This window comes from Desulfocicer vacuolatum DSM 3385, from assembly GCF_900176365.1.
Lineage (GTDB): Bacteria > Desulfobacterota > Desulfobacteria > Desulfobacterales > Desulfobacteraceae > Desulfocicer > Desulfocicer vacuolatum.
The window spans coordinates 57,672-108,249 of sequence record NZ_FWXY01000019.1 but is presented as its reverse complement, the minus strand read 5'-3'; the positions used below and the strand labels follow the sequence as shown (position 1 = coordinate 108,249).

General features: G+C 45.5%; 40 protein-coding genes (1 of these 40 running past the window's edge). 15 read left to right on the top strand and 25 right to left on the bottom strand.

Translation table 11 applies throughout. The features are described 5' to 3' along the window. Nucleotides 1–92: 92 nt before the first annotated feature. The 23 genes from B9A32_RS16065 to B9A32_RS15955 form a co-directional block, all read right to left on the bottom strand. The gene (locus tag B9A32_RS16065; RefSeq protein ID WP_139795856.1) at nt 93–362 is read right to left on the bottom strand and encodes a hypothetical protein; all 270 of its coding nucleotides are present in this window, start codon (nt 360–362) and stop codon (nt 93–95) included. 193 nt (nt 363–555) lie between these two features. Further along, entirely contained in the window at nt 556–1,080 is a 525-nt protein-coding gene (locus B9A32_RS16060; protein ID WP_084070762.1) for a hypothetical protein, read from the bottom strand. Beyond that, nucleotides 1,077–1,937 (bottom strand): hypothetical protein, encoded by an 861-nt coding sequence (locus tag B9A32_RS16055; RefSeq protein WP_084070759.1) that lies wholly within the window; start codon nt 1,935–1,937, stop codon nt 1,077–1,079. The genes B9A32_RS16060 and B9A32_RS16055 overlap by 4 nt, the downstream gene beginning before the upstream one ends. Nucleotides 1,938–2,201: 264 nt before the next feature. Then, nucleotides 2,202–2,606: a toll/interleukin-1 receptor domain-containing protein gene (locus B9A32_RS16050; RefSeq protein ID WP_170923871.1), complete on the bottom strand. Its 405-nt coding sequence runs from the start codon at nt 2,604–2,606 to the stop codon at nt 2,202–2,204. A gap of 22 nt (nt 2,607–2,628) precedes the next feature. Further along, nucleotides 2,629–5,400, bottom strand: a complete 2,772-nt coding sequence (locus B9A32_RS16045; RefSeq protein WP_084070754.1) for a TIR domain-containing protein — start codon at nt 5,398–5,400, stop codon at nt 2,629–2,631. 270 nt (nt 5,401–5,670) lie between these two features. Continuing rightward, nucleotides 5,671–6,189, bottom strand: coding sequence for a hypothetical protein (locus B9A32_RS16040; protein WP_084070751.1), 519 nt, complete (start codon nt 6,187–6,189; stop codon nt 5,671–5,673). A 332-nt stretch (nt 6,190–6,521) separates the two neighbouring features. After that, nucleotides 6,522–6,644, bottom strand: coding sequence for a hypothetical protein (locus B9A32_RS22405; protein WP_269749036.1), 123 nt, complete (start codon nt 6,642–6,644; stop codon nt 6,522–6,524). Nucleotides 6,645–6,715: 71 nt separating this feature from the next. Continuing rightward, nucleotides 6,716–8,137 carry a sigma-54-dependent transcriptional regulator gene (locus B9A32_RS16035; protein ID WP_084070748.1) on the bottom strand — a complete coding sequence of 474 codons (1,422 nt, stop codon included), beginning with the start codon at nt 8,135–8,137 and terminating at the stop codon, nt 6,716–6,718. A gap of 1 nt (nt 8,138) precedes the next feature. After that, nucleotides 8,139–9,623, bottom strand: coding sequence for a sensor histidine kinase (locus B9A32_RS16030; protein WP_232367198.1), 1,485 nt, complete (start codon nt 9,621–9,623; stop codon nt 8,139–8,141). 280 nt (nt 9,624–9,903) lie between these two features. Beyond that, complete coding sequence (locus tag B9A32_RS16025; protein WP_084070745.1) at nt 9,904–10,344, bottom strand: response regulator; 441 nt, start codon at nt 10,342–10,344, stop codon at nt 9,904–9,906. Nucleotides 10,345–10,446: 102 nt separating this feature from the next. After that, nucleotides 10,447–11,601 (bottom strand): hybrid sensor histidine kinase/response regulator, encoded by a 1,155-nt coding sequence (locus B9A32_RS16020; RefSeq protein ID WP_232367197.1) that lies wholly within the window; start codon nt 11,599–11,601, stop codon nt 10,447–10,449. Between the two features lie 60 nt (nt 11,602–11,661). Next, nucleotides 11,662–13,239, bottom strand: a complete 1,578-nt coding sequence (locus tag B9A32_RS16015; protein WP_408607043.1) for an SLC13 family permease — start codon at nt 13,237–13,239, stop codon at nt 11,662–11,664. A gap of 165 nt (nt 13,240–13,404) precedes the next feature. Continuing rightward, nucleotides 13,405–13,803 (bottom strand): response regulator, encoded by a 399-nt coding sequence (locus B9A32_RS16010; RefSeq protein WP_084070740.1) that lies wholly within the window; start codon nt 13,801–13,803, stop codon nt 13,405–13,407. Nucleotides 13,804–13,811: 8 nt separating this feature from the next. Beyond that, the gene (locus tag B9A32_RS16005) at nt 13,812–14,243 is read right to left on the bottom strand and encodes a response regulator (protein WP_170923870.1); all 432 of its coding nucleotides are present in this window, start codon (nt 14,241–14,243) and stop codon (nt 13,812–13,814) included. 12 nt (nt 14,244–14,255) lie between these two features. Further along, nucleotides 14,256–15,962 (bottom strand): sensor histidine kinase, encoded by a 1,707-nt coding sequence (locus B9A32_RS16000; protein ID WP_084070737.1) that lies wholly within the window; start codon nt 15,960–15,962, stop codon nt 14,256–14,258. 210 nt (nt 15,963–16,172) lie between these two features. Next, on the bottom strand, nt 16,173–19,031 hold the full coding sequence (locus tag B9A32_RS15995; RefSeq protein ID WP_332308526.1) for a bifunctional acetate--CoA ligase family protein/GNAT family N-acetyltransferase: 2,859 nt from the start codon (nt 19,029–19,031) through the stop codon (nt 16,173–16,175). Further along, the gene (locus B9A32_RS15990) at nt 19,016–19,951 is read right to left on the bottom strand and encodes a universal stress protein (RefSeq protein WP_170923869.1); all 936 of its coding nucleotides are present in this window, start codon (nt 19,949–19,951) and stop codon (nt 19,016–19,018) included. The genes B9A32_RS15995 and B9A32_RS15990 overlap by 16 nt, the downstream gene beginning before the upstream one ends. A gap of 478 nt (nt 19,952–20,429) precedes the next feature. Continuing rightward, nucleotides 20,430–22,526 carry a TonB-dependent receptor, PCPU motif-type gene (locus tag B9A32_RS22185; RefSeq protein WP_419836667.1) on the bottom strand — a complete coding sequence of 699 codons (2,097 nt, stop codon included), beginning with the start codon at nt 22,524–22,526 and terminating at the stop codon, nt 20,430–20,432. A 268-nt stretch (nt 22,527–22,794) separates the two neighbouring features. Continuing rightward, nucleotides 22,795–23,424 carry a class I SAM-dependent methyltransferase gene (locus B9A32_RS15975; protein WP_084070732.1) on the bottom strand — a complete coding sequence of 210 codons (630 nt, stop codon included), beginning with the start codon at nt 23,422–23,424 and terminating at the stop codon, nt 22,795–22,797. A gap of 3 nt (nt 23,425–23,427) precedes the next feature. Beyond that, a complete protein-coding gene (locus B9A32_RS15970; protein ID WP_139795854.1) occupies nt 23,428–24,621 on the bottom strand; it encodes an ABC transporter substrate-binding protein in 1,194 nt (397 codons plus the stop codon). Continuing rightward, nucleotides 24,614–25,468: a class I SAM-dependent methyltransferase gene (locus tag B9A32_RS15965; RefSeq protein ID WP_170923868.1), complete on the bottom strand. Its 855-nt coding sequence runs from the start codon at nt 25,466–25,468 to the stop codon at nt 24,614–24,616. The genes B9A32_RS15970 and B9A32_RS15965 overlap by 8 nt, the downstream gene beginning before the upstream one ends. 331 nt (nt 25,469–25,799) lie before the next feature. Next, nucleotides 25,800–26,612 (bottom strand): ABC transporter ATP-binding protein, encoded by an 813-nt coding sequence (locus tag B9A32_RS15960; protein WP_084070730.1) that lies wholly within the window; start codon nt 26,610–26,612, stop codon nt 25,800–25,802. Nucleotide 26,613: 1 nt separating this feature from the next. Beyond that, the gene (locus tag B9A32_RS15955; RefSeq protein ID WP_269749037.1) at nt 26,614–27,654 is read right to left on the bottom strand and encodes a FecCD family ABC transporter permease; all 1,041 of its coding nucleotides are present in this window, start codon (nt 27,652–27,654) and stop codon (nt 26,614–26,616) included. A 432-nt stretch (nt 27,655–28,086) separates the two neighbouring features. On the opposite strand from B9A32_RS15955, the gene B9A32_RS15950 reads away from it, so the two are divergent. The 4 genes from B9A32_RS15950 (at nt 28,087) to B9A32_RS15935 (ending at nt 31,961) form a co-directional block, all read left to right on the top strand. Beyond that, complete coding sequence (locus tag B9A32_RS15950) at nt 28,087–28,770, top strand: queuosine precursor transporter (RefSeq protein ID WP_084070729.1); 684 nt, start codon at nt 28,087–28,089, stop codon at nt 28,768–28,770. Nucleotides 28,771–29,328: 558 nt separating this feature from the next. Next, nucleotides 29,329–30,027, top strand: a complete 699-nt coding sequence (locus tag B9A32_RS15945) for a CBS and ACT domain-containing protein (protein WP_084070728.1) — start codon at nt 29,329–29,331, stop codon at nt 30,025–30,027. Beyond that, nucleotides 30,014–30,496 carry a universal stress protein gene (locus B9A32_RS15940; RefSeq protein ID WP_084070727.1) on the top strand — a complete coding sequence of 161 codons (483 nt, stop codon included), beginning with the start codon at nt 30,014–30,016 and terminating at the stop codon, nt 30,494–30,496. The genes B9A32_RS15945 and B9A32_RS15940 overlap by 14 nt, the downstream gene beginning before the upstream one ends. Before the next feature lie 322 nt (nt 30,497–30,818). Beyond that, nucleotides 30,819–31,961, top strand: coding sequence for a phosphonoacetaldehyde reductase (locus tag B9A32_RS15935; RefSeq protein ID WP_170923867.1), 1,143 nt, complete (start codon nt 30,819–30,821; stop codon nt 31,959–31,961). On the opposite strand, the gene B9A32_RS15930 is transcribed toward B9A32_RS15935, so the two are convergent. Next, nucleotides 31,943–34,966 (bottom strand): hybrid sensor histidine kinase/response regulator, encoded by a 3,024-nt coding sequence (locus B9A32_RS15930; protein WP_084070725.1) that lies wholly within the window; start codon nt 34,964–34,966, stop codon nt 31,943–31,945. The genes B9A32_RS15935 and B9A32_RS15930 overlap by 19 nt on opposite strands. Before the next feature lie 136 nt (nt 34,967–35,102). Continuing rightward, nucleotides 35,103–36,680, bottom strand: coding sequence for an SDR family NAD(P)-dependent oxidoreductase (locus tag B9A32_RS15925; RefSeq protein ID WP_084070784.1), 1,578 nt, complete (start codon nt 36,678–36,680; stop codon nt 35,103–35,105). A 268-nt stretch (nt 36,681–36,948) separates the two neighbouring features. Between B9A32_RS15925 and B9A32_RS15920 the strand changes: the two genes are divergently transcribed. The 11 genes from B9A32_RS15920 to B9A32_RS15870 all read left to right on the top strand — a co-directional run. Beyond that, a complete protein-coding gene (locus B9A32_RS15920) occupies nt 36,949–38,313 on the top strand; it encodes a sigma-54 interaction domain-containing protein (protein WP_170923866.1) in 1,365 nt (454 codons plus the stop codon). Nucleotides 38,314–38,682: 369 nt separating this feature from the next. Beyond that, a complete protein-coding gene (locus B9A32_RS15915; protein WP_084070723.1) occupies nt 38,683–40,251 on the top strand; it encodes a sulfatase family protein in 1,569 nt (522 codons plus the stop codon). Nucleotides 40,252–40,693: 442 nt separating this feature from the next. After that, nucleotides 40,694–41,005 carry a thioredoxin family protein gene (locus B9A32_RS15910; protein ID WP_084070722.1) on the top strand — a complete coding sequence of 104 codons (312 nt, stop codon included), beginning with the start codon at nt 40,694–40,696 and terminating at the stop codon, nt 41,003–41,005. Between the two features lie 13 nt (nt 41,006–41,018). Beyond that, nucleotides 41,019–41,942 carry an NAD(P)/FAD-dependent oxidoreductase gene (locus tag B9A32_RS15905; RefSeq protein WP_084070721.1) on the top strand — a complete coding sequence of 308 codons (924 nt, stop codon included), beginning with the start codon at nt 41,019–41,021 and terminating at the stop codon, nt 41,940–41,942. Nucleotides 41,943–41,956: 14 nt separating this feature from the next. Next, on the top strand, nt 41,957–43,525 hold the full coding sequence (locus tag B9A32_RS15900; protein ID WP_084070720.1) for a BCCT family transporter: 1,569 nt from the start codon (nt 41,957–41,959) through the stop codon (nt 43,523–43,525). A gap of 91 nt (nt 43,526–43,616) precedes the next feature. Beyond that, the gene (locus B9A32_RS15895) at nt 43,617–45,038 is read left to right on the top strand and encodes a trimethylamine methyltransferase family protein (protein ID WP_084070781.1); all 1,422 of its coding nucleotides are present in this window, start codon (nt 43,617–43,619) and stop codon (nt 45,036–45,038) included. Nucleotides 45,039–45,040: 2 nt separating this feature from the next. Further along, nucleotides 45,041–45,289: a thioredoxin domain-containing protein gene (locus B9A32_RS15890; RefSeq protein ID WP_084070719.1), complete on the top strand. Its 249-nt coding sequence runs from the start codon at nt 45,041–45,043 to the stop codon at nt 45,287–45,289. Between the two features lie 293 nt (nt 45,290–45,582). Continuing rightward, nucleotides 45,583–46,374 carry a type I 3-dehydroquinate dehydratase gene (aroD, locus tag B9A32_RS15885; RefSeq protein ID WP_084070718.1) on the top strand — a complete coding sequence of 264 codons (792 nt, stop codon included), beginning with the start codon at nt 45,583–45,585 and terminating at the stop codon, nt 46,372–46,374. 56 nt (nt 46,375–46,430) lie between these two features. After that, nucleotides 46,431–47,789 carry a sigma-54-dependent transcriptional regulator gene (locus B9A32_RS15880; RefSeq protein ID WP_084070717.1) on the top strand — a complete coding sequence of 453 codons (1,359 nt, stop codon included), beginning with the start codon at nt 46,431–46,433 and terminating at the stop codon, nt 47,787–47,789. Nucleotides 47,790–48,208: 419 nt separating this feature from the next. After that, nucleotides 48,209–50,029, top strand: a complete 1,821-nt coding sequence (locus tag B9A32_RS15875; RefSeq protein WP_084070716.1) for an SLC13 family permease — start codon at nt 48,209–48,211, stop codon at nt 50,027–50,029. Between the two features lie 50 nt (nt 50,030–50,079). Beyond that, nucleotides 50,080–50,578, top strand: partial view of a cytidylate kinase family protein gene (locus B9A32_RS15870; RefSeq protein ID WP_084070715.1) — the 5' portion only. Its footprint extends 284 nt past the window's final position; only the first 499 of its 783 coding nucleotides appear in the window; the start codon lies at nt 50,080–50,082; its stop codon lies beyond the right edge, outside the window.

The window sequence follows — 50,578 nt, the reverse complement described above, 5'->3', positions numbered from 1 at the left end:
CACAATCATATTAAGTTGTTGATTTCAAATAAAATACAAACAAAACGATGAGGTTAAAGTGTTTTGAAAAGCGTTATAGTATTTGCATCTTATCAAACAATTTTGGGTTGAGCAGCCCGATTTTGCTTAATCCTCTGCTCTTTCAGCTCTTTCAGCTCTTTCAGCTCAAGATCCAACTGTTTTTTGGTAAGTTCAACCATCTCTTTTTGTTGTGCCACAGAGAGGTTAAGTTCTTTAGCTTGTAGTTCGAGAGCTTGTGTACTTTGTTGAAGCTCTTCTCCCTGTTGTAAAAAACCTAAGATAAGCCACGCCATAGCTAAAGGACCAAATATACCAGCAAGAAAATCACCGATTTCATTCAAATCCATATTCCAGAATTCGTGTAATCGAGAGTTGGTAAGGCAAATTATAAGGACTATATAAATAAAAGTTAACAAAAGTCCAAGATTTGTAAGGAATTTATTTTTTCTCATGAAATAAGCCTTATGGAATTAACATTGAACTCACCGTCTATCTTTAACGAGAATGTGTGTAGCATTTTGCTAACATAATTTTCTATTTTTGATTAAAAAATATGAAATATAATGTAGTAATATTTCTTATTGAAAGCAAAAGCACATGCAAAGTACCGAAACACAAAACAGCTATTATTAATAAAGAATATTTGTCAAAGTAGAGGGCGACTGTAAAAAACAAAGTCAATAACAACATAAACAGACTTGATATTGCCGAATATATAAGATTCAAAAACACGAACCTGTAATTACTTATTGGTTTGCCGTGAATTTTTCTCTCACTTTCTTTTCCAAGAATTTCAATCTTAGAAATATCTGCTGTTGTGAAAATTGCAATTGCCGCCATAGTAAAACCTACTAGGATAGCAAACATGTTGATTAGAATCGATATTATCGATTTTATAAAGTCGCAATTAATAGAAATGCCAGGAATATCATTAATCTTAAAATAAACGAGAATTGACAATGCAAGAGGGACAACCCATTCATAAACTATCTCCCTCTTCTTGATTGTGAAAATGTAATCAATTATAGTAAAACTAAAATCAGTGTAAAGAAACTTCATAGAATTTCCTCTACTAATTGTTTAATGGCTGGTAATATACTTTGAGTCATCACTTGCCCATTATCATCTAATTCGACCTTGATTGTGTCGTGGTCTTTAAGTCTGTTAGTGTCTAACAGTATTGTTGATTGGCTAGAGGTTTTACCATAGACTCTAACTCTTGAAACCTCATCCCTCTTAGTATTTGAAAAAATATTATAAACACTCTTTGCTGTTTTCTTTAACGATTTAGCTCTTTGAGCTTTAAAGGTGACAACTGCTTCTTCTTGTATGTCCCCTTGGTCTATAGGTATTTTACTACCGAAAGAGTCACTCACTTGTATATACGGTGTATATATCTCAACAGATGATACACGCTCCAATTCTTTTAGTTTTTCATTAAAATCTCCGGTGACTGAAAGACCTATATTAAAGGTATAATTTTGATTGATTCTCTTTAAATATGGTGCCAAATATGTTTGAAAAGTATTTACTTGAACGCCATCTCTTTTGATTTCGAGCAGAAGTAGTATTTCATTATTTTTTACCCCCATTGCAAAGTGTGTTTTTTCACCTTCACCTTCAGTCATTCTTTTAGGATTGCTCCTCTCTGATAGATTTTCCTTGTCTATCAGATCGGGTCTATGATTATATTTTGCTGATTTGAAGTAACCCCATGCATATTCATTTTTTTCTGTATACGAAAACAACAAATGAAAACGATTTAATAGCGGATTGTCATAAACTCTTTTTTGATTTTTGAGCTTCATTATAGCACGAAAGCATTCTTGCAATTTCGTAGCATCAACCACATCACCGGTTTTATTGTTTTCTATTTTGATGCTATAATGAATGATTTTTCTTGTTGATATGCTCACTGAGCACTCCTGATTATTATAGATAAGTTAACGCCCGCAGTTAAGGTGCCAGAGTCAGTTTGAACTGCGTTGTTGGGTTGCGCTGCGCGCCACATGATCCTGGCTTTTACTGCGGGCGTTGGGTTGGCGCGGAGCGCCAACCCAACGTTGAGGTGAGCAGCCGCGCCGATGACTTACGGACAAGCGGCAAACGTTCTCGCGGTCTGCTCTACCGTTATGTTGGGCAATTTGTTAATAATCTATCTTAGTATCGTTTGTTACGTGTTATATTAGATCTCGTATAAGAAGATCCCATTGTTGTGAATCATTATTCCTTAAATCTCTATAATGAATAATTTGTAAACGTAAAGGTATATCGCATGAACCTCTCAATACTGGAATGCGTTTGCGATTTATTGCTGCTGGATCTGTTGTTTGCCCCATAACATTTTCAAATGTTCCCCAATCGCTTTTTATATAGTCATCAGTGAGAACTAACAATACTCGTTTGCTTGAGTTTACTCCTCGTTCCATTTCTGTAACGCTAAATCTTCCGCTTTGAAAATCACGAAAATCGATAAAAATTTTAAACCGGTGCTGTTCTAATTTGGGAAGAAGTTCTTTTGTTACCCAAAGACGGTCTTTGTGAGAATAGCTAATAAAGACATCATATTTATACGCGGTTGACATAAGGGCTCTCCAGAGGAATTTATTATATCTGATCTGTTTGAATACTTGAAATATGTTTTTGGTATAAATAAGTTTCATTTCGAATTTCAACAAGAGGTTGAGGTAATTCTTGGCTGCTAGAATATTTTTCTATCAATTCTTGCATGTAATTAATTTTAATCAATGCCTTATCATATTCTCCTCTTTCAATTATTGTTGAAACTTCATTCAAAGCTACTTTGCATTGCTCGTATATGGTGTAAGGATTACGCGAGGAATTATAATGTTCCACTCTTTTCTCCGCGTCTTTCCAATTTCCCATTGCTCTAAAAATTTTTGAAGCGATTGAATCCGCAACTTCTTGGTCATGACCATACTCAGGAATGAAATTATTAACGACTTCTATTCCTTTATTAAATTTTTGATTTGCTCCCTCGCTGTCTCCATATTCAGCCATTATGACCCCTTGTGTATGAAATATATTGGCAAGAGTTAAAGCAGCTTTATACGAACCTTTTTGAAGAGCTTTATTGGCATAAGTGGCAGCTTCCTCGTATGCGCCTCTTTTTCGTAATATTTCAGCCAAACGGTAATTCAATCTTTTATCATCTGGCCTATCTTCTAAAGCCTCTTCTAATAATGGTAATACAGTTTCAACATCATCTGTTTGAAATAAAGCTTCAATGTAAGTACCTATGTGATATCTATCGAAAAAAGCGCTGTATTCCCTTGCTTTTTCTAGAAGTTTTCTTGCTTCGCAGGCTAATTCTATTCTTTGGGGAGACCAAGATGGTAGCTCATCAGCTTCTTTTAATAATATTTGTGCTAAGCCAGTACGATTCTCCGGGTATGGGGATAAAGTGTAAACTTCAATACCTTGACGGAAATATTTTTTGGCTTCTTCAATGTTATCACTAAACTGAGCTAACAGAGCTTTTTCTCGGAAGACTCTAGCTGCAAATCTTTTTCCATAATCCCGTCTTTCAAGTTCTGCAAGTAATTTGGCTGCCTTTTTAAATGAAATTTCATTACGAAGATTTCTATAGCTACGAGCTTGGTATAATATAATATCCAAATCATTAGGATTTATTTTTAACCATTTTTCAGCAAAGAGTATTGCTTGACCGTAATCACGCTTTTTTTGGTAAAAATAATACACTAATTCACGCAATGTACCCTTGATTTGAATTGGAAGCTTATTCGCTAAATCTTCTTTTCCAGTAGCTCGCAATAATATTCCAGCCGGAACAGCGTAACGTAGAAGTTCATTGGAACAATGCAACACTTTGGATTCACTGCTATCTGTAACACCATGACCTCTATCAATAAGTTTATTATTCAATTCTATAGATTTATTGAATGCATACTCTCCAAAATCTAAGGCAATTGACTCAAATAGGTCTTTTTTTGCATCTAATGAGTCATTAAAGTATGTACGTAAAAAATTATGCAAACTCATAAGCTCATAATTTTGTTCGATGAAAAACCAATCTGTTAATTCGATACGGGCTTGACGAACGTCTTCTAATGGAAACTTTGATATTTCTTTTATTGCCAGCAAATCTTCAAAAAGGATCGGTTCATGTATTATTGCAAGGGCATATAAAATATGTAGATGTACCTTTGTTAAAATATCTTTGTCTGCTTCCTTTAATATGTATTCGGCGAATTTTAGCTGAAAGCGTTTTTTTGCTGTTGGAGCGATAAGTTCAGTTAAAGGACGTACTCTTAGTTTGGAAGCTATCATTTTAGCAGCAAGAGGATGCCCTGAAATAAGTTCCAGAACATCCTCCATTTCAGGCATTTTCATTATTCGCTTGTGGTTTTTTGTCCCTTCCAACCACAAGTCGATGCATTCTCGGATATATTCATTATCTAATTGATTAAGGCGCATTAAATCGGCTTTTTTTGCTATATCTGGAGAATATTCAGGAAAACGACTTGTCGATAGGATAATGTGACTGTCAATTCCAGCCCTGACAAAATTCAAAAGAAGTTTTTCCAAGTAAGGAACGACTTGATTTGACACATCAAGCCCCTCTTCAGCATTATCTATAAAAAGAAAGAAGTACTTAGAACGTTTTTCAAAAGATGAGATTGCCATATTTAACAATTCTTCATCTGGTACTGATTTATCTGTTGGTGGGGCAGGAAAATGTGTTTCACGGATTATTTGACGAGCGACTAAATCCATTGAATGGCCACGAGTCAACGAAATTTTTACTACACGTTTTTTGAGCCTTTCTGATACACGATTCAAAACAAATGCTGTTTTTCCAATCCCGGCCCAACCTAAAATAAAAATAATTCTATTTTGTCGTGTCAATAATGAAAAACTGTCTGCATCACCTCCTCGGTCTACATAAATTAAGGTATTTTTTTGAGTGGTTTCAGTTCGGTCAATATAGTCTGCAAGGTCAAGTAATTCAGCTTCATCGTCTTGGCAACTGGAAAAATCTATGAGTGTCAATTTCGAAAATGGAATTTTTAAGTGAGGTGGGATTGGGGCTTCATCTAATTTGAGTACAATGATTTCAAAATTTTGATCGTTTAATGCTCTAAATGTCGCAAGATCTGCCTCCATTTTCAGCCATTTAGACTGTACTGAATTAAACGATAAAAGAATGATAAACCACTTGGCTTCAGCAATTGCTTCACCTATGCAGTCTATCACTAAATCCCCGGCATTTAGATCGAAATCGCGTAGCCAAATTTCTTTGCCAAATAAGTCATTTAAAATTTTTCGAAATTTTGAGGCAAAAATATCATCCTGTTTTGAATAAGAGAGAAAAATTTCTTTGTCGTGTACACCCACTAAAAAGCTCCATTTAAATCAGTAGTTTAGATTACATGTTCTTTGTTTTTGCCCAACGCTTGGGTAACGGGCAGCAAGGGTTTCCAAAAAAGTTAATTGAAAGCATACCATTTAAAAGTTTTTTCAATCTTTAAAAAGAAGGAGACCCTTGCTGTCCGGTTCACCCACCTGTTGTAAAATATTTTTAAGGAGAAACTATATGGAAAGAAAACATACCTCATGATATCAGAAATTTGTCCATTGTGTGTTTTGCTTCGGGCAAATATCAATTTACCCCAAACATTGAAGGGCCTTTGTAACTGCCTTTTCGTGTTGTTTTAACTTTTTTTCAAAAAAATTCAAATCAACAATGGCTTTCTTTTTATCAAAATTCATTCTTTGTTCGCTAATTTTTTTATTGATTACTTGTTCCATGGCTATAGAGAGGTCTGTTAATGCCAGTTGAATGTCTGCTGCCAAAGAGTTATCGAGATGTTTGTAGATCAATCCAGAGGTAAATGATTCAATTAAAGATGTTTTTAAAACTTTTGACACATCTATGTATTCAGCCCATGTTTCTAAAGCGTCGCCATTGATTGCATTGCGATACAAACTGAACGAGGAAAGCCAAGATTTTATTTGTTGTTGCATGAAAGTAAGTTCTATCGCTATATTTTTTATCTTTTGCTTTTCTACACGTTTATTCATTAGCCATTGTGAACAGATAGTTACAGCAGTACCCGCAATAACACCAAAAAATATACCAAAACCCTGAATGAAAGAGTTTATGATTTCAACTTTTTGCAACATGGAACCTCATGATTTTGAAAATGCAATTTGAAGATAAGTTTTACAACAAGTTGTTGTGTAGTTCTGTATAATTCAATTTGCAGAAGGCTTAAACCTTCTATAAATAGATTTTAAACCATTTTTCTAACCACATACACAGCAAATTTGAATGTTATCCAGAAACTTCATAATTACAATATGTGTGCTTTTCATCAATTCCCAAAAAGATCAAATAAGTCATAAATACAAAAAAACTTTGTCTAAAAGCATTCTTTGGCGTTTTTTAAATGAGTTATAAATCAAAATTTATAACAATTGTTTCTTATACTCCTGGGCCGCAAGTGTCAATAAGTTTATAAAACACAACTTGAGTCATAAGCCGCTTTCATTATAACTGCCACGGGCAGACCACATGTTGATCCGCTTTTACCCACAACAAAAATAGAAATACTCCACAGATCTGAGGAGTATTTCATATATAAAGTTTTTGACTTGTATCTTAATTTTGAAGAAATATGTGAATGGAAAAGTGAGGAAGCCAGCCAAGCTATGAAACATCAATCTTAAATTTAATATCATACTTATCCATCTTGGCATGAAGGGTAGGGCGGGAAATCTCCAGCAGCCGGGCCGCCTGGGACCGATTCCCATTGGTAAATGTTAATGCCTGGGAAACCACAATATTGGCCAGGGTATCCATGAAATCTTCAAACCGATGGGGTTCAGACGGGCTTGACAATTGCTGCCACACCCATTTTTTCAATATATCAGAGTCAATGTGCTCCTGGTTCCCCTCTTCATTTTTTTTATGGAGAATCTGTTCCACATCCACCAGAGATACCGGGGCCCCCCGGTTGAAAATCAACACCTTCTGGATCATGTTGGACAGTTCCCGCACATTGCCGGGCCAGTCATAGCGGTTTAAAAGACCCAGGGCCTGCTTATGAATCCCGGGGTTGTCCACCTTTAACTCATGGGAGAATTTTTCCATGTAATGGGTGATCAAGGTGGTGATATCCTCCCGGCGTTCCCGCAAGGGTGGCAGTTCAATGGTCACCACCTTGAGTCGAAAATAAAGATCCTCCCGGAACTCCCCGTCTGCAATGGCCTTTTCCAGGTGTTTGTTGGTGGCGGCAATGATTCTTACATCCACGGAAATGGTCTCTTCTCCGCCCAGACGCTCAATGCGTCGCTCCTGGAGCAGCCTTAATATCTTGGCTTGGATGTTCAGGGGCATGTCCCCGATTTCATCCAGAAACACCGTGCCCCCATGGGCCTGTTCAATTTTTCCGATGTGGCGCTGGGTGGCTCCGGTGAAAGCGCCTTTTTCATACCCGAACAGCTCACTTTCCAGAAGATGCTCAGGAATGGCCACACAGTTGATGATCAAAAACGGTTTGTCCGACCGGTTGCTGTGCTGGTACACGGCCCGGGCCACCAGCTCCTTGCCGGTGCCGGAATCCCCCTGGATGAGCACGGTGGCATCGGTTTGGGACACCCGTCCTATTTTTTTATAAACCCCCTGCATGAGTCGGCTCTGGCCCACAATGGCATCCCCGGCATGGTCACAGGATGCCGCATCCACCTGCACTGGAGAGCGCATGCAATAGCCTGCATCAATGGCCTGCTTTATCAACGTGAGCATGTCTGGAATATCAAAGGGTTTGAGAATATAATCATAGGCCCCGAGCTTGGTGGCTTCTATGGCAATGTCCGTTGTGCTGTAAGCGGTGATGATGATCACAGGCAGCTTGGCATCAATGGTTTTAATCTTTTTAAAGGTTTCCATGCCGTTCATGCCGGGCAGGCGCATGTCCAGAAGGATCAGATCCAGGTGGTTATGGGCCACAACCTCAATGCCCCCCTCCCCCGAGGCCGCTGTCAAGACCTTGTATTTTTCTTCCACCAGAAGCTTGGCAAAACTTTTTCTCAATTGATCATCATCGTCAATAACCAGAATGGTATCCATTTTATATATCCTTCACCGGAAGGGTGATGATAAAGGATGCACCTTCCCCCTCCCGGCTCTTTACATCCAGCCATCCGCCATGCTGACTGATGATATTAAATGCAATGTTCAGCCCCAGGCCGGTGCCGTCATCCTTGGTGGTGAAAAAGGGATTAAACACCTCCCCTTTAATCTCCTGGGGGATACCCGGTCCATTGTCGGTGATGGTGATGACATCCACTTTTTTAAGGGGCTCAATATATTGTTCTGCCTCATGGACGGCAATGATGCCACCGCCCTCCATGGCTTCACAGGCATTTATGATAATGTTCACCACCACCTCTTTGAGCTGCTCCGGATCAATTAAGGTTTTTTGAAGCGGCCTTTTGCGCACAATGCTTGCTGCCACCTGGTAGGATTTTAATCGCTGTTTTAAGAGGTTCAATGCACTGTCCACCACCACTGAGGGACTTTTCATGATGGTTTTTAGCCTGGGGGGCCTGGCAAACTCCAGGAAGTTTTCCAGAATTTTGTTAATCTGCTTGATCTCCCCTGAAATCACATTAAAATCTTCCTGTTGCGCCTCGGTGAAGCTGCAGGAACGATTCAATGAAAAAAGTCTCATCTTAACAGATGTCAATGGGTTCCTGATGCTGTGGGCCGTGCCCGCAGCAAGTTTTCCCACCAGAGCCATTTTTTCTGATTGCATAAGGGTCTCCTGGCTTCGTTTTAGTTCCTGATGGGTTTGTTCCGCATTTTCCATGAGTCCATAAACGCTTTCTTTTAAGGCTGTTACCTCATTTGCAACAGGGGCGTTACACCCCTGTCCATGGGCCTCGGCTGCCAGTTTTCGAATGGGGTCCAGGATGTGGCGGTTGAAAATATAATTGATTAAAAGACTTAAAACAATGACGGTGATAACAGCCATCAAGGCAATGTATCTTAAGTGATTGGACTCTGTGCGGCTGGTGTTGATGGCCTGGGAGATTTTATCTTTATGAAAGGAGTTGAACTGATCACACAATTCAAAAATACGGGCAAAATGGGCCTTGGCATCCTTGTGAAGCCTTGCCCCCTTTTGAGTCTTGCCGGCATCGTAGAGTTCTATGACCTTGTTTTTGGTCATGACGCAATAGTCATACTCTGCCTGGATCTGGGCCACGGCATCCTTTTCCCATTTTTCCTGCACAAGGGATTTCACCGTTGCCAGGTGTTCCTCAAAAAGGGACATGTATTGTTTTAACTCACCAATCCAGGCAGGATCACCGTCTAACAGATAATAGGAAATAAATCCCTTCTGGTTGACAAGGGAGGTGGAAAGGGCTTCGGCAGATTGAAAAATCACAACGTTTCGATCAACAATTTCCCTGAATATTTTTTCGGTTTTATAGGTATACCAGATCATGAGCATGGCCCCGATGAGGGTGATGCACAATAAAATGGCATTGAGCAGGTATACCCGGTTTTTAAGGCTCAGTTGAAATTTTCGTTTTGTGATCATTATCATGCTCTGCCCTTTCGCAGAAGTTACAATATCATCCATAGCTTGAATTTCGGCCATCCTTTATACCACCTGAATGTCCTGGCATCTTTCATACAACTTCAAAAGTAGTTTACACTTTTAGATCAAGTTGCTCCCGGAAAATGGGTATCTCTTTCTAAAACGTGTAAACTGGAAAATGAAGCATGCCAATGTCCTCTATCTTGTTTGTGAAATAGTTCCCGGGAAATGGAAAGGCCCCAAATCCCAGCACCCAGAACCCAGTACCCAGCACCCAATACCAATATCACACATCACCGCTACGTCGCAAAAGAAGCCGGACTTCGGCCTTGCGGATGCGTTCTTCCTGCTCATCTTTTCGTTTTCTGGCATTTTCCAGTTTTATGCGGATATCATCAAAATCCGCAGGCTTCATGAGATAATCAAAGGCCCCGAGCTTCATGCCGTCCACAGCGGTTTCTGTGGAGCCGTGGCCGGTGAGCAGGATCACCTCCACCAGGGGATATAATCGCTTAATTTCCTTTAAGGTGTCAATGCCGTCCATGCCCGGCATGCGGATATCCAGAATCACCACATCAATGGGTTTTTTCCCAAGCACCTCAAGGGCTTCTTTGCCGCCGGCAGCGGTGGATACGATCTCACCCTGTCCCTTTAAGCGCAGTGAAAACATATCAACAAAATCTTTTTCATCATCCACAATCAAGACCTTGGCAGGTATTTTTATCATTTTTCCTTCTCCTTTGTTGTTATCGTTTATTGGGGCAGCCCCATTACATCGCAGTCTCGAATTCCCATCGGGGGGGCGGCGGCATATTACCATTTTCACTATTTATTGTGCCATGCCCCCGGAATTTAAGGGCAGTTTGATCATAAACACCGTACCTTGACCCGGGTGACTTTCCACCTCAATTTCACCGTTGAGCCCGGTGATAATTTTATTCACCACAAAAAGTCCAAGCCCTGTTCCCTGATCAAAGGATTTAGTGGTGAAAAAAGGATCAAATATTTTCCCCAGATTATCCGATGAAATCCCCACACCGTCGTCTTCAATGCCCAGAATCATATACGCCGGTGTTTCATGGATGGAAAGGCTGATGGTACCGTTGGTATCCAGGGCATGAATGGCGTTGGTTATCAGATTTACCAGAACCTGGCGGATCTGATAGGGATCAGTGATAAGCATATGCTCTTTTTCCTCGGTTTTCCAGAGGATATTTATCTGTTTTTTCTTTATTCCACCCTTTAAAAGGGCCAGTGTTTCCAGAATCAGTAATCTCATATCGGTGGTGGCCAGCCGGGGCCCCTGTTTTTTCACATGCCCCAGAAGCTGTTGGGTAATCTTACCGGCTCTTTTAATACTGGTTTCGATTTTATCAAGGGCCATTAATAGATCCCCCTGCCGGGGGAGTTGTGCCATGTCCGGTGCCTCCAGAATCTGCTTAATGACCCCTGCAGCTTCGTTGATAATGGCCAGGGGATTGTTGATTTCATGGGCAATGCCCGTGGACAGGGTGCCCAATGCAGCCAGACGGTCTGTATCAACCATTTTTTTTTCAAGCTTTTCCCGGTATGCCAGTTGCTGACGTTTTTCTTCCTCCAGCTGGATCATGCCAAAGGCCTGCTTGATTTTATTAAACAAATGATCAATTTCCACCGGTTTGGTCAAATAATCAAAGGCCCCGGATTTAATACCCTCAATGCCGTCGGATACGGCGGCATTCCCTGTGAGGAGAATCACCTGAATATCCTTATGATTTGTTTTAATGGCTTTTAAGGTGTCAATACCGTTCATGCCGGGCATTCTCACATCCAGCACCACCACATCCATGGGTGATGTGTCAAGAAGGGTAAGGCACTCCTCCCCGGAGGAGGCCTGGGCAGGGGCCATGCCCCTTTTGGCAAGTCTTCTGGCAATGGCGGCACGAAAGCCTTCTTCGTCATCCACCAGCAAAAGGCGGATTTTATCACCGGCGTGGGTTGTCATTTTGTTTCTCCTGTCAATTGGGGGCCGTAAGGCATGAGCCGGGCCGGGACCCCCATTTTTTTAAACCAGACCCAGTATTTTCCACCACACACCGGCCACCACCACAAGTATGGTTAAAAGGGCCGGAGTGGCCACAAGGCCCAATTTGGTGAGATCCGATGATTTAAAATATTTATAACTGTAGGCAATGGCATTGGGGGGGCATCCAATGACCAATAACATGGCAAAGGATGTGGCCATTCCAAGGCACAGTGCCAGCACCGTGGGGTCCACGCCTTCCAGTTGGGCCATGGGAATTACAATGGGCAGAATCAGGGCAGCTGCTGCCACATTGGCCATGGCATTGGTCACCAGGGCGCCAAATACGCCCACACCGATGAAGAGCACAAGCCATCCCTTTCCCTGGATCAACGGGAAGAACAGATGGGCAAAATAGTCGGCGGCCCCGGAATAGCCCATGGCAAGTCCCAAGGAGATGCCCCCGCCAAAGATAAAAAGGGCCGTTCCCCACTCAAGGTTATCATTGATGTCCCGCCAGCGCAGCACCTTGCAAAGAACAAGGGCTGTGACACCCAACATACCGGTGACAGAATAATCAATGCCATGGAGACCCTTGGTTAGCCACATGGCAAAGGAAAGGGCAATGACGGTGACGGTTTTTTTCTCCAGGGCCGTCATGGGCCCCAGATCTTCATCAAAATCAGGCAATTTAAATTTAGGATCAGGTCGGTAAACCATATATACGATGAACACCGCCGCAGGCACCGTTATAATGGCTGCGGGCATGGCATACATGATCCATTGAAAAAAGGTGATTTCAATGCCGGTGAATTCCTGTAAAAATGCCGCTGATACCATGCATCTTCCTCCCCCGACCAGGGTGCCCATGCCGCCGCAGGAGCAGGCAAAGGGCAAAGAGAGCATCATGAACTTGGCTGTCCGGGTCTGGGGCTCTATGCCTGCGGCCCGCATCAGTGGCAGCATGGTGACAATACCGATGGCACAGGCGGCAGCATCGTGCATAAAAGATGATGCAAGGCCAAGCCCAATGGCAATGATAAAGGTAAACCGGGTGATACTGTTGCCTGCCTTTTTAATGATATAATATCCAAGGCGTTTTGTTAACCCGGCTTTATCCAGGGAAATGGCAAAAATCAGGCAGCACATGATAAAGATCACCACCGGATGCATATAGGGTGCCCAGGCACTTTTCACGTCTGTGATGCCCATGATCACCAGAAACACACCAATGCACACTGCTGTGATTTCCAGAGGAATGGGTTCAATGACAAACAACATCACCAGAACCGCCAGAATGGACAAAAAGCGTTTGGCCTTGGGGGATAATCCATCCACATAATTCACCTCAACGTTGTCAAGGTTTAGATCTGCAACTTTCTGGCGTAAAAATTTTGCGCTGGCCTCCAGTGATCCCGGTGTATTGACTTTTAAAATATAACCTTCTGTCTTTTTCCCCCCCGGGGGAACCGCAGTGAAATGGCCGGAAACCCCTTGCAAAAGGGCCTGGGTTGTATCTCCTGTGATTTTAAATTGTGTGCCTTCGGGTCTGGGCAGGAGAAAGACGATAATACCCAGAAGTAATGCCACACAGAGCTTGAATCCATTTGTTTTATACATTATTTTTTTCTCCTTGCAGAAACAATTGTCGTTCCATTGTGCGTACCCTTTGGGAGGGGTTATTATGAGGGCAACCCCTGGGACGATGCTTTAAATACCGATGCTGTTTAACCCGGCTGCCCCGGGTTTGGGTCGGAAAATTTCATCATCCAGTGGAAATAAGTTTTAAAGGGGCTCCCGGTTTTTGTGAGCGTCACGGATCTTATCCATGAGTTCCTGGAGTTCACAGGGTTTACTCAAATAATCAAAGGCACCCTGGGCCATGCCCTCCCGGGCCGCTGTCTGGGAGCCATGACCGGTGAGAATGATCACCGGCAGATCCGGCACCATTTTTTTCATGATTTTCAACACTTCAATGCCGTCCATGTCCTCCATTTTAAGATCCAGTACCACCACATCAAAATCGTGCTTTCGAAGGATCTGTATGCCCTGGGTGCCGCTGAACGCCTTGGTGGCATGGATGGATCGTTTTGACAGCCGGTTGGACAGAACATTTAAATATCCCTTTTCATCATCCACCAGCAGGACACTGATCGTGCGATTTTTATCTTTGTTCTGATCCATGGTTTGCCTCACGCCATTCGCTGGGTGATCTCTTTGATGCGTGCCTCGGTGATCTTGTCTTCATGGGCTTTTTTCTTTGCCACCGCTTCTTCTACCTTGGAGATAAGCACATTGATGTCACAGGGTTTCATCAGGTAATCAAAGGCCCCCATTTTCATGCCGTCAATGGCGGTTTCCACTGTGGCGTGCCCTGTCAGCATGATCACCTCCACCAGGGGGCATTGTTTTTTGATTTCAATCAGGGTTTCCATGCCGTCCATTCCAGGCATTTTCACATCCAGAATCACCACTTCAACGTTTTTGTTTTTGTCAAGAAATGCCAGGGCCTCTTTGCCGCTGTATACGCCGGATACATTCACATCTCTTTTTTTCAGCCGTTTGATAATGGTATCCAAAAAACCTTTTTCATCATCCACCATCAATAAATTAATCTGTTTCATATTTTCTCTCCTTTATGTTGTTTGTTCCTCTATTTCCTGGAACGGTATCCATATGCGAAATTTTGTACCCGCCCCCACCTCACTTTGGACATCAATTTTGCCGTTCATTTTTTCAATGATGCCGTAGCAGATGGAAAGGCCAAGGCCCGTGCCTTTGCCCACGGGTTTTGTGGTGAAAAAAGGGTCAAATATCCGGGCAAGGTTATCCCGGGGAATGCCGGGGCCGTTATCCTGGATCACAATGACCAGATGTTTGTTTTCAATGTGGCTGATTTTGGTTTCAATGCTGATGGTTCCCCCGGTTTTTTCCATGGCATCAATGGCATTGTTGATCAGGTTCAAGATCACCTGCTGCAGTTCCGAAGGGGATATCCTGATATATGGAATGCCTTCATTGAGACGGGTTTCAATGATGACGTTGTTGTACCGGGCCATCTGACCTGTCAAGGATACGATCTCCCTGATGGAATCGTTGACCTGAACATCATTGATGGTGGAATCGGTTTTCCTGGCAAAGCTTAATAATTTATGGGTGATCTCTTTGCAGCGTCTTCCCTGGGTGTTGATCTGGCGAAGCGCCCGGGTGAACTCGTCGAGATTTTCGCATTGTTTAAGATCCTCTTCTTCCAGAAGATCTTCTATCCAGCCCGCCTCCTCCACCATGATGGCCACAGGGTTGTTGATTTCATGGGCAATCCCGGCGGCAAGCTCGCCAATGGTGGCAAGTTTACCGCTCTCCACCACCTGGCGGTTCATGACTTCGCTTTTTTTATCGGCACTGGACAACAGGTGTACGATATTCCGGGGAAGGGCAAAGGCCACAAACACGATGGCAATACATCCCAGAGTAAAAATACTGAGGGTGAGCCATTTGGTGCTTTGTAAATCCCGGAAAGCATCGTCAAGATCCTGGTGAAACACCATCATCCAGTCAATGTTTTTGAACATGGCTGCCACGCATACATATTCCCGGCCGGTGTTGTCCTCTTTTTTTATAAACACAGTGGCTTTATCATTAAAATCCTTTGGTTTGGGAACCGATTGAATTACCTCCGGCAAAAGGTCCACATGGGTCTGGGTCTGGAGGCTTCCCCGGGCATTGACAATAAAAGCCATGCCGGTTTTGCCCAGATGAATGTTTTCCACCAGGGAGTTAAAGGCACCAAAATTAATGGTGGATCGTAAAATATAATGGGAGTCCTGCCCTTGCAGATGTACGGCAATGATAAAATGGGGATGCCCCCTGAGACCTGCAAATACATCGCTGATGTAAACCGATTGGTCCTGGGCCATGAGAAACCATTGTGCCGATGAATAATCGGCATTTTTCAGGTTAAAAGGTCCTTCATAGGCAAACTGAATGCCCTTGTCATCCACCAGTCCCACATCGGTGAATACATCACCGTACTCTTTTTTCAAAAGAGCCAGATTTTGCTTTAAAAATGCTTCTGCAGACTGCTGCCGGGGATTAAAGTTCTGGGCCATAAAACGGATGTTCCCGGTTTTTTCCGCCAGAAAGGTATCAATGTTCTGGGTATGTTTCTGGACAAGTTCGGAAATGTGGGCACGTACCTTGTCTGCATAGGCCCCATTGAAACGGGAAAAGAGAATGCCCGTGGTAAGCAGCATGGGGAAAAACGAGACAATGACAATGAGCATGGTGATTTTTCTGGTCAATACCTGGTAAAAAATATGTCGGTCTTCTGGAACATGTTCCATGGTCTCTTTATCCTTTCAGTCAATGGCCTTGTCAAAAGCAGGTGCTGGGTGTTAACAGCAACTACTTTTTCATTATTCGTTGTGCCTGGAGGTTACTTCCGGACAACCTCAGCAGAGCCCCCCCGAGGGGTAATAGGAACCGGCCAATCGAGCTGTCTACAGTTCCGGGCCGGGACCATTACTCCTCGGGGGGGCGGCATGATACCATTTTCAAGTTTTGCCGGGCTGCCCCATGGCATTGTGGGCAGTCAGATCAATCTCCAGCTCATATTCCGATGATCCGGGTACCATGCGAATATCAAATCCAAGCTTTTTCCCCAGTTTCACCATCTGCCTGTTTTCGGCAATCACAAGTCCCCACACCCTTGTAAGCCCCTTGTTCTTTGTGTAGCTCAGGCAGCGTTTCAATAAAGATGCACCAATGCCCTTGCCCTGCCATTGATCGGCCACGGCCACGGCAAATTCGCCGCTTTTACCGTCGGGCTCAAATATAACCCGGGCAATGCCCGCCATTTTTTGCTTTTTTTCTTCATGAACCAGGGCCACCAGGGCAATTTCCCGGTCGTAATCAATCTGGGTCAGCCGGACGAGCATGCTGTGGGAGAGCTGTTTCACGGGGGTGAAAAATCGCATGTACACACTGCGGGGGGACAGGGCATTGAAATGTTCAATCACAAGGGAAGCATCACCGGGGCGGATGGGACGGATAAAAATAGAAATGCCGTCAATGGTTTCATCCACGGTTTCGTACTGCCAGGGATAGGGACTGATCACAAGATGGCTGCTGCCCGTTGCTGTGGTGGGTGTTAACAGCACCCTTGCGTCCACGGCAAAATATTTGCCTTGTTTGACCATCATGGGGTTAATGTCCATCTCCTGGATTTCAGGGAAATCCGATACCAGTCGGCCCAGACGTATCAGGGTTTCTTCCATGGCTTCCAGGTCGATTTTTTTAATATTGCGATACCCGTGGAGCACCTGGGATATCTTGGTTTCCATGATCAAACGCCGGGCCAGGGGACGGTTCAGGGGGGGCAATGCCGTTGCCATGTCTTTAAAAATTTCCGTGAGAATTCCGCCCATGCCAAAGAGCAGTATGGGGCCAAAATCCTTATCCTGCCTGGCACCGAGGATCAGCTCATAGTCCGCTGCCAGGGACATGGGTTGCAGGGTAACCCCGGCAATATCTGCATCCGGGGCGTATGCCAGGGCATTGTCCATGAGTTTCTGAAAACCGATTTTAACGTCATCCCGATCTTCCAGGTTCAACAGTACCCCACCGGCATCGGATTTGTGCAAAATATCCCTGGAACAGATTTTCATGACCACGGGAAACCCCATATTCTCGGCAACTGCCACGGCATGGGTGTGGGACACTGCAAGCTCTGTGGGATTCACAGGGATGCCATAGGCTTCCAGCAGTTTTTTGGCCTCAAGTTCGGTGAGAATGCCATTGCCCTGTTCAAGCCCTTCTTTAATGATGCGATTTGCACCGGCTCTGTCTATGAGCAGTCTTTTGTCGGTGCGGATGGGGATCTCCTGGAGGGCCCGGATATTGCCGGCGTATTGATATAGATCCACAAAGGCCCGCACAGCCCGCTCCGGGGCATCATAGGTGATAATGCCGGACTGATTGAGAATTTGCCTGGCTTTATCCACGTCTATGCCACCGATCCATGCGGTGAACACCGGGCACGGGGTTTTTTTGAGCAATTCTGCCAGGGGACGGGCCAGCTCCGGCAGGTTCAGGGTGCCTGCCGGGGAACACAGCAGCAGCAAACCGTCCACCTCCGGGGCGTCCAGACAGATACGAACAGCCTGGAGATAGTGTTTTGGGGGGGAATCCCCCAGAATATCCACTGGATTTGCCCGACTCCAGTTGGCAGGGAGAAATTGATCCAGCTGTTTAATGGTCTCCGGGCTCAGCTCAGCCGGTTCCACACCATACTCTGCCAGGGCATCTGCGGCCATGACACCGGGACCGCCGGAGTTGGTGATGATGGCAAGACGTTTTCCCCTGGGCTGTTTTTGTTTGGCCAGAAACTCGGCGCAGTCAAAGAGCTCTTCAAACTCATTCACCCTTAAAATACCGGCCCGCTTAAATGCGGCATCGTACACAGAATCTTCCCCGGCCAGGGCCCCGGTGTGGGAGGCGGCGGCCCTGGCCCCTGCCTTGGATCTGCCGGATTTCAAGGCAATGATGGGTTTAATGCGCGATACAGAACGGGCCGCACTCATGAAACTTCTGATGTTGGTGAGGTTTTCCACATACATCACAATGCTTTCAACGGATTTCAGGGAACCAAGATAGTCAATCATGTCTGCGAAATCCACATCCATCATGGTGCCCAGGCTCACAAAATGGCTGAACCCCACATTTTCCCGCATGGCCATGTCCAGAACAGAGGTGCACACGGCGCCACTCTGGGAGAGAAAAGCCATTTTGCCGGGTAGGGGGGATTGATGGGCAAAACTGGCGTTGAACTTTTTGGCCGTGTTCACAATACCAAGACAATTGGGGCCAATGATGCGCAGGTTGGTTTTTTTCACCCTTTCCATTATTTTCTTTTCTATCCTGCGTCCGGAGGCCCCCATTTCCTTGCCGCCGGAGGAGATGATCACAGCCCCGGCAAGGGCGGCTGTGGCGCATTCTTCCACAATGTCCGGTACCCCTGTGATGGGGGTGGCAATGATGGCCGTGTCCACAGGTTTTCCAATGGCAGACACCCGGGAAAAGCACGGCAGGCCCATGACCGTATCGTATTTGGGATTTACCGGGTACACCTCTCCGGGGAATTCACAGTTTAAAAGATTGTTCATTATGGCGGCCCCGATGCGACCCGGACGTTCACCGGCCCCGATGACTGCCACTGATTTGGGATTGAACATCCTGTGCATGTTTATGGTACCCATGGATCTCCTCCTTGAGTATTGTTTTATGCCGGGTAGCAAGGTGGTACCCGGTGTATTATCCCGGATTTTGGTTTTGGCATGGGCCAGATGTCGCGAAAATTTGACTTTGACCATGGCCTGTAAAATGGATTCCTCCAGTATTAGGAAACAATCCACACCGTCATTTTACGAGCTGCATGGATAACCTTCCAGGGCACCCGCCCAATACCGAAATCCTGCACATTGGATTTACCCCTTCTGCCAAGGACAATGGTGTCACATCCTTCGTCCTCTGCAGCCTTTGCAATACTGCCTGCCCTTGTTTTGGTGCCTGTGATGATTTTCCGTTGAATTTGCTCACTTTTGATACCGGCGGCTTTGAGTTTTTCTGCTGCCTCATCAACGGCGGATTGCATGGAATTGAAAAAGGATTGAACATACTCTGCTGATCCGGCGGGGGCGTTTTCGCTTGATATGTCCATGTGTTCAAAATCCCTTAATACGCTGCACAGCACAATGCGGCATTGGGAATCTTTAACCAAATTGGCGGTGAAATCCACGGCCCGGTTGGAGCCTTCGGAACCATCCACTGTGAGAAAAATGGCATTGTTGATTCTATTAAGACCTGCCAGGAGCACCGGCACAGAAGAGAGATTTTCCACAAGTTTTGTGGTGGTGCTGCCCATGACCACATGGAGAAGTGCGCCATATCCCCGTCTCCTGGCAAGCACGGCAAAATACCCCTTGGAGGCCTCGGCAATGATGTCCCGGGCCACGCCTTTTTTGCGATTTTTGATGCAGATGGAGATGCCGGTGCGGGAATATCCGGCAGACTCAAGCAATGATTTGGCCCGTTCCATGTAATCTTCCATCTCTTTTCTTCGCTGGAGTTCCCAGCCCTTTGCCTGGGCCATGGCGTTGCGGCTGAACGCTTCACTGCTCATGTCCCAATAGCTCTCCGGCACCGAGTTGAACACATTAAAAAGCACAATTTCTTTTTGAATAAAGGGTTTAAAATCACAGAGATACTCTATGGTTTTAAAAGATCTTTCCGAGCCGTCCAGCACAACTAATAGTTTATCTTTGTATTCACTCATTGATACGCCCTCCAATGTCAGGTGCAATTGATTGCCATGGAACTTTTTCTGTGATGTGGGAATCCACTTCCCCGGGTCAATATTAACAACGTACATATAGAGCCGTTGCTGTTAACTGGCTTATGAGCAAGTTATATGCCTCTGGGGTTGAAAAAAAGATTAACCAATTGTTTTGACACGGTAACTTTGTGCGTATGGGGATAAGAACCGGGATGGGTGAATAACCGGTAAATTGAATTTGTTTTACAGGTTGTAAAGTATTCTGACAGGTGGGAGAGGAGGATCTGTTCGATTTTTTTATATGAAACACAGGTACTGGGTGCTGGGTATTCACAGCAATTACTTTTTTTCATTTTTCGTTATGGGCAAGCTAAGGCAGAGCCGCCCCCCCGATGGGCAATAGGAACCGGACAATTGAACTGTCTACAGTTCCGGTCCGGGACCATTGCCCATCGGAGGGGGCGGCATAATGGGAAATTTAAAATTGAATACCCATCATGAGGCCCCATACCTGTTTTGGCATGGAATATCCGCTGATCTCCTGGTAGTTGGTTCCGGTGAAATTATTGACAAAAACATTGGCTGAATATGCCAGGCCGCCAAATTTAAATTTTTTCTCAAAACCTGCATCACAGACAATATAATCATCAAGTTCACCACCCTTCTGGGTATCCCTTGCCCCCACATACTTAGCACTGAGCTGGAGCCATCCTTTAGGGATGATTTCATATTTTCCCATGATTTTTATTTTGTGTTTGGGAAGGGTGGCAGGCAGATAATAGGTCCAGTCCTGTTCATTGCCGGTGTGAGCAACCTTATATTTCTGGAACACATAGCTTGCATTGGCCCTTAATTTTGCAGATAATTTCATGGCTGTTTCCAGCTCAAAACCATAGAGTTCCAGATTATCAATATTGTACAGACAATCGGAACCGGCCCCGGAACCGGGAGAGGTAATGCCGTTGTCATTGATAAAATCTTTGATATTATAATACCAGGTTGAAGCCCTGAGGCTTATCCTGTCAAGGTTGTGAATGATACCCAGTTCATATTCCATGGCTGTTTCAGGGTTAAGAGAGCTGTTTGTTTCGGAGGCGCACCGCGCCCACCAATAATAATCTCAGGGGCATGGCAACCTGTAAGAACGACTGACAGCTGCATAAAGGGTGGTATCCGGGGTTGCCTTGTAATCCAGTTTCAGGCTGGGAAAAAAATCTGAATCTGTTTCGGTTTTCCCGCTATTGGCAACACTGAAGGGCCATCCGGGCGGCATGGCTGAATAACCCATATCCATCCAGGAATAATAGGTTGCTTTGTCCACCCGGTAATACCTGATTCCCGGGGTAAGGGTCCATTTGTCTCCAAGAGATATGACATCCTGGACATACCCTGATTTAACCCGGTAAATGGTCCTGGTGCCGGAAGGTTGCCCCAGTTCCTGGTATTCCAGGCCAAAGGTAAAGTCATGAATATCCCAAAGGTTGACATCCCCATATTCAAAAATCAGCCCCTGGGTGCGGTCATCCATGAATTCGTCTTCGGAAAATTCTCCTTTTTTATTATAAAGGCTGGTCCATCGCCGTCCATCGGTCATAAATCCGTGAACTTTTATGGTTCCGGGACCTGCCGGAATTTTGAAGATGGCATCGAGATAGGTGGTATGTTTTTCCCATTGTGGGGTATCTGCCCCCGGCAGCTGGGGCCAGTTGAGATGGCGGAGCTGGTCTTTGTTTCTGGTGAAAACGGGATAGTCTGAGTCATAAGCAGCTGCAACCCCTGGATTAATATCATTGGGGTCATTTATCACCGGCATGCCATACTCAACATCGGAATACTTTACATTGAGATCAAGGGAGGCCTGGCTGGGAAGATGAATGTCAATGTGTCCGTTAATGGATTTTGTTTTTTGAAAATTATTCCTTAAATAACCGTCTGTTTCCTGTTGTGCTCCGGAAAAATGGACGTTCACATATTTGTTTGCGCTGGCGTCAATGGATGCGGCAAAATTAGAGGAGTTGTACCGGCCATATCCTGCCTTTACATTGCCTTTGGCCATTTTTGTTCCTGAATTGCCTTTTTTGGTGATGATGTTGATCACACCGCCGATGGCAAAGGGGTGAAGCACGGAATGACCGCCCCGGATAATTTCGATTCGTTCCACATCATCCAGAGTCAGGGTGGACCAGTCCACAATATATCTGCCCATATGACCGGTTTGATTTATCCGTCTGCCGTCAATTTCAATGACCATGCGTCCTTCATTGAGTCCCCGGATGGAAACTTCATCCCCGGGGCTTGCCATCAGAGCGTTTGAGCGCTGCACATCCACCCCTCCGATCTGGGTCAATACATCAGTCACCGTGGTCACGGCTCCGGGTTTAATAAATTTATCCATGGTGATTACGGTTTTCCCGGAAGAGATTTCCACCCCCGGCTGGGCTGCCATGACCGTTATTTCGCCAAGATTCACGGTCTGGTCTTTGTTCATTTTTTCAGATTCCAAAGCATTTGCAGGCATGCCCCGGCAAATCAGAAGAACCATGCAAAACCACAACATGGGATTAAAAACTTTCATGTCATTTTTCCTTTCCTTAAATTTATGGAAGATATCCAATACCTGCCACGGGCACACCGTATTTTCATCCGGATCTGCCCACGGCAAAGCTTGAAATACGCCCCTGATTTGCGGCGTATTTCATATGAAATTTTTAAAAGCCCTGATTGACAGGAAAGGAAGGTTGTTGATATGTTTAAAAATCCTCCCCTGGAGGGCCCGGGAAAACAGGTGTATTATATCTTTGCCGGATTAACACCTGTTTTCCCCCTTTGTTTTTTATGGTGCATTACCTCTTTTTTGCCGATAAAATATATTCTCCCGGTTCATCCTTAAATATCTTAATCTCAAGTCCGCAATCCTCACAAAAACGGGTTATTTTTTGTTTAACCGGAAGCGTGTCCCGGGACACCGCAGTTTTTCCGTTGTGGTGCTCTTTAATTTCTTTTGAGGAAAGAAGGTGAGCAATGGTGAGGACGCCTTTTGTTTTTAAAAGTTCTGTCAGTTTTGACAATGCTTTGCCCTGCTCCTGGAAATGGGGAAAACAGGCAAAACAGATGATGGAATCAAAAAAGAACGGTTCAAAGGGCATGTCCATGACATCTGAACAGACAAATGTGATCCTTTTATCATGATGTTCCTTTTTGTTTGCCGTGATCATGTTTTCAGCATAATCCACCTCAAACAGGCGACCCTTTGGGGAAAGACGATTCAATATATACGGCACCATAACACCGCTGCCACACCCCACATCCAGCACCCTGTCATTCGGTTCAATATTAAGGGTTGCAACAATTTTGTTTAATTTTTCTGCATGTAAATCATGGGTCCCGGTTTCAGGGTTTTGATAAAATTTATCCAACCAGGTATCTGCCCTTTCATTGAAAAACGCTCTTCTGAGCATGTCCTTTTCATCCATTTATCACTCCTCACAGGTCCAGTCCATCCATTGGCAGGATCGAAGTTCTCCGGCTGTTTTGACATCAACCTTGTAAACATTTTGATAAAATTTCAAAAGCCATTGCCCCATGTGGATATCTTTGAATCGTTCAGGATAGGCTGCCTTGGCCATGACCATGACGTCAATGGGATATTCAAGCCTTTTTTCGCAATTGCATGGGGTCCAGGGCAGGGCTGCCACAGATCTGTCAGCCACCGCCCTCATATCTTTCAGGTTTTGGTAATAGGGCGCTTCATACAATTCAGAAGGCGGATGATATCCCCAGGCCGTTACCAGGATAATCACATCAGGATCAAGGGTAATCAATTGCTCGGTATTGAGGATATTCCAGGCTCCCCTGCCGGGGTAGGCGTTTTTGGCATGGATAAAATTTTTGAGAAAATAGCTTTGAACGGTCTCCACGCCTTTGACATGGGCCGCACCGCCCTGGCTCCTGGCCTTGGGAGAAAGCCCCATCAAGAGCAGGCGTTTTTGATCTGAGGGGTTTATATCTGCCGTCCGTTCCCTTACCAGCTCCACACAGGATTCAAGGTAAGAGGAAAGTTGTTCCGCTTCTTTGGTTTCCTGGAAAATTTGGCCCAATAATTTTATTTCACGGCCAATGGACAAAATGTTTGGTTGTTCAAAGGTGTTTGGTCCTTTAAGAACCACCAGGGGAATGCCCAATGATTCCAGAAGGAAAATGTTTTTTTCCAGGATGTCATCCCCGGCTGAAAGAGAACAGGAGCCCGTGCGGATGATGATCAGGTCAGGATTCAGCGCTGCAATTTTCTCATAATTAATACCTGCTCCAAATTTTGATACCAGGGGGATATCCATCAGCCAGGGGTTGAGATGGGTGACTGGATTCATGCCCCGGGCATATTCATGGGTTTTACTGCCCAGGGTGGGAAAGGAATAGGACCAGATCTTGGGGATACAGGCGGACCCCATGCCCACAATTTTTTTTGCCTGGCCAAGCCTTGTCATTATCGCTTCTATCATGCCGTCACTGATGGTAACGACCCGGTTGACCTGAGTCGGGATTTCAATGGACTTGTCCCTGAAATCCTTGACCGTAAAAACATCCTTTTGCCGGGCATCACAGATGCCTGCCAATGCAAAAACAATAAATATCACTGTTGTTATATTGACGATTTTTGCAATTTTATGCATCGTTGTCCCTTCCCCCATGTTGCCATGAAATTTTCATGGCAATATGGTCAAATCCATGGACAAGACCTTGGTCGGTTTTTAAACATTTTTCTTTAAGATAGGATTCAAGAAAGGGTCTGTGCCGGGGTTCAATTTTTTCAAAGCGTTTGATATAAAATGACATTGCTGTTTCCATGGAAGAAAATACTTCATGGAAATGATTGGGAAAAACCTTGACTTCCGGGTAAATCCCCATCTGGTAAAGTACCTGGAACAAGATATCGCTCTTGGGTCCTCCATGGTATTGTTTGCCAAACAATTTGGGCCACAACTGATTGGGCATATCTTCCCAGCCCGGGGTTCCGGCATGCCAGAACAGCACAACAGATCCTTTGCACACCTGATTCATTTTCTCGATGGCAGCCCTGATATCCCGCATACCAAGGGACATGGATGCCATTACAATATCATAGGGCGGGCAAAGGTCTTTTTGGGGATCCACCTCTTCCCAGGTTTTCTTAACAGATTTAATGTTAATGATATTCTCATCTTTTATTCTCTCCTGCATGATATCATTCATCCCGAAAGAGGGTTCCACCGTGGTGACTGATTTAACAATTTCAGCCATGGGGATGGCCAGATTGCCGGGACCTGCGCCAATATCAAGGACCCTGGATTCCGGTGTCAGGGGAAGCTCCTTAAGGGTTTTTTCAACCCGTGCCTGGTGATGTTCCATATGGCGTTTTGAATAGACCGCAGCAGATTTTTTGTCATCCCAATATTCTTTACAGCTTTTTCCCGAAGCCTCATGCCAGAGGTCTATTTCATTTTTCCAGGCATCATTCCAGTCAATTCTATTGTACTCCATAGGGTGTCTCTCCTTTTTGATTTTTTTATATGAAATACTCCGCAAATAGGGGTGTATTTCAAGCTTTGTTGTGGGCAGAGCCGGATCTGAATACGGTCTGCCCGTGGCAGTTTTATATGAAACAGCAGCCTCCAAGGCAGCCTCAGCAGAGCCGCCGCCCCGATGGGCAATAGGAACCGGACAATTGAGCTGTCTACAGTTCCGGTCCGGGCCCATTGCCCATCGGGGGGGCGGCGGCATAATACCATTTGGCTCCGCGTCTACGACCCTATATTCGTTGTGGCTGGAGATTACAGCCATGTGGGTTTTATATGAAACTCCACCCAAAGTGTCAGGACGTACCGGTTATTGGAAAGTCAATAATTTGGGCACGGTGTCGATTCAAGCCTTTGGGAACAATCATTTTCATATCTTCAAGATCCCTGACCAGACATGTATTTTCATAAATTTTGTCCATGAGATCCTGGCAGAGCACCCGGTCGGGATCTCCATTTGCAATCAGGCCTGAATTTCCTAAGACCACGGTGGTATCGCAGAACCAGGCCACATGATTAGGATCATGGCTACAGGCCAGGATACTGATGCCTTGATCTGCAATTCTTCTGAGGGCTTTCCATATAATCACCTGGTTTTTAAAATCCAGGGCAGATGTGGGCTCATCAAGCAATATCAGGTCGGTATTCTGGGCCAGGGCCCTGGCTATGAGCACCATTTGCTGCTGGCCACCGGAAAGGATATCATAGGGTTCATCGGCAAGGTGGGATATGTTGATCATCTCCATGGCCTGTTCCATGAGCTTTTTATCCCGGTTTCCCGGCAGGTAAAACCGATTCAAATGGGGTGTCCTTCCCATGAGCACCATCTCTTTTACGGTAAAAGGAAAAGGGGGCTGATGGGTCTGGGGAACATAGGCCACCTGTTTTGCCATCTCCCTGGTTTTAAATTTTTTTATATCCCTGCCGTTGAACCGAACAGATCCCCGGTCCGGGCGGATAAATTTAAGACAGCATTTAAAAAGGGTGGTCTTGCCGGACCCGTTGGGACCAAAAAGTCCGCAAAGCTCTCCTTTACCCAGGTGAAAACTGATCTCGTCAAGGACTTTGGTATTATTGTACGCAAAACAGATATTGTTAACCGACAGCATATTATCCTCCAAACATTCTTTGCCCCTTGCTTCTGACCAGATAAAAAAGATAAGGGGCACCCACAAGGGATGTGATAATGCCGATGGGGATTTCGGCATTGGTCAGGGTCCTTGCAATGGTATCGCAGACAATGAGATATATTGCCCCCAACAGGGCGGAAACAGGTATCACCATGCGATGGTCCGGTTCTGTAATCATTCTTGCTGAATGGGGAATCATAAGACCCACCCAGGCGATGATGCCCACACAGGATACAGCAGCAGCTGTCATCATTGTTGCAAGGGATATCAACATGAATTTGTTTTTTTCAGGGCTCACGCCCAGGCTTCTGGCTTCTTGATCCCCCATGGACAAAATGTTGATCTTCCATCCGGAAATCCATATGATGATAAATCCGATCATGGCAATGGGAAAAAGCATGGTAACATCCCTCCAGCCAGCGTAATAAAATCCACCCATGAGCCAGAATACAATTTCCCGCAGGGCCGTGTCCTGGGCCGTGTATTTAATAATTCCAACAAGGGAACCAAAAATGGAACCGGTTATGATACCGGCCAGGACCAGTGTCACTGTAGGAGTTTTCCCCCTCACCCTGGCCATGGAATAGGTAATACCCACGGCCATGAATCCAAAGATGAACGCCAGGAGCTGGACTGACATGAAAAAAGAGGGAAAAACTATGCCCAGGGCCGCACCAAAGGCAGCGCCGGAAGAGATTCCCAGGATATAGGGCTCCACCAGGGGATTTTTAAAGCATCCCTGAAAAACAGCACCGGACGTGGAAAGGCAAACTCCCACCAGGATTGCCAGCACTGTTCTGGGGAGTCTGATATTCCAGACAATGGTATGCATAATCCGGGGAATTGATGATATCTCAGGGAAGAAACCGACATGGGAAGATATTGTTTTTACCACCATGGAAAATTCTATTTTGCAACTTCCACATTGGATACAGAAAAAGAATGTTCCTAAAAGAGATAAAAACAAGAATCCAAGCACTGCCGGTCGGTTGGTCCTTAAAAAAATTTTTTTTACCTGCATCATTTTTACCCAAATAAAAAAGGCCATAAAGGAAGGGCAGAAATTCTTCTGCCAGCCTTCATGGCCTATCATGTTATTTTAAATTTTTTTAAATCCAATTTTTACTACAGCACCCTACAGGATGCTTATTGACTGACTTTCTTAATATACCGATAATATCATGTCAACCCTAAATATGTAACCTAAAAGTTGAAAGCCTTATTTGGCCGAATATGTAAGGCACCGGGCATGCCGCTGTATCTGTCTACCGCAAACGCCTGGTAACGCAGCAAATTCGGTCAAATAAAGTTCCCGAAGGGGTCATGGCTTTTTATTTTGAATTCTTAATAATTATGGTGAGTAGCAAAAAGTTGATTTTTTATGACTTCGTATATATATTACCCCGGCCCGGCGGTCGAAGCTCCCGCCTTAAAACAAAACAGGAGGTATGGTATGAATGAAGCGCTATGGCTGGTAATGTTGCTGGTCAATTTTGGAATGATTCTTCTTTTTTTTCGTCTGTTCGGTAAAATCGGACTTTTTCTCTGGGTTCCCATTGCCTGCATTGTGGCCAATATCCAGGTGATCAAACTGGTGGATCTGTTTGGTTTTTCTGCCACACTGGGAAATATTGTGTATGCCTCTTCATTTCTGGTGACTGATATTTTATCGGAAATTTATGGTAAGAAAGAGGCGGGAAAAGCTGTAAAAGCTGGCTTTTTATCTCTTTTATCCATGACCCTTCTCATGACACTGGCATTGAAATTTGTGCCGGCCACCGACGATTTTGCCCAGTCCAGTCTTGCCACCATATTTGCCATCATGCCGCGCATTGCCGGGGCAAGTCTTATGGCTTATTTGATTTCCATGTTCCACGATGTGTGGGCCTATGATTTCTGGAGAAAACAATTTCCCCAGGATCGCATGATGTGGTTGAGGAACAATGCCAGTACCATGGTCAGCCAGCTCATGGATTCAACTGTGTTTACCCTTGTGGCCTTTGCCGGGGTGTATCCGTCAGGGGTATTGTGGCAAATTTTCTGGACCACCTATTTGCTCAAATGGGCTGTGGCTGCGGCAGATACCCCTTTTCTTTACCTGGCCAGACATTGGTACAGAAAGGGCATCATTGAATAATAGTTTTGCCACATTCAAACTTGAGTTCAATGTGTTGGGTAAAAGGCGATGGCGGTGGGCAAGCATGAAACCAAGCCGAACTTTTTGTCAACCGTCTTTTTTGAATCATAAACTCAACTTTCGGTGTTCGCATTTCGTGGTGGGGTCAGGCTTTCGTTATTGACATTATCGAGGCTTTTTTCGTTGGTAAAGGCCTTGGTCGATAACATCAATAACAAAAGCCTGACCCCGTCGGCACACTGAGCCCATCGGTACATTTAAAAATGCCGGCTTTGAAATGAAGCCCGAAAGTTGAGTCATAAATTTATAAGACAGATTCGCTGTTTTTTCCAAACTGTAAAATGATCTGACACTCTTTTTTCTATATTCACCACGGGTAGATCGTATTTTGATCCGGTTTTGCCCACAACAAAGCTTAAGATACGCCCCTGATTTGTGGCGTATTTCATATCAAAAAAAATAAAACAAAAGACACAAATTGTTGCGACATTCATCGGCATGATAGTTGCTTAAACACAGTCATGAAGGCATTTCACCATTCAAAAAAGGAGGAAGCCCATGCTGGTAAAAAAATGGATGAGTTCACCCGTCAACACCGTGGAGGCAAATGCCTCTCTTATGGATGCTGCGGATCTGTTTGAAAAAAAAGTGATTTCCATGCTTCCGGTGATGGAAAAGGGACGAATTGTGGGAATCGTCACCGACGGCGATATTAAAAAGGCGACGCCCTCCCAGGCCACCACCCTTGCCGTTTATGAACTTGGCGATTTGTTAAGAAAGGTGAAAATCACAAAGATGATGTCCTCCCCTGTGTTGTCCACCACCGAAGACTGCACTGTGGAAGAGGCGGCCCGAAAAATGCTCATGGAAAATATTTCCGGCATGCCGGTGAAGAACAATCAGGGCCATTTGACCGGAATTATAACCAAAAGCGATATTTTCAGAAGCCTTGTGTCCTTTACCGGTGCTGCCCAAAAAGGGCAGATTTTTGCCCTGAAAATAAATGACAGTCCGGGTAGTGTGAAAAATCTCATTGACATTATTCGCATGGGGGGCGGTCGCCTTTTGAGCATTTTAACCTCCTATGACGATGTTGAACAAGGCTTTAGAAAGGTGTTTGTACATGCCTTTAACTTGCCGGAAGAAAATTTTGACGGTGTGGTGTCCCAGCTTTATGATGCAGGAGAACTTTTATTTCTGGCAGATCAGACCCGAAACATTAGAAAAATATTTGGAGGATTTTATGAAAAAAATTAACAAAATAATGGTTTGTGTGGATTTGTCTGATTATTCCATTCCCGTACTGGAGTATGCTGTTGCCGTTGCCGGAAATACCAAGGCTGAAATTCATATTCTTAATATTTTGAACCAGCGGGATATCAATGCTGTTAAAATGGTCACAAGTTATTACCCTGACAAGGTGGATCTCCAAGAATATGTCAAAGAAAACACAGATGAAAGACGAAAGGCCATTAAAAAAATTCTTAAAGAGAATTTCTTTGAACAGAAATCCGACATGGTGATTCACATTGGCATGGGGGTTCCCTTTGAAGAGATCCTCAGGACCGCCAAGGAACAGAATATGGATCTCATTGTCATGGGCAACAAGGGAAAGGGCAATATTGCCAGAACACTTTTTGGCTCCCAGGCGGAAAAAGTGTTTCGCCATGCGCCCATACCTGTGCTCAGTGTCCGTAAGGGACCCCACAAGAGGGCCGAGGTTTAGATCGTTTTGCTACCTTGCGACTTTTCCGTTCCGGAAAGGTCGCGGTGCGGCATAATACCATGGTCAATATTGTTTGTTTTCATCTGCTTCCATGGCTTTGGAGTGCATCCAATGAGGCTGCAATTTAAGTGGCGTTAAATCATAAATTAACGCTCCTTGTGGGTCCAATTAAATTCCCGGTGGTGTTTTATTTGTGTTAAAATTCCATTTTTTATATGGTGACCCAGCCTGTGCCTGGTCCCAGTACTTTGATAAAAACATCAAAATGGGGGGATTCACTTCCCCCGGTTTGGTGAATTATACTCAAATTTGTGGAACATCAATGGATAAAGCAATGCAAATCACCCACAGTGGCCCTGGAAGCATCAAGCAACTCAAACAGATCATTGAAAAACATCATGCCAAAAGAATTTTTGTCGTTACCGGCAAAATTTCATTTACAAAAAGTGGTGCCTCCCGGGCGTTAAATCAATATCTTGAAGGCCGGGAAATAATCCGTTTCTCTGACTTTGAAATAAACCCCCGATTGGAAGATGCCCTTGCCGGTATCAAACTGCTGGAACAGACCAAACCTGACATGATCATTGCCATTGGTGGGGGGAGCGCCATGGATATGGGAAAACTCATTGCAACATTGTCGGCCCAGCCCCATGACGATTTTAATCACATAATTAAAACCTGTGATGTTACCTGTAAGGGTCTTCCCCTTGTGGCAATTCCCACCACTGCCGGAACCGGAAGTGAGGCCACCCATTTTGCGGTTGTATATGTCAAAGGAAAAAAGTATTCTCTGGCAGATCCAACGATGCTACCCGATTATGCCATTGTTGATGCGGATTTGACCGCCAACACTTCCTCCTACCAGGCCGCTGCAAGTGGCATGGACGCTCTGTGCCAGGCAGTGGAATCCTATTGGTCTGTTAACGCAACAGAAAAAAGTAAATTATATGCAGCTGAGGCCATTAAAATAATTTTACCTGCCATCAGGGATGCCGTGTGGAAAAAGGATAAAAAAGCCCAACAGGCAATGGCACTGGGTGCCAACATTGCCGGTAAAGCAATTAACATCAGTAAAACCACAGCTCCCCATGCACTGTCATACTCCATCACCACCCATTACGGTCTTCCACACGGTCATGCCGTGGCATTGCTTCTGGGAAATTTTTTCATCATTAATGATGCCGGGATCAAGACCCCCCGGCATGGACGCGGAAGTGCTTACATTAAAGAAACGCTTGACACACTCCATGGCCTGATGGGGTGTCATAACGCCTACTCTTGCACAAAAAAATGGTATCAACTCATGGAAGATATAGGCCTTTCTGCGGATATGTCAAAATCAGGGCTGGTATGTAAAGAAGATTTTGAATTGATTTTAAATAATGTAAACATGGAGCGACTGGGGAATCATCCGGTTTATTTCAAAAACAGTGATTTGCTTCGTATTTATTCTGGCTTCGATTGACCCAGAGCATTTCGAATTGCTTTGGCCAGTTTCACCCTGACTATGGGTTTGTAAACAATGGCTTTTACACCAATTGCAGCAGCTTTTTCGGGGGAAATATTTTTGTTATAGCCTGTGCACAAAATTATCGGTGTATCTGGTCTTGCTTTTAAAATCTTTATTGCAAGCTGATCACCGGTTAATTTTGGCATGGTCATGTCAGAGATTACCAGATCATAGTTGTCGGGTTTTAATAAAAAATGATCCAATGCTTTTAGGCTATCGGTAAATGTGGTTACAGAATACCCTAAGCGTTCCATGGTTTGTGCTCCCATTTTTGCAATTGGAGGTTCATCGTCAATGAGTAGAATCCTCTCTTTGCCTTTCAGGATTTCGTCCGGTTCAGGCAAATGTTTTTCTTTTTTATTTTTGACTATGGGAAGGTAGATCGTAAATATTGTTTTTTGGCGTGGTGTACTTGTAACGTCAATATGGCCGTTACAGGCGTTAATAATGCCATGAACCAGGGCCAGACCCATTCCTGTACCTTCTCCGGGGTCTTTGGTGGTGAAGTATGGTTCAAAAATTAAATTGATGATATCAGGGTTAATTCCTTTGCCTGTGTCAGATACTATTATTTCTATATAGTCACCCGGCATCAGTTTTTTATGTTGCATCCCGGGCCTTTCATCAATGGTTGCATTTTTGAGGCTTACATCAAGAACACCGCCATTATCCTCCATGCCGTGTGCGGCATTTGTGCAAAGATTCATAAAAACTTGATAGATCTGGGACGGGTTTCCCATAATCAGTGATTCACTGTGAATGTCTGATGTGATTTCAATGGTGGTTGGTATCGAAGACCGTATAAACTTAAGTACTTCCTTCGCAATAATGTCAATGCGGATGGGGTGTATTGCCTCTTCTGATTTTCGGGCAAATGTAAGTATTTGTTTCACTAAATCCTTGGCTCTGTTTCCAGCGGAAAGGATTTCTTTTAAATTGTCTTCAAGGAGGGTGCCCTTTTTTGTTTCTTCAATGGATAACTCTGTAAAACCTATGATGGCTGAAAGAATATTATTGAAATCATGGGCAATTCCACCGGCAAGATTGCCGATTGACTCCATTTTATACGCTTGCTGTAATTTTTCTTTTAAACGTTTTTGTTCAGTGATATCAATACCGATACTAATTTGAGTGTCATCTTGCAAATGAACATTTGACCACATGCATTCAATGGAATGGCCAAACTTTGTTTTTACTTTAAATTCCTGCCATTCATCTGTTGCTTTCTCCATATACTCTAAGGCTGTCCTGCGATAATCCGGATCTGGGTAGCATGCTTCCATCATATCTATTTTCTGAAAATCTTTATTTGTCCATCCAATTGTCGTTTTAAAGGATTTGTTTATCAGGATTAAATTGCCTTGGGGGTCACAAAGAGTTATCAATGCGGGAATGTTGTCAATAATTGCTTTGAAAATTCTTTTTTGATGGATCGTTTCTTTTTCAGCTTTCTTTAATGCGGTAATATCACGTATTGTCACCACAGAACCCACAAATAAATCGTTTTTATCCCGAATGGGCGCAAAATTATAACTGCCCATCCAGCTTTCGCCTGTATCTTTGCGTTGAATGCTGCGTTCAGCATTCATGATTGATTCACCCCGTAAAGCCCGTTGTAGCGCCCACATATCAATGGGCAGCAAGGTGCCGTTTGTCAGATGAATATCAAAAAGGTCTGGATATTCAGGTAATTTTTTAAGACACTCTTTTTTATTTTTAAACCTGTAAAATGCTGCAAAAGCCTCGTTAAATACGATGGGGCCTCCATTGATATCACTGATAAATACCGCATCGCTCATGCTTTCCAACGCTGCTTTCAGGTGTGTCTGGGTTTCTATTAAGTTTGTTTCAGCCCGTTTACGTTTTTTAATATTCATGATCAGGAAAAAAATAAATATGGCTTCAACAAGTGCAAATAGAAAAAAGGTGACAATGTAAAATTTATATTTTTCCCAAACTGTCTGGGTTTTAAATAAAATGATATTTTCATCGGGAATATTTTTTGTATCTATTCCAAATCGTTTCAGTTGTTTCCAGTCATACATATGAATGCTGGGACCCAATGATATTGGATGGACTTCATGTATATTTTTGCCGTTTAAAATTCGAATGACCATTTTGTTGACATTTTTTCCAAGCAAATCAGAGCTGCACAGGTGGCCGCCAATAATTCCATATCCCACATAGGTACTCCATATTCCATACACAGGCACACTGGAAGATTGCGAAATGGCACTTAACACATCTCTGGGGACAAATGATTTGCCTGAGGCATCTTTAAGGAGCAATAGATAGAGTACGATTGCCTGGGGGGGTAAATTACCGACTTTGGTTAAAACTTCATCCATTGGTAGGTCTGACAAGTAATGAAAATTGATTTCATCGGATAATTTCTGAAAATTTTCCTTTGCTTTGATTTCCCATGAACGTCCCACGCCTGATCTACCCGCCACCACATAAACATCCCGGGTTTCCGGTTGAATTGCCAGGGCTGCTTTTAACGTTTTTATCAGATCAATCTGGAGATTGACGCCGGTTGTTTTAAATTTCAGTTTTTTGAAATCGACCTTTTCATCAATCAAAGCGTAAACAATGGGAGTATTGTTAAAGGTTTTTTTACAATAATTCTGAATAAAATTCAACGCAGGAGACATGACTGCAATGACAATATCGGGTTTGTTGATTTTGTATCTATGATTTATTAAATCAGCCTGTTTCTTGATACTGGTTTCATCTTTGAACCTGGATTGTTCCAGATATTCTGTGAAGTATTCCACCTGGGTGTCTTCAGGCAATTGAAGATTGCGAAAATTTTGATCCAATATTTCATAGGCAGGCATGCGTGGCTGTAATGAATATAGAATTAGTATTTTCTTTTTAGTCACTGCTGTACAAGGCAAGACCGTTAAGAAAAATAGTATTAAAAATATACTCAGTAGAATTACCTTATTCTTAATCATTTTATAATACTTGCCCCCAATGTTTCAAAATATGGCGGGAAAAGTTTTTAATTTTCGGCATCCTTCATATTCTCATAAAAGTAATTTATACTTTTGAGGAAGCACTTCTGGAAAACGAAGCCCGGCTTTAGATTGCCTACCAATCAATGGGAAAGTAGTCCTTTAAAAATTTACCGCACCAGTGTTTTCCCGTGAGGATGCCATGGAAAAAGGGATCACAGATACGGGCCGCACCATCCACAATATCCAGGGGAGGCTGGAAATCGTGGCGCTCTTCCTTGAGTCTTGCCAGGGTGGCAGGATCTTCATCCGTGACCCAGCCCGTGTCCACGGCGTTTATGAAAATGCCATATTTGGCAAGGTCACTGGCGGCGGTGTGGGTGAGCATGTTAAGGGCCGCCTTGGCCATGTTGGTGTGGGGGTGACGGCTTCCTTTTTTAAATCTTAAAAATTTGCCCTCCATGGCAGATACATTGACAATGTGTTTCTGCCCTGTGTTATCAAGCTTCATGATCTCTGCCAGGCGGTTGCAAAGCACAAAGGGGGCCACGGCATTGACCAGCTGGATCTCAAGCATTTCCGATGTGGGAATCTCCCCCAGACGCAATCGCCAGGAGTTGGTTTTACGTAAATCCACCTGCTGGAGATCCGCATCCAGTTTTCCCGCCGGAAACACCTCTGGCACATCCACACAATGATCATAGGAGTAAGGGATCTGGGATAATTGGGCAGACATGCGCAATCCCACCCCCGGGGCACTGCCGTTCCAGGTAACAGGAAGTGCCTTTTCTTTACCCACATTATCGGTGTACCCGTATTCCAGTTGGGAGATGCAGGTTTCATGCTCTTTCAGGAGGGTTTGGGCCCGGGGGGGCAATTTTGAAATATCTTTGGCCTCGTTGTCCATGAGGTGGGCATAAAATCCCGGGGGTCTGCGCACGGTCTGGGCCGCATTATTAATGAGAATATCCAGACGGTGGTAGGTATCTTTGATGTAGTCGGTGAACAATTCCACACTGGGTGTGTGGCGAAGATCCAGGCCATAAATCTGCAGGCGGTGTCCCCAGTCTGAAAAATCAGGTTCCCCGGAAAATCTCAGGGCCGAATCCTTGGGAAATCGGGTGGTGGCAATGACCCTGGCTCCGGCCCTTAGCATCATCAAGGTGGCCTGGTACCCGATTTTAAGGCGAGAGCCGGTGATAAAGGCCACTTGTCCCTTTAAAGAGGCCGTCTGGAACCGTTTTTCATAATTGAACTGGGCACAGGCCGGGCACATGGTGTCATAAAAATGGTGGAGTTTTGTGAATTCTGCCTTGCATACATAGCAGTTGCGGGGAGTTTCCAGGGTTTGTTCGGACAGATGATCCTCTTTTTCTGCGTTATATGAAATTTGCATGGGGGCGGTGAATACATCGGTTTCCCTGGCTTTTCTGATGCCTGTGGCAGCCCTCAGATTTCGTTCTTTTTTTACAATGGCCAATCGTTGTTGCCGCTTTTTTTCTTTGTTTCGTTTCTTGATCTCTTTGCGGTCAGGCCGGGAGATTTTTCCGGCCGCTGTCACCAGGGCAATGCGCTCTGTTTCAGATAAATGGGACAATAGTTCTGATCGTTCCACAATCTGTTCCAAAATGGGGATGCAGCTTCGAATGGCGTTAAGGGTATCCCGGGTGTCGGTAATATCTGTGTTGACAGTTTCTGTATTGATGATGCTCACCTTTGGGGCTTTACATTGCCCATGTTTTGGGGTGGATTTCTTTTTTGGCAACGGCACTGCCCAAACTTTTACATTAGCAAGCCGAATTTTTACTCCCTATGCCACAAATTTCTCTTATTTAAAGGGGGCTTGATTATGGCTCGTTGTTTATCATAAATTGGCTTTTTTGTCCATCACGGCACAAGGTGCTCAGGGGCTTGAATTTGCGGGAATTGACAAAAACAGATTCCTTTTATAAGCTCAAATTTTTAATTTTATGGGAGCAAAAATGCACCTGGAATCAAATACAGACCTTGGTGATCTTTTGGGGAATCTGCCGGGAATGGCGTTTCGATGCCTCAACGACAAAGAGCTTACCATCATCTATGCCTCCCGGGGGTCTAAATCCCTTATCGGCTACATGCCCAAAGACCTCATTGAAAAACAGGCTTTCCGGAAAATTGTTCACCAAGATGACCAGGACCGGAATAAACAGGCCTTAAGCCGGATAACCGCCCAATCCCCCCGATATTGCCTGGTATACCGCATCCGCACCTCGGAGGGTCAGGATAAGTGGGTCAAAGAAGAAGGCATCGGTATTTTTTCCAGCACAGGAAGGGTTAAATTCATTGACGGCCTGCTCACAGATATCACAGATCAGAAAACCGTTGAGATCGCATTGCAGGAAGAAAATATAAGGCTTAAATCTTCCATGGGGCAGCGATTTCGCCTGGAGCAGCTCATTGGCAAAAGTGATGCCATGCAGGACGTTTATGATCTTATTCTCAAGCTGGCTGAAAAAGATTCTTCCGTTATCATCACCGGAGAATCCGGTACCGGTAAGGAGCTTGCGGCCCATGCCGTTCATACCCTGAGTGCCAGGAGTCAAAAACGCTTTGTGCCGGTGAACTGCGGAGCCATTCCTGAAAATCTGTTGGAAAGGGAGTTTTTCGGTCACAAACAAGGCACCTTTTCCGGGGCCACATCGGACAAACCCGGCTATCTTGAACTGGCAAAGGGGGGCACCTTGTTTCTGGATGAGGTGGGGGAAATTTCATTGAATTTTCAGACCAAACTTCTCCGGGGACTGGACGGCATCGGTTATACTCCCATTGGCGGGAAAGAACTGCGACAATCTGACTTCAGACTTATCAGCGCCACCAATCGGGATCTTTCAGACCTGGTCCGCCGGGGAAAAATGAGAGAGGACTTTTTTTATCGGATCAATGTGGTTCCCTTGACCATGCCGGCTTTAAGGGAGAGGCAGGAAGACATCCCTCTGCTCATAGATCATTTTTTAAAGGCCGATGTCAGCAGCCGGGAACCCAAGGAAATGCCAGCCTTTCTTCGGTTGCAGATGCAATCCTATTCCTGGCCCGGCAATGTGCGGGAATTGAAAAATGTTATTGACCGTTATCTCACCCTGGGAAAACTTCACCTGCCCACCGTGGTTGCCCAGGATCTGGAGATCCATTCCCTGGAAAAAAGCATTGATGGTATCCAAAGCCTGCCCCAGGCCCTGGACACCTATGAGCACCGATTAATAACAACTGCCCTTGAAAAATGTCGATGGAAAAAAGGGGAAACTGCCTCTTTGCTTGGTCTTTCCATGCGGACCCTTCAAAGAAAATTGAAAAAGCACGCAATTAAATAGGCTTCATCATTTTTTTTGTTAGAAAATAAAATTTCCAACCAAATTACGTAATATGACGCATATTACGACATCTTTGTCGCTATTCCCCCATTCTCCTTTTAATTCAGGATATTTTGGTTTTTGATCTGCACGCACACGACATTGTTGTCGTGTTTTTTCTTTTGCTCTATTAAGAATAAATATTTCTTTAAAATTATATTATTTTTTAAATTCAGTGGGTTAGAGCATAATATTTTCATTGAAAATAAATGGCATATTTTTTGGAATGAATACAGTGACAAAGCCAAAAAAACACAGCTGATAAAACACGCCCATTGATGAATGGGACGGCAGCATATCAATTAAAGTTTATTTTCAGGAGAAAAAACAATGCAGAAAAGAAATAAAAATGTGGTCATGATCATGTGTGACAGTCTTCAATGGCATTATATGGGATGTTACGGCGGCAATATAAAAACTCCCAATTTTGACAGGCTGGCCCGGGAAGGCGTGGTCCTGGACAATGTTTATTCCGAAGGACTGCCCACCATTCCGGTACGCCGGGCCCTGTTCACCGGGCGATACACCCTGCCCTACCGGGGCTGGTCCCCCCTGGAGCTGGATGATACCACCATTGCTGACATCCTCTGGCGTTATTCCACCTATTCCGCCCTGATCACGGACACCGCCGTGATGCATCTGCCCAAATATGGTTATCAGAGGGGGTTCGACTATGTTTACAACCTCAGGGGGCATGATGATGATAATCACTATTATGCTGAAGATCCCCTTTATCACCTGAAAATGGAAGACTATCACAAGCCCTCCTATCGCACCGATGAAAACGGTGAAAAAGTGGAGGAGATGTGGTCTGAATTTTCCAAAGATGAGATGAAAGGATATCTTGCCCAGCGCCAGTACTGGAAAACCGATGCTGACCAGAACGTGGCCCAGATCGCCAAACAGTCCATCCGATTTTTGGAAGAAGCAGATCGTAACAAACCCTTTTTTCTCTGGATTGATTCCTTTGATCCCCATGAGCCCTGGGATGCCCCTTCAATCTATGATGATGACCTCAAATGTCCCTATGATCCGGATTACGACGGCCAGGAGATCTGGAATCCCGTATCCACCTATGCAGACAATGTGTACACAGAACGGGAAATGGAACACATCCGGGCCTTGTATGCTGAAAAAGTGACCAATGTGGATAAATGGCTGGGCAAGGTTCTGGACAAAATCAGAACCCTGGGGCTGGAAAAGGATACCATGGTGGTTCTCATGGCTGACCATGGTGAACCCCTGGGCAATGACGAGCACGGCCATGGCATTGTTCGAAAATGTCGCCCTTGGCCCTATGAGGAGCTGGTACACGTTCCCATGATCATCAAGGCCGACGGTCTTGAGGCCGGTACCCGAAAAGATGCCCTGGTCCAGAACATTGATATCACTCCCACCATGATGGAGTGGATGAACATTCCCAAAGAAGCCTGGGCAGACATGCAGGGTAAAAGCTTATGGCCCCTGCTTAAGGGAGAGGTGGATGATATCCGGGATATGCTGATTACAGGTTTTTTTGGCCAGTCTTGGTCCATCATCACCAAGGAGTGGTCCTATATTCACTGGCTGAACACGGTGGCCCTGGAAAATTCCGAAGCCGGGGGTAAAACCATGTTTGAGGTATTTGACATTCAGGAAGGTGAGGTGTCCGAAGGGGTGGGGGACACCAGTACCATGTTTGATCGGATAAAGGCCCAGCAGGAAAACCAGTGGACTTGTGTGCCGGGCTCTCTTACCGAAGTGCCGGACAAAGATTCTCTGTTTGACCGCTCAAAAGATCCCTTTCAGCTTGAGAATATCGCAGAAAAGCATCCTGAAAAGGCAAGGGAAATGTATGACAAGCTTCGGGAGTTCATGCTGGAACTAAAAGCAGAATCCATTTATCCAGATATGGATTAAATAACTTCCGGTTATTACTTCGTCAGTCATAAGTTCTTCATCTGCCTGGTCTTGATTTTGGATATTATTTTGAAATCATTGGATTTAATTGTTTGGGAATGTTTGAGCATGCCCAATGAATTCAATGGCACATGAGAACTTATGACTTTGGGGTTATTAAAAATCATTGGGCAGAGTTTCATATAAAACGGGCATGTCCTGTCGGACACAAGAAATATAGGGTCGTAGACGCGGAGCCAAATGGCATTATACCGCCCCTCCGAGGGTAATGGTCCCGGCCCAGAACTGTAGACAGCTCAATTGGCCGGTTCCTATTACCCCTCGGAGGGGCTCTGCTGAGGCTGCCCGGAAGTTTTATTGTTAATAAAAAAATCGTTACAGATAGATCCCATCCTGTACTGAATAATAATTTCAGGATAAAATTGATTTCAAAGGAAAAAAAATGATTAAAGAGCTTACAGATACCGAGTTTGAATCTGTTGTTGCTGATGGATTGAACATCGTTCTTTTTTATAAAGATAAATGCCCCTATTGCAATGCCATGAAAAAAATCCTCACCAAGTTTTCCGGCATGCCCGCAGCCCAGGACAAGGAGATCAATTATTATCAATTAAACAGAGAAGATTGTCCTGCCACAGTTAAAACACTTAATGTGGGCCGGATTCCGTCTCTTTTTATTTTTAAAGACGGTGAAAAAATCGCTGAAAAAAGCGGGGACATCACCTATCGTCAGCTTACAAAAATAGTCAGCTGATATGGAGGACCCCATGCAAGACAATTACGATATTATTATTCTGGGAGGCGGCATTGCCGGTATGACGGCTGCCATTTATGCGGCCAGGGCCAACCTGAAAACCGTTATTCTGGAAAAAAGTGTTTGCGGCGGGTTGGTGAACACCACTTATTGCCTGGAAAATTTTCCCTCCCAACCCGGTATTGGGGGGATGGATCTCATGGAAAAGGTCCGGGATCAAGTGACGTCCATGGGTGTTGAGATCCGTGAGGTTATTGAGGTGGATGGGCTCTCCCTGGATGCTTCGCAAAAAGAGGTGAAAACCGATGAAGGGACATTGAAAGCCCCGGTGGTCATCCTTGCCACAGGACGGCGGCCCAGGCAACTGCCCCTGGACACCGATTGTGAATCCATCCACTATTGCGCCATCTGTGACGGTTCCGGCTACAAGGGCAAGCGGGTCCTTGTGGTGGGGGGCGGTAATTCGGGCATTGAAGAGTCAGACTATCTTCTCTCCCTGGGGGTGTCACACATCACCATTGTTGAACAGATGGACCGCCTCATGGCTTCGGCCCAGGCCCAGGAGGAACTGCTTAAACACAAAGGCCGGGTGGATATTTTCACCTCCACTGAAATTCAATCCCTTGATGAGGAAAATGATCGCTTAAAAGGGGTTACTCTCCGGCACAGGGATACGGGAGAAATCACGTCATTTCCCATGGACGGTATTTTTGTCTACATGGGCCATGAAACCCAGGTGGAGCTGTTCCAGGATCAGCTTCCCCTGAACAGCCACGGGTATATCAATGTGGCGCCGGATATGGGCACAGGCCTTGCCGGTGTGTATGCTGCCGGAGACATTGTAAATAAAAAATATTACCAGATCACCACTGCCATGAACGATGCAACAGTGGCAGCACTGAGCGCTGCTGAATACTTGCGACAGTCGGTGCGATAAAAAAGGAAAAAAAGATGTCACCTACACAGACCTTAGATTTAGACCCCACAGATCAAGCAAATGCCGACAAAGGCGGCTTTTCAAAAATTCTTGGCAATTATGATCCCATGATTTTTTTTGTCACCGGTGCAGTTACGCTGTTTGCGGTGATTTATGGATTTGTTGCCCCCCAAAGCTTTGATGCCGGTCTTTCCGCCATGCAGTCCTGGATTACCTCACGCTTTTCCTGGTTTTTCATTCTTTCCGTGGCCCTGTATCTTGGAATCATCATGGTCATAGCCTTTAGCAAATATGGCAATTTAAAACTGGGCAAAGAAACCGATACACCGGAATTCAGTTACATTTCCTGGATTGCCATGTTATTTTCCTGCGGGGTGGGGGTGGGATATGCCTTCTGGGCCGTGGGTGAGCCCATCATGCACTATTTTAATACCCCCTATCTGGCAGAATCAGCCACCCCGGCAGCCCGCCCCATTGCCATACAAATCGGGGTCATGCACTGGGGAATCCATGCCTGGGGTATTTTTGCCCTGGTGGGACTGGCCATTGCTTTTCCTGCCTATCGCATGGGCAAACCCATGAATGTTTCCATCTCCCTTTACGGTCTGTTTGGGGATAAGATCACCAACAGTTTCTTGGGCAGAGTGATTGAAATCCTGGCCGCTTTTGCCACCATTGCCGGGGTGAGCACGGCCCTTGGCCTTGGCATCATGAGTACCAATGCCGGAATTGAGCATATTTTCGGAAGCCCCCTTGGCACCACGGGCCAGCTTATTTTCATGGCTGTCCTCATCGGGCTTTACATTCTGTCTGCGGTTTCCGGCATTGACAAGGGCATCAAGAATCTCTCCACCATCAACATTGCCATTGCCTTTTGCTGGGGAGCCTTTATCCTTTTTTCCGGCCCCACAAAAGAATTGCTCAGCCTCACGGTGCAGACAGCGGGTTCCTATATCACCAACTTTGTGTTTGCCACCTTCTGGACCGATGCCAATGGTACCAAAGGCCAGTGGCTGGAATGGTGGACCGTGTTTTACTGGATCTGGTGGATCTCCTGGGGTCCCTTTTGCGGCGGGTTTGTGGCCCGGATCTCCAAGGGCAGAACCATCAGAGAGTTCATCATCGGGGTGTGCCTGGTGCCTTCCATTGTGGCCATAGTCTGGTTTTCCATTGTGGGCGGAGCGGCCCAGTCTGCCCAGATTGCCGGTGCTGCGGATATTGCTGCGGCCCTTAAAGCAGACATGGGGTCCGGAATCTACGTATTGCTTTCCACTTATCCCATGGGATCTTTCATGGCCATTGTGGTTTTTTTAAATCTTATCATTTTTCTGGTGACCTCTGCCGATTCAGCCTCGTTTTTTGTGGCCATGCAGATGTCTGGAGGAGAGACCGAGCCCAATACTCCCATGAAGCTGATCTGGGGAATCTTCATCGGATCGCTGGCCCTGGTACTTCTGGCATCAGGGGGACTTGCAGCATTGCAAAAGGCCTCCATTATCGCAGGAGCACCCTTTGCCATCATCACCTTTATGATGGCAGCCTCTTTGTTTAAAATGCTTCACAAGGCCTGTGAAGACCAATAAACTTCGTGGTAACTACTTTTTCATTATTGGTCGTGGCCGGTGCTTACAGCCATGTATGTTATATAAAAACATAAAAATTGGGGAAAATATAATGCCCTTGAACAATACACTGGAAGTTATTTCTAAAGATCAATTTGACAAAATTCACAATGCCTCCCTTAAAATTTTAAAGGAAACCGGTATTAAATTCCATTGCCCGGAAGCCCTTGAGATGTTCAAAAAAAATGGGGCCAAAGTGGATGGCGAGACCGTATTTATCACGGAAAAAATGGTCACTGATGCCCTGGCCACCTGTCCTTCCACCTTTGAATGGACCGCCAGAAACCCCAAACACAGCGTCACTGTGGGGGAGGGCTTTCTGGTCCAACCCAATGTGGGACCGGTGTTTATCCAGGACATGGAAAACGGCAGACGAAAAGCCACCCTGGAAGATTATGCCAATGTCATTAAAATATGCCAGGCCGGAAAATATGTTCATTTAAACGGTACCATTCCCGTGGACCCCTCTGACGTGGATTCTGAAGCCAAGCATCTCCACATGATGTACGAAATTCTGAAAAATACAGATAAACCCATCATCGGGTTCTGTTTTGAAGGGGACAAGGTGCGGCAGAATTTTGATATGATCAACCTGGCCTTTGGCGGAGCTGATTTCCTTGAAGATCACCATTGTCTCGGGGTGCTTGTCAACCCCCTGACGCCCCTGGGATTTGCATCGGAAACCGTGGAAACCATCATGGCGTACGCCAAACGCAATCAGGTCACCCTGCTGGCTCCCTGCATCATGGCGGGCATTTCCGGGCCCATCAGTTTATTAGGCACGGCAGTGCTTCAGAATACAGAACTTCTGGCCGGGATTGTTCTCACCCAGATGACCCGCCCCGGGGCCCCCATTGTGTATGCCACAGCCTCCACCACCGGCCATATGCAAACCGGCGCCTTTGCCGCCGGCACCCCCGAGGCCATGCTCATTAACACCCCCAATATCCAGATGGGCAATGAGTATTACAACCTGCCCACCCGGACCATGTGCGGAATCACCCATTCCAAGGAACTTGACTGCCAGGCCGGGTATGAAACCATGATGAGCCTTCTGATGGGTGTGTTAAGCGGTGCCAACATCGGTGTGCAATGCCTGGGAACCCTGGATGCCCTCATGACCCTGTCCTATGAGAAAATGATCATTGATCAGGAGATCATCTCCAGATGTCTGAGAATTAAACAGGGAATCAATACCACAGATGAGGATTTGGCTGTGAAAGCCATCCAGGAAATCGGCCACGGCGGCACCTATCTCATGCACCCGTCCACATTTAAAGAGTGCAGAAATATGTGGAGCCCGGATATCTCAGACTGGAATGCCCATGATGCCTGGGAGGCGGCCGGAAAAGAGGATCTGGTGACAAGGGCCAATAAAACCTTTAAAGAGGTGCTGGCAAAGGCCCCGGAAACACTGCTTGATCCAGATGTTGACACTGCGCTGAAGGATTATATTAACAAGGTAGGCCTGTAACCATGACCCACTTGATCCGTGTTCTGGATCTGGACCCCGGACGGTTGATGATCCTGGAAAGCCGGGTGAAAAAAGCCGTCCGCCAATCTGGAATTAAAGCCCGCATATCAATGGTGTCCGATAATCTTGCCATTACCCGTCAGGGGCTCCTGGACAGCGTTCCCGTGCTTGAAATCAACGGCTCCATTGTGAGCCGGGCAACCCCGCTTTTGCCCGATGATCTTCTTGCCCTGTTCAAGGCATTGGCATAATACCATTTCCTATATTTGTGGTGTCCGCCGGGACATGCCGGTTATATATATTTACATTCCTACCTACTATGGTTTAAACTACAGACACTCTTCATAAAAGTTTCTCCCGTTAGAACTTTGGCGGTTCATTATGGAGAGACTTTTTAAAGAGTGCCTCGCAAAAAAATAAATTTTTGTGGACTCCCCAGGCAAAGCCGGGGACTAACGTTAAGCCAGTAAGACCCATTTCGTCCCCACTGAACCGGAAATTCGGAAAGGGGGCGCCTTGGCGAAAAGTTGAGAGGAAAAATAAAATGAGGATGGATTGCCGGCATCCGGTGCATGTGAAGGGAAAAATCATTGGTGGCCCAGACACATTGATCTGCCTGCCCCTGGTGGCAACGGACCGGACGGATTTACTGCTCCAGGCCCAAAAGCTTATGCCCCTTGAGCCAGATCTTCTGGAGTGGCGTGTTGATGCCCTGAACACTGTGGAAGACGGCAAAGAGGTGATGACAACCCTTTCACATCTGCGCAATGTCATGGAAGAGGTCCCTTTAATATTCACCTGCCGCATTGATGTTGAGGGGGGAATGGGTCTCATTTCCCGGCATCGTGACGCACGACTGGATATCATTTGCCGGGCCATGGAAACGGGGCTGGTTGATATTGTGGACATTGAACTTTGCAATGATGAAACCTTTATTAAAACCATTCGCCATGGGGCAGACAAAAACGGTGTTAAATTGATATTGTCCTCCCATGATTTTGAAAAAACTCCGGATGAAAGCGTGATCCTCAATCGTCTGGGCCGGGCCCAGGATCTGGGGGCGGACATTGCCAAACTTGCGGCCATGCCCACCGGTTACCAGGATGTCCTTTTATTGTTAAGTGCCACTTTAAAGGCCAGAACAGATTTTCTTAAAATTCCCATGATCACCATATCCATGGAAAAAATGGGCCTTATCAGTCGCCTTGCCGGGGGGCTTTTTGGCTCTGATGTGACCTTTGCCATGGGTGACAGCGCCTCTGCACCGGGGCAGATTCCCATTCAGGATCTGCGACGGGCCATGGGCGTTTTGTCTCCTAAGGGGGAAGATGCTTGATTTTAGAGGCTATTTTGCCTTAAGTGGGTAACTAAAAACAGGGAGGATATTGCCAGATGGCAACAACAGCCAGAATTATGCTGGTGGACGATGAAGGTATTGCCCTCAAGCGATTGAGGCGAATCTTGGAAAAACAGGGATATCTTGTCTCCTCTTATACCCATCCTGCAGGGGCTCTCAAGCGCATGAAAAATACCCCCTATGATCTTGTTGTCACAGACATGAAAATGCCCGGCATGGATGGGATGGAATTGATGATTGCCATCAAGACCCGTTTTCCTGCCATAGATGTAATTCTCATGACCGGCTATGCCTCCATTGACAATGCCATTGAAGCCACCCGGGAAGGGGCCTTCCACTACCTGCAAAAGCCCTTTACACCGGAACAGTTTCTGGAAGTTGTGGAAAATGCCCTTAACCGTCAGAGACTCAGAACCCAGGCCGCCCAGGTAAAAGATGACACCGAATGCAGTCTCTCGCCCCCTGTGATCATCGGGAACAGCCCAAAAATCAGGGACATTCAGACATTGATTCATCAAATTGCCCCCACAGACTGCAGTGTCTTGATCTCCGGGGACTCGGGTACGGGAAAGGAGCTGGTGGCCAGAAGTATCCATCTTACAAGCACACGTTCCCGGGGGCCCTTTGTGGCGGTGAACTGTGGCGCCTTTACTGAAACCCTTCTGGCCAGTGAGCTGTTCGGGCATGAAAAAGGGGCCTTCACCGGCGCCGTGAAAACCCGGGCAGGACTTCTGGAAACGGCGAACATGGGCACTGTCTTTTTGGATGAAATTGGTGAAATGCCCCACTCCATGCAGGTGCAACTCTTGCGGGTACTCCAGGAAGGGGAGCTTGTTCGGGTGGGGGGAACCAGGGCCATTCCCGTTGATATCCGGGTGCTCTCGGCCACGGCCAAAGATCTAAAAGATGAGGTGGGGAGTGGTGGATTTCGAAAAGACATGTATTACCGCATCAATGTGGTCAACATTCACCTTCCGGCCCTGCACAAACGCAGTGAAGATATCCCTTTGCTGGCCTATCATATCCTGGATTGTCTGAACCGGAAGGGCTTAAAACAGATACGGGCCATCTCTTCCCGGGCCATGTCCCTCTTAAAGGGATATGCCTTTCCCGGAAATGTCCGTGAACTTGAAAATATTCTGGAACGGGCCGTTGCCATCAGTCAATCCAACGAAATCAGGGCCTGTGATCTTCCGGCAGACCTTGAAGCGCTTGAACTTCATACCTATCAAAGACCTGAGAAAGATATGATGACCCTGGCTGAGCTGGAAAGGGATTATATTGCCCACCTTTTAAATATCAACCATAATGCAAAAACACGAACCGCCCAGATCCTGGGTATTGATCGTGCCTCCCTGTGGCGTAAGATTAAAAAATTTGGTTTGGAATCATGATTTTTTGTTAAACAAGGGCTGATGAGCCCTTTGTTGATTATTAAAACATCCATGTTCGCTTTTGCAACATACCCTTCCCCTTTAATTCTTTTGAACATTTTGCCTTTTTCCCTTCCAAAGGTTGCATTCTGCAACATTCTTTTCTGAAATCGAAGTGCTTAAAATTCAATATTATTTATACCTATATTTTTTTATCTTTAAATTCAATTGGTTACAATCTTGTTTTCGTCTGTTTTTGCCCTGGCACATAATTTGTAATCTATCCCGGCAGGAGGTAAGCCGGGATGAATTCAGATTTGTTGGTAATTGTTGAAAATGAGCAAATTTTTTCTGATACGGTGCATTAAATAAGGGCAGGGCAGCCCAGAAATCCGCCCCAAATGAACAATAAAATACTAACACACGACAAGGGAGAGATTATGGGACAATTGACACCGGACATGATTATGGTGCTTGTGATGATCGGCTTGGCTATTTTTCTATTCATTGTGGAATGGATCAGGGTGGATGTGGTGGCCATCCTGATGATGGTGGCCCTGCCGCTTTTGCATCTGGTAACCCCCAAAGAGGCCTTTGTGGGGCTCAGCAGTAACGCAGTGGTGTCCATCATCGCCGTTATCATCATCGGTGCCGGCCTTGACAAAACCGGTATGATCAACAAGCTGGTAAAACCCGTTCTGGCGGTGGCAGGCACCAGCACCTCCCGGATCATCGTGGCCATCTCCTTTACTGTGGCCGTTATTTCAAGTTTTATGCAGAACATCGGTGCTGCCGCTCTTTTTCTGCCTGCCATCCAACGCATCAGTAAAATGCAGAAGATTCCCCTGAGCCGGTTGCTCATGCCCGTGGGTTTCAGCGCCATTCTGGGGGGTACCATCACCCTGGTGGGCTGTTCTCCTTTGATTTTGCTCAATGATCTTTTACTTCCCTTTAATTTGAAACCCTTTGGGCTTTTTGATGTCACCCCCATCGGCCTTACATTGGTGGCCGGCGGCATTGCCTGCTTTATTGTGCTGGGCCGGTTTATCCTGCCCCAGGGAGAATGCCAGGGCACAGAAGATAACGAAGCCTTTTGCACCATTGGCGGTCTTATGGCAGAGGAAGAAAACGTAAATTCCCATTATGAGCTCACCACCTCCCAGGATTTCATGGATTACCGTGATCCCGTAAGGGTGGAAGATCTTCGCCGCAGATATCTTGTCAATGTGCTGGCATTGACAGAGCCCCCTGATTTTAAAACGCTTTCTCCGTCTCCAGAATCGGAAATCCGGGCCGGGGTGGACCTTGTGGTGTGCGGCAGGCAACAAGATGTAGAGCGCATGGCCCTTGCCGAAGAGATGGAACTAAAAGAGACCATTGATTGTTACAGCAGTGAATTGGACACATCAATTTCAGGTACTGTGGAAGCGGTTGTCTCTCCAAGATCACAATTTGCCGGGATGACACTGGCGGATATCCGTATCCAGGATCGATTCCGTGTGACACCTTTGGAGATCCATCGCCAGGAGGAGACCTATCGGGCGGAAATTGATTCCATTGCCCTGCAGACCGGGGATGTGATTCGGTTTTACGGCACCTGGAAACGACTGGAATCATTACACAGAGAAGGAGGGCTTTTGTTCAGCATGCCCTCGGATCTTGAAGATATGAGACCGGAAAAAGCTTTGTGGGCCGGGGCCTGGCTTGTGCTTTCCCTGGTGATGATCATGATATTTGATATTCAGTTGTCCGTGGCCTTGATGACCGGAGCCCTTGGCATGGTGGTGACCCGGGTGATCAGCATTGATGAGGCGTATCAATCCGTGGACTGGCGTACCATTTTTCTGCTGGCCGGATTGATCCCCCTGGGCATTGCCACCCAGAAAACAGGAACTGCCGAATGGATCGCAGGCAGTATCCTCAATATCATCGGGGATGTTTCCCCCATAGTACTGATGACGGTTATCGGAATTTTATCCACCATGTTTACCTTGGTTATCTCCAATGTCGGGGCCACTGTGCTTCTGGTTCCCCTGGTGGTGAACATGGCCCTTGCTGCCGGTGCAGACCCGAGAATGGCGGCCCTGGTGGTGGGACTTGCCACAAGTAATTCCTTTATGCTGCCCACCCATCAGGTCAATGCCCTTTACATGGGGCCAGGCCGGTATCGCACCGTGGATTTCATCAAGGCAGGCAGCCTGGTCAGTGTGATTTTTCTGGTGGTGATGATTGCAATGATCAGTTTGATTTACGGTATTTAACCAAGGGGGTTGAGTGCACTAAATGCCCATGAGACCATAAGGAGGAGAGCATGTCTGTTTTAATTTTTACTTCGGATAATCAGGAACTGGAAGAGAAAATTGCCCGGCAAAGTGCCGAAAAACTGGGCTATAAAACCCTGAATCATAGGTTTTTAGATGATATTGCCCGGCAATATTCCCTGGATTCTGCAAAATTGAGGGAGGCAATGATCACAACCCCGTCCATTTTAAAGCGGATGTCTTCCAAAATGTGGCACTATTACCTTTCCTGTGTGGAAACGGCGGTGCTGGATCGTTTATTGGAAGATGATATTGTTTGCTGGGGATTGGGGGCGCATCTTTATGTTTTAGTGGTGTCCCATGTATTGAAGGTACGCCTGGTGGGGGGGGATGGTTCTGCATCAATGACAGACACCAAAAAGGAGCGACAACGGGAAAAGTGGTCTGTGGCAGCCTGGCAGCGACGGGAGGCCGATCCCAGGCTTTATGATCTGGTGATTAACCTGGATCAAATCAAATCGGATGAGGCCGTGAACACGGTCACTTCCA

Bases quoted from the DNA above. Each gene is read 5' to 3' on its own strand.
- B9A32_RS16060 (WP_084070762.1), bottom strand. From the start codon at position 1,080: ATGAAGTTTCTTTACACTGATTTTAGTTTTACTATAATTGATTACATT.
- B9A32_RS16050 (WP_170923871.1), bottom strand. From the start codon at position 2,606: ATGTCAACCGCGTATAAATATGATGTCTTTATTAGCTATTCTCACAAA.
- B9A32_RS16040 (WP_084070751.1), bottom strand. From the start codon at position 6,189: ATGTTGCAAAAAGTTGAAATCATAAACTCTTTCATTCAGGGTTTTGGT.
- B9A32_RS22405 (WP_269749036.1), bottom strand. From the start codon at position 6,644: ATGAAATACTCCTCAGATCTGTGGAGTATTTCTATTTTTGTTGTGGGT.
- B9A32_RS16035 (WP_084070748.1), bottom strand. From the start codon at position 8,137: ATGGATACCATTCTGGTTATTGACGATGATGATCAATTGAGAAAAAGT.
- B9A32_RS16030 (WP_232367198.1), bottom strand. From the start codon at position 9,623: ATGATAATGATCACAAAACGAAAATTTCAACTGAGCCTTAAAAACCGG.
- B9A32_RS16025 (WP_084070745.1), bottom strand. From the start codon at position 10,344: ATGATAAAAATACCTGCCAAGGTCTTGATTGTGGATGATGAAAAAGAT.
- B9A32_RS16020 (WP_232367197.1), bottom strand. From the start codon at position 11,601: ATGACAACCCACGCCGGTGATAAAATCCGCCTTTTGCTGGTGGATGAC.
- B9A32_RS16015 (WP_408607043.1), bottom strand. From the start codon at position 13,239: ATGTATAAAACAAATGGATTCAAGCTCTGTGTGGCATTACTTCTGGGT.
- B9A32_RS16010 (WP_084070740.1), bottom strand. From the start codon at position 13,803: ATGGATCAGAACAAAGATAAAAATCGCACGATCAGTGTCCTGCTGGTG.
- B9A32_RS16005 (WP_170923870.1), bottom strand. From the start codon at position 14,243: ATGAAACAGATTAATTTATTGATGGTGGATGATGAAAAAGGTTTTTTG.
- B9A32_RS16000 (WP_084070737.1), bottom strand. From the start codon at position 15,962: ATGGAACATGTTCCAGAAGACCGACATATTTTTTACCAGGTATTGACC.
- B9A32_RS15990 (WP_170923869.1), bottom strand. From the start codon at position 19,951: ATGAGTGAATACAAAGATAAACTATTAGTTGTGCTGGACGGCTCGGAA.
- B9A32_RS15975 (WP_084070732.1), bottom strand. From the start codon at position 23,424: ATGGATGAAAAGGACATGCTCAGAAGAGCGTTTTTCAATGAAAGGGCA.
- B9A32_RS15970 (WP_139795854.1), bottom strand. From the start codon at position 24,621: ATGCATAAAATTGCAAAAATCGTCAATATAACAACAGTGATATTTATT.
- B9A32_RS15965 (WP_170923868.1), bottom strand. From the start codon at position 25,468: ATGGAGTACAATAGAATTGACTGGAATGATGCCTGGAAAAATGAAATA.
- B9A32_RS15960 (WP_084070730.1), bottom strand. From the start codon at position 26,612: ATGCTGTCGGTTAACAATATCTGTTTTGCGTACAATAATACCAAAGTC.
- B9A32_RS15955 (WP_269749037.1), bottom strand. From the start codon at position 27,654: ATGCAGGTAAAAAAAATTTTTTTAAGGACCAACCGACCGGCAGTGCTT.
- B9A32_RS15950 (WP_084070729.1), top strand. From the start codon at position 28,087: ATGAATGAAGCGCTATGGCTGGTAATGTTGCTGGTCAATTTTGGAATG.
- B9A32_RS15945 (WP_084070728.1), top strand. From the start codon at position 29,329: ATGCTGGTAAAAAAATGGATGAGTTCACCCGTCAACACCGTGGAGGCA.
- B9A32_RS15940 (WP_084070727.1), top strand. From the start codon at position 30,014: ATGAAAAAAATTAACAAAATAATGGTTTGTGTGGATTTGTCTGATTAT.
- B9A32_RS15935 (WP_170923867.1), top strand. From the start codon at position 30,819: ATGGATAAAGCAATGCAAATCACCCACAGTGGCCCTGGAAGCATCAAG.
- B9A32_RS15930 (WP_084070725.1), bottom strand. From the start codon at position 34,966: ATGATTAAGAATAAGGTAATTCTACTGAGTATATTTTTAATACTATTT.
- B9A32_RS15920 (WP_170923866.1), top strand. From the start codon at position 36,949: ATGCACCTGGAATCAAATACAGACCTTGGTGATCTTTTGGGGAATCTG.
- B9A32_RS15915 (WP_084070723.1), top strand. From the start codon at position 38,683: ATGCAGAAAAGAAATAAAAATGTGGTCATGATCATGTGTGACAGTCTT.
- B9A32_RS15910 (WP_084070722.1), top strand. From the start codon at position 40,694: ATGATTAAAGAGCTTACAGATACCGAGTTTGAATCTGTTGTTGCTGAT.
- B9A32_RS15905 (WP_084070721.1), top strand. From the start codon at position 41,019: ATGCAAGACAATTACGATATTATTATTCTGGGAGGCGGCATTGCCGGT.
- B9A32_RS15900 (WP_084070720.1), top strand. From the start codon at position 41,957: ATGTCACCTACACAGACCTTAGATTTAGACCCCACAGATCAAGCAAAT.
- B9A32_RS15895 (WP_084070781.1), top strand. From the start codon at position 43,617: ATGCCCTTGAACAATACACTGGAAGTTATTTCTAAAGATCAATTTGAC.
- B9A32_RS15890 (WP_084070719.1), top strand. From the start codon at position 45,041: ATGACCCACTTGATCCGTGTTCTGGATCTGGACCCCGGACGGTTGATG.
- aroD (WP_084070718.1), top strand. From the start codon at position 45,583: ATGAGGATGGATTGCCGGCATCCGGTGCATGTGAAGGGAAAAATCATT.
- B9A32_RS15880 (WP_084070717.1), top strand. From the start codon at position 46,431: ATGGCAACAACAGCCAGAATTATGCTGGTGGACGATGAAGGTATTGCC.
- B9A32_RS15875 (WP_084070716.1), top strand. From the start codon at position 48,209: ATGGGACAATTGACACCGGACATGATTATGGTGCTTGTGATGATCGGC.